The 57,671-nt window shown below is 40.8% G+C and carries 48 protein-coding genes and 1 pseudogene (2 of these 49 cut by a window edge); 28 read left to right on the forward strand and 21 right to left on the reverse strand.

The window, feature by feature from the left end:
- Positions 1-971, reverse strand: the 5' portion of a protein-coding gene (locus tag HWQ39_RS28225; protein ID WP_292852773.1) for a VWA domain-containing protein. Its footprint begins 310 nt before the window's first position; 971 of the gene's 1,281 nt are visible here — the first part of the coding sequence; its start codon is at positions 969-971; its stop codon lies off the left edge, out of view.
- Complete coding sequence (locus tag HWQ39_RS28230; protein WP_292852776.1) at positions 968-2,224, reverse strand: VWA domain-containing protein; 1,257 nt, start codon at positions 2,222-2,224, stop codon at positions 968-970. Before HWQ39_RS28230 ends, HWQ39_RS28225 begins: the two co-directional genes overlap by 4 nt.
- A 238-nt stretch (positions 2,225-2,462) precedes the next feature.
- Between HWQ39_RS28230 and HWQ39_RS28235 the strand changes: the two genes are divergently transcribed.
- From HWQ39_RS28235 to HWQ39_RS28245, 3 genes are all read left to right on the forward strand, one after another.
- Positions 2,463-3,125: an ATP-dependent Clp protease proteolytic subunit gene (locus tag HWQ39_RS28235; protein ID WP_292852779.1), complete on the forward strand. Its 663-nt coding sequence runs from the start codon at positions 2,463-2,465 to the stop codon at positions 3,123-3,125.
- 130 nt (positions 3,126-3,255) lie between these two features.
- Entirely contained in the window at positions 3,256-3,867 is a 612-nt protein-coding gene (locus HWQ39_RS28240) for an ATP-dependent Clp protease proteolytic subunit (protein ID WP_179067384.1), read from the forward strand.
- Positions 3,868-4,060: 193 nt separating this feature from the next.
- On the forward strand, positions 4,061-4,684 hold the full coding sequence (locus tag HWQ39_RS28245; RefSeq protein ID WP_292852782.1) for a J domain-containing protein: 624 nt from the start codon (positions 4,061-4,063) through the stop codon (positions 4,682-4,684).
- Between the two features lie 172 nt (positions 4,685-4,856).
- Here HWQ39_RS28245 and HWQ39_RS28250 read toward each other — a convergent pair whose 3' ends face one another.
- From HWQ39_RS28250 to HWQ39_RS28275, 6 genes are all read right to left on the reverse strand, one after another.
- Positions 4,857-6,059 carry a PLP-dependent aminotransferase family protein gene (locus HWQ39_RS28250; protein ID WP_292852785.1) on the reverse strand — a complete coding sequence of 401 codons (1,203 nt, stop codon included), beginning with the start codon at positions 6,057-6,059 and terminating at the stop codon, positions 4,857-4,859.
- Between the two features lie 128 nt (positions 6,060-6,187).
- Positions 6,188-6,322, reverse strand: a complete 135-nt coding sequence (locus HWQ39_RS28255) for a hypothetical protein (protein WP_292852788.1) — start codon at positions 6,320-6,322, stop codon at positions 6,188-6,190.
- A gap of 87 nt (positions 6,323-6,409) precedes the next feature.
- Positions 6,410-7,144 carry an ABC transporter ATP-binding protein gene (locus tag HWQ39_RS28260; protein ID WP_292852791.1) on the reverse strand — a complete coding sequence of 245 codons (735 nt, stop codon included), beginning with the start codon at positions 7,142-7,144 and terminating at the stop codon, positions 6,410-6,412.
- Positions 7,141-7,980 carry an ABC transporter ATP-binding protein gene (locus HWQ39_RS28265; RefSeq protein ID WP_292852794.1) on the reverse strand — a complete coding sequence of 280 codons (840 nt, stop codon included), beginning with the start codon at positions 7,978-7,980 and terminating at the stop codon, positions 7,141-7,143. Before HWQ39_RS28265 ends, HWQ39_RS28260 begins: the two co-directional genes overlap by 4 nt.
- Positions 7,977-9,815 carry an ABC transporter permease gene (locus tag HWQ39_RS28270; protein ID WP_292852797.1) on the reverse strand — a complete coding sequence of 613 codons (1,839 nt, stop codon included), beginning with the start codon at positions 9,813-9,815 and terminating at the stop codon, positions 7,977-7,979. The genes HWQ39_RS28265 and HWQ39_RS28270 overlap by 4 nt, the downstream gene beginning before the upstream one ends.
- Entirely contained in the window at positions 9,808-11,007 is a 1,200-nt protein-coding gene (locus HWQ39_RS28275; protein ID WP_292852800.1) for an ABC transporter substrate-binding protein, read from the reverse strand. Before HWQ39_RS28275 ends, HWQ39_RS28270 begins: the two co-directional genes overlap by 8 nt.
- Positions 11,008-11,449: 442 nt before the next feature.
- On the opposite strand from HWQ39_RS28275, the gene HWQ39_RS28280 reads away from it, so the two are divergent.
- The 3 genes from HWQ39_RS28280 (at position 11,450) to HWQ39_RS28290 (ending at position 16,062) form a co-directional block, all read left to right on the forward strand.
- On the forward strand, positions 11,450-12,268 hold the full coding sequence (locus HWQ39_RS28280; protein ID WP_292852803.1) for a basic amino acid ABC transporter substrate-binding protein: 819 nt from the start codon (positions 11,450-11,452) through the stop codon (positions 12,266-12,268).
- A 404-nt stretch (positions 12,269-12,672) separates the two neighbouring features.
- Positions 12,673-14,667: a serine/threonine phosphatase gene (locus HWQ39_RS28285; protein ID WP_292852806.1), complete on the forward strand. Its 1,995-nt coding sequence runs from the start codon at positions 12,673-12,675 to the stop codon at positions 14,665-14,667.
- Positions 14,668-14,778: 111 nt separating this feature from the next.
- Positions 14,779-16,062: a protein kinase gene (locus HWQ39_RS28290; protein WP_292852810.1), complete on the forward strand. Its 1,284-nt coding sequence runs from the start codon at positions 14,779-14,781 to the stop codon at positions 16,060-16,062.
- A gap of 58 nt (positions 16,063-16,120) precedes the next feature.
- Here the strand turns inward: HWQ39_RS28290 and HWQ39_RS28295 are convergent, their stop codons facing one another.
- On the reverse strand, positions 16,121-16,339 hold the full coding sequence (locus HWQ39_RS28295) for a DUF4327 family protein (protein ID WP_012407469.1): 219 nt from the start codon (positions 16,337-16,339) through the stop codon (positions 16,121-16,123).
- Positions 16,340-17,226: 887 nt separating this feature from the next.
- Between HWQ39_RS28295 and HWQ39_RS28300 the strand changes: the two genes are divergently transcribed.
- From HWQ39_RS28300 to HWQ39_RS28330, 7 genes are all read left to right on the forward strand, one after another.
- Positions 17,227-17,625, forward strand: coding sequence for a tetratricopeptide repeat protein (locus HWQ39_RS28300; RefSeq protein ID WP_292852813.1), 399 nt, complete (start codon positions 17,227-17,229; stop codon positions 17,623-17,625).
- A gap of 45 nt (positions 17,626-17,670) precedes the next feature.
- Complete coding sequence (locus tag HWQ39_RS28305) at positions 17,671-18,960, forward strand: ATP-grasp domain-containing protein (protein ID WP_292852816.1); 1,290 nt, start codon at positions 17,671-17,673, stop codon at positions 18,958-18,960.
- Positions 18,961-19,013: 53 nt separating this feature from the next.
- Positions 19,014-20,228, forward strand: coding sequence for an aminotransferase class I/II-fold pyridoxal phosphate-dependent enzyme (locus HWQ39_RS28310; RefSeq protein WP_292852818.1), 1,215 nt, complete (start codon positions 19,014-19,016; stop codon positions 20,226-20,228).
- Positions 20,229-20,252: 24 nt separating this feature from the next.
- On the forward strand, positions 20,253-25,109 hold the full coding sequence (locus HWQ39_RS28315; protein ID WP_292852820.1) for a glycosyltransferase: 4,857 nt from the start codon (positions 20,253-20,255) through the stop codon (positions 25,107-25,109).
- Positions 25,102-25,257, forward strand: a complete 156-nt coding sequence (locus tag HWQ39_RS28320) for a hypothetical protein (RefSeq protein WP_292852822.1) — start codon at positions 25,102-25,104, stop codon at positions 25,255-25,257. The genes HWQ39_RS28315 and HWQ39_RS28320 overlap by 8 nt, the downstream gene beginning before the upstream one ends.
- Positions 25,258-25,486: 229 nt before the next feature.
- Positions 25,487-26,839: a UDP-N-acetylmuramoyl-tripeptide--D-alanyl-D-alanine ligase gene (gene murF, locus HWQ39_RS28325; RefSeq protein ID WP_292852825.1), complete on the forward strand. Its 1,353-nt coding sequence runs from the start codon at positions 25,487-25,489 to the stop codon at positions 26,837-26,839.
- The gene (locus HWQ39_RS28330) at positions 26,836-27,375 is read left to right on the forward strand and encodes a GNAT family N-acetyltransferase (RefSeq protein WP_292852828.1); all 540 of its coding nucleotides are present in this window, start codon (positions 26,836-26,838) and stop codon (positions 27,373-27,375) included. The genes murF and HWQ39_RS28330 overlap by 4 nt, the downstream gene beginning before the upstream one ends.
- An 18-nt stretch (positions 27,376-27,393) precedes the next feature.
- Here the strand turns inward: HWQ39_RS28330 and HWQ39_RS28335 are convergent, their stop codons facing one another.
- Both HWQ39_RS28335 and HWQ39_RS28340 read right to left on the reverse strand, forming a co-directional pair.
- The gene (locus tag HWQ39_RS28335) at positions 27,394-27,729 is read right to left on the reverse strand and encodes a hypothetical protein (RefSeq protein ID WP_292852830.1); all 336 of its coding nucleotides are present in this window, start codon (positions 27,727-27,729) and stop codon (positions 27,394-27,396) included.
- Positions 27,730-27,932: 203 nt separating this feature from the next.
- Positions 27,933-28,334 (reverse strand): fasciclin domain-containing protein, encoded by a 402-nt coding sequence (locus tag HWQ39_RS28340; RefSeq protein ID WP_292852833.1) that lies wholly within the window; start codon positions 28,332-28,334, stop codon positions 27,933-27,935.
- Positions 28,335-28,585: 251 nt separating this feature from the next.
- Here HWQ39_RS28340 and HWQ39_RS28345 point away from each other — a divergent pair, with 251 nt between their 5' ends.
- Both HWQ39_RS28345 and HWQ39_RS28350 read left to right on the forward strand, forming a co-directional pair.
- Positions 28,586-30,073 carry a CIA30 family protein gene (locus HWQ39_RS28345; protein ID WP_292852836.1) on the forward strand — a complete coding sequence of 496 codons (1,488 nt, stop codon included), beginning with the start codon at positions 28,586-28,588 and terminating at the stop codon, positions 30,071-30,073.
- Between the two features lie 79 nt (positions 30,074-30,152).
- On the forward strand, positions 30,153-30,500 hold the full coding sequence (locus tag HWQ39_RS28350; RefSeq protein WP_292852839.1) for a hypothetical protein: 348 nt from the start codon (positions 30,153-30,155) through the stop codon (positions 30,498-30,500).
- Positions 30,501-30,614: 114 nt separating this feature from the next.
- On the opposite strand, the gene HWQ39_RS28355 is transcribed toward HWQ39_RS28350, so the two are convergent.
- Positions 30,615-30,830 (reverse strand): hypothetical protein, encoded by a 216-nt coding sequence (locus HWQ39_RS28355; RefSeq protein WP_292852842.1) that lies wholly within the window; start codon positions 30,828-30,830, stop codon positions 30,615-30,617.
- Positions 30,831-31,046: 216 nt separating this feature from the next.
- Between HWQ39_RS28355 and HWQ39_RS28360 the strand changes: the two genes are divergently transcribed.
- The 3 genes from HWQ39_RS28360 (at position 31,047) to HWQ39_RS28370 (ending at position 34,687) form a co-directional block, all read left to right on the forward strand.
- A complete protein-coding gene (locus tag HWQ39_RS28360; protein WP_292852845.1) occupies positions 31,047-32,567 on the forward strand; it encodes a PLP-dependent aminotransferase family protein in 1,521 nt (506 codons plus the stop codon).
- Positions 32,568-33,172: 605 nt separating this feature from the next.
- Positions 33,173-33,613 (forward strand): NUDIX hydrolase, encoded by a 441-nt coding sequence (locus tag HWQ39_RS28365; protein ID WP_292852849.1) that lies wholly within the window; start codon positions 33,173-33,175, stop codon positions 33,611-33,613.
- Between the two features lie 84 nt (positions 33,614-33,697).
- Positions 33,698-34,687, forward strand: coding sequence for a D-alanine--D-alanine ligase (locus HWQ39_RS28370; RefSeq protein ID WP_292852852.1), 990 nt, complete (start codon positions 33,698-33,700; stop codon positions 34,685-34,687).
- A gap of 269 nt (positions 34,688-34,956) precedes the next feature.
- On the opposite strand, the gene HWQ39_RS28375 is transcribed toward HWQ39_RS28370, so the two are convergent.
- From HWQ39_RS28375 to xth, 3 genes are all read right to left on the reverse strand, one after another.
- Positions 34,957-35,370 carry an SET domain-containing protein-lysine N-methyltransferase gene (locus tag HWQ39_RS28375; protein WP_292852854.1) on the reverse strand — a complete coding sequence of 138 codons (414 nt, stop codon included), beginning with the start codon at positions 35,368-35,370 and terminating at the stop codon, positions 34,957-34,959.
- Positions 35,371-35,494: 124 nt separating this feature from the next.
- Positions 35,495-36,880 carry an MATE family efflux transporter gene (locus HWQ39_RS28380; RefSeq protein WP_292852857.1) on the reverse strand — a complete coding sequence of 462 codons (1,386 nt, stop codon included), beginning with the start codon at positions 36,878-36,880 and terminating at the stop codon, positions 35,495-35,497.
- Positions 36,881-37,272: 392 nt separating this feature from the next.
- On the reverse strand, positions 37,273-38,055 hold the full coding sequence (gene xth / locus HWQ39_RS28385) for an exodeoxyribonuclease III (protein WP_292852860.1): 783 nt from the start codon (positions 38,053-38,055) through the stop codon (positions 37,273-37,275).
- Positions 38,056-38,511: 456 nt separating this feature from the next.
- Between xth and HWQ39_RS28390 the strand changes: the two genes are divergently transcribed.
- The 4 genes from HWQ39_RS28390 (at position 38,512) to HWQ39_RS28405 (ending at position 42,013) form a co-directional block, all read left to right on the forward strand.
- Positions 38,512-39,582, forward strand: a complete 1,071-nt coding sequence (locus tag HWQ39_RS28390; protein WP_292852863.1) for a glycosyltransferase family 4 protein — start codon at positions 38,512-38,514, stop codon at positions 39,580-39,582.
- A 56-nt stretch (positions 39,583-39,638) separates the two neighbouring features.
- Positions 39,639-39,824 (forward strand): hypothetical protein, encoded by a 186-nt coding sequence (locus tag HWQ39_RS28395; protein WP_179063627.1) that lies wholly within the window; start codon positions 39,639-39,641, stop codon positions 39,822-39,824.
- Between the two features lie 108 nt (positions 39,825-39,932).
- A complete protein-coding gene (locus HWQ39_RS28400) occupies positions 39,933-40,955 on the forward strand; it encodes an alcohol dehydrogenase catalytic domain-containing protein (protein WP_292852980.1) in 1,023 nt (340 codons plus the stop codon).
- Between the two features lie 446 nt (positions 40,956-41,401).
- The gene (locus HWQ39_RS28405) at positions 41,402-42,013 is read left to right on the forward strand and encodes a hypothetical protein (RefSeq protein ID WP_292852983.1); all 612 of its coding nucleotides are present in this window, start codon (positions 41,402-41,404) and stop codon (positions 42,011-42,013) included.
- Between the two features lie 88 nt (positions 42,014-42,101).
- Here the strand turns inward: HWQ39_RS28405 and HWQ39_RS28410 are convergent, their stop codons facing one another.
- Positions 42,102-42,470, reverse strand: a complete 369-nt coding sequence (locus HWQ39_RS28410) for a Dethiobiotin synthetase (protein WP_292852867.1) — start codon at positions 42,468-42,470, stop codon at positions 42,102-42,104.
- A gap of 190 nt (positions 42,471-42,660) precedes the next feature.
- Here HWQ39_RS28410 and HWQ39_RS28415 point away from each other — a divergent pair, with 190 nt between their 5' ends.
- The 5 genes and pseudogenes from HWQ39_RS28415 (at position 42,661) to HWQ39_RS28435 (ending at position 47,896) form a co-directional block, all read left to right on the forward strand.
- On the forward strand, positions 42,661-42,897 hold the full coding sequence (locus HWQ39_RS28415; protein ID WP_292852869.1) for a hypothetical protein: 237 nt from the start codon (positions 42,661-42,663) through the stop codon (positions 42,895-42,897).
- A gap of 609 nt (positions 42,898-43,506) precedes the next feature.
- The gene (locus HWQ39_RS28420) at positions 43,507-44,229 is read left to right on the forward strand and encodes a carbonic anhydrase (RefSeq protein ID WP_292852871.1); all 723 of its coding nucleotides are present in this window, start codon (positions 43,507-43,509) and stop codon (positions 44,227-44,229) included.
- A 388-nt stretch (positions 44,230-44,617) separates the two neighbouring features.
- A pseudogene (locus HWQ39_RS28425) lies at positions 44,618-45,397 on the forward strand (TVP38/TMEM64 family protein).
- On the forward strand, positions 45,366-46,139 hold the full coding sequence (locus HWQ39_RS28430) for a TVP38/TMEM64 family protein (protein ID WP_292852874.1): 774 nt from the start codon (positions 45,366-45,368) through the stop codon (positions 46,137-46,139). The pseudogene HWQ39_RS28425 and the gene HWQ39_RS28430 overlap by 32 nt, the downstream one beginning before the upstream one ends.
- 206 nt (positions 46,140-46,345) lie before the next feature.
- Positions 46,346-47,896: a mercuric reductase gene (locus HWQ39_RS28435; protein WP_292852877.1), complete on the forward strand. Its 1,551-nt coding sequence runs from the start codon at positions 46,346-46,348 to the stop codon at positions 47,894-47,896.
- A 146-nt stretch (positions 47,897-48,042) separates the two neighbouring features.
- Here HWQ39_RS28435 and HWQ39_RS28440 read toward each other — a convergent pair whose 3' ends face one another.
- The 3 genes from HWQ39_RS28440 to HWQ39_RS28450 all read right to left on the reverse strand — a co-directional run bounded on the left by HWQ39_RS28440 (position 48,043) and on the right by HWQ39_RS28450 (position 54,093).
- Positions 48,043-51,141 (reverse strand): PA14 domain-containing protein, encoded by a 3,099-nt coding sequence (locus tag HWQ39_RS28440; protein ID WP_292852880.1) that lies wholly within the window; start codon positions 51,139-51,141, stop codon positions 48,043-48,045.
- 1,596 nt (positions 51,142-52,737) lie between these two features.
- The gene (locus HWQ39_RS28445; protein WP_292852883.1) at positions 52,738-52,995 is read right to left on the reverse strand and encodes a hypothetical protein; all 258 of its coding nucleotides are present in this window, start codon (positions 52,993-52,995) and stop codon (positions 52,738-52,740) included.
- Between the two features lie 225 nt (positions 52,996-53,220).
- On the reverse strand, positions 53,221-54,093 hold the full coding sequence (locus HWQ39_RS28450) for an SDR family oxidoreductase (RefSeq protein WP_292852885.1): 873 nt from the start codon (positions 54,091-54,093) through the stop codon (positions 53,221-53,223).
- Positions 54,094-54,614: 521 nt separating this feature from the next.
- Between HWQ39_RS28450 and HWQ39_RS28455 the strand changes: the two genes are divergently transcribed.
- Positions 54,615-56,213, forward strand: a complete 1,599-nt coding sequence (locus tag HWQ39_RS28455) for a peptide ligase PGM1-related protein (RefSeq protein WP_292852888.1) — start codon at positions 54,615-54,617, stop codon at positions 56,211-56,213.
- Positions 56,214-56,455: 242 nt separating this feature from the next.
- Here the strand turns inward: HWQ39_RS28455 and HWQ39_RS28460 are convergent, their stop codons facing one another.
- On the reverse strand, positions 56,456-56,830 hold the full coding sequence (locus HWQ39_RS28460) for a response regulator (protein ID WP_292852891.1): 375 nt from the start codon (positions 56,828-56,830) through the stop codon (positions 56,456-56,458).
- A gap of 168 nt (positions 56,831-56,998) precedes the next feature.
- On the reverse strand, positions 56,999-57,671 hold the 3' end of the coding sequence (locus HWQ39_RS28465) for an ATP-binding protein (RefSeq protein ID WP_292852894.1). It continues 866 nt past the right edge of the window; the window shows 673 of its 1,539 coding nt (coding positions 867-1,539); the start codon falls outside the window, past its right edge — the gene reads right to left on this strand; it ends in the stop codon at positions 56,999-57,001.

The raw sequence follows: 57,671 nt of genomic DNA on the forward strand, positions 1-57,671 counted from the left end.
GGCGAAAGTAAACCTTCTTCGTTAACCAATGGGTCATCATAACGGATTTGCAGATGCGCGATCGCTCGTTTACCTTCTGGCAATTGTCCCAAATAAATGTTTGCCAAAACTACCCGTTCTACATCCTGCATCAAATCTCCCAAACGGACAGCAAAGCTACCATCAGCTTCCGGTTCTACTGGTAACTCGATTGTGTCTGGGGCAACTTGGGCAATGGGTTTCAATTCCGCTAATCGGACATTGGGCACTAGAGATAACAGCAAATAGGCATTAGTTAGCCCAATCGATTGAATCCTTCCAAACAGTCGGCTAAATTGCTCTACAGCTTGTTCAGGATGTTCAATATGGGCTAAAGTGCCACCACCGACATCGGCAATTTTTTCTAATAAATCCTGATTCCAGCTATTGCCAAATCCGAGAGTGTTGATCGTTAGGTTCAGCTTGGCAGCCTTTTGCGCCAGTTTGAGACAGCGTTTATTGTCATCTCGCCCAATATCCCACTTCCAAATCCGCAAAGCGCTTTCACCATGACCATCTGTCAGCAAAAACGCCTGGGAAACAGCGCCTCTTGTGCCCTTCATCAATTCTGTAATTCCCAGTTCCAAACCATCAGCGATCGCAGTGCCGCCGCTAGCAGTCAGTTTGCTTTTTATTTGAGATTTGATGCTTTCGGGGTCTTCGATCGCTTGGTTAGGGATAATGACTTCCGCAGAACCGGAAAAAGCCACAACTGAGATGCGATCGCCTACTTTCAAACGATCGATTAATCCTTCCACTGCCTGAATCACCGTTTTAATTGGTTGTCCATGCATGGAACCACTTTTATCCAAAATCAAGCAGAGATTAAGGGGCAGATTTTGGTCAGACTCACCAGCGATGGCAAAAATTGTAATTGCCAATTGACGTTGGCTACTTGTTTGAGCCACATCAACATTATTGTCATTTAACGCCGAGAGCAATTTAACTTTCATTGAGGAGGGGTATCTTGCAAAATTGTTTTGGAGACAATTCTGGTTTTCTTGCGATCGCTTTCAGATAAATCTCCACCAGATTGTAGCTGGGTGGCAGAAGTTTGCAACACCGTCGCCGCCCCAGTATCTCCCATTTGCAAGGCAGTTTTCGCAGCCGTTTGTAACATTGTCGCCGCACCAGAGCGATCGCCCTGTTGTAATTTCGTCTCGGCTAGCTGGGTTTGGCGATACTTCGCTAATGCTAAAATAGAATGCTGCACCTGGGGATTCAGGTCTGCTTGGTAATTTTTGACTACATGGGCATAAACTGGGATATTTGCTGTAACTAAACCTACTTTGTTGGCAGATGGATCGTCGTAGCGGACTTGCACATTAGCGATCGCTTGTTCACCTGTTGGCAATTGTCCCAAATAAATATTAGCTAAGATTACCCGTTCTGCATCTTTCATTAAATCTCCCAACCTTACTGCAAAACGTCCATCAGCTTCTTGTTGCAGTGGTAACTCAATTGTGTCTGGGGAAACTTGAGCAACCGGTTTGAGTTCCGCTAACCGGACATTGGGCATTAGAGAGAATAACAGATAAGCGTTAGTCAATCCCACCGTTTGAATGCGGCTAAACAGGCGATTAAACTCCTCCTCTGCCTGTTCGGGTTTTTGAATATAAGATAAAGTACCTAAGCCAGCATCGGCAATTTTTTCTAAAACATCTTGGTTCCAGTTGTCACCAAATCCCAAAGTATTTAAAGTCAAATTATAGCTAGCAGCCAATTGGGCGAATTTTAAACAGCGATTGTTATCACCGTGTTCATTTTCCCCGTCGGTTAACAAAAAGGCTTGGGAAACAGTATCTTTTTTGCCCTTTGCCAACTCCTCAATCCCCAAGCGCAGTCCTTCATCAATTGCAGTTCCACCATCGGCGGCTAGGCGGTTAATTTGCTGTTTGATTTTCTCTGGATTTTCGACACTTTGACTAGATACTAAGACTTTGGCACGGTGATCGAAAACTACCACACTGAGGCGATCGCCAGGATTGAGTCTATCCACCAGACGATTCGCTGCTTTTTTGACCGTTTCTAGCGATCGCCCATTCATCGAACCACTATGATCGAGAATTAAGCATAAATTCAACGGTACATGGCGGTCTTGAGTCTCTGCGATCGCCGAAATCGAAACTCCTAACTGACGCTGACTGTTCAGTTGATTCGCGTCCAAATTACCATCATTCAAGGCAGGCTGCAAGCTAACCTTCATAACTTAAAGTCCCTATTCAGGATATACATATAAAAAAATAACTTCAAAGCACTACTTTAACTCTACGGAAAACCTATCTAACACAAATACACTAATATAATCAGAATATCTTAGAAGCCAAGCATTGGCAGATGCGAAGCCACCTTCAGCATTAGGGAGAAATCCGCACCTTGAGGGAGGCGTGCATCGCGCTAGGATGTATTACAGTTAACGGCATAGTTTCAGGCGATCAGTTGCTATGGACATTTCCCCAATCAAAGCTGTTCAAGCCCCATATTACGGCGATAGCTCTTACCGGACACCACCGCCAGATTTACCTTCCCTCTTATTGAAGGAGCGAATCGTCTATATTGGGATGCCTCTGGTGCCTGCTGTCACCGAATTAATCGTGGCCGAATTGCTGTTTTTGCAATCCGACGACCCGGAAAAACCGATTAAAATCTATATCAACTCTACCGGCACTTCCGGTTACAGTGGCGAACCTATTGGCTTTGAAACCGAAGCCTTCGCCATTTATGACACCATGAAATATATCAAGCCTCCTATCCACACCATCTGCGTCGGTTCCGCGATGGGTATGGCAGCAATGCTACTGAGTGCTGGTACAAAAGGTTGCCGTGCTAGTTTGCCTCACTCCTCAATTATCCTGCATCAGCCCAAGAGTTACGCCCAAGGTCAAGCAACGGATATTCAAATTCGCGCTAGGGAAGTTTTGGTAAATAAAGGGGCGTTAGTTGATATTCTACATCGCACCACTGGACAGGCTCCAGAAAAAATTACTAAAGATATGGATCGGCTGTTGTATCTAACACCCTATGAAGCGAAGGAATACGGACTAATTGACCGAGTTTTTGAAAAAGAAGAACTCGCAAATCCCCCACTCCCTGCCAGTGTTCTTTAATTTGTCTTTTGTCATTTGTCCTTTGTCCTTTGTTAATAACCAAAAATTATTAATGTTAACGACCAATGACCAATGACCAATGACTAATGACCAATGACTAATGACTAATTAAAAACGGAGTAAGTAAGTTATGCCTATAGGCGTTCCTAAAGTTCCTTACCGGATGCCCGGTGGACAATATACAGATTGGATTAGCATCTACGATCGCCTTTACCGGGAACGGATTATTTTCTTGGGGCGAGATATTGATGATGAAATCGCCAATCAAATTATTGCTGTAATGCTGTATCTGGACTCAGACGATCCAGGTAAAGACATTTATTTATACATCAATTCTCCCGGTGGGATGGTTACATCTGGCATGGCGATTTTTGACACCATGCAACATATCAAATCAGATGTAGTAACTATTTGCGTAGGTTTAGCTGCTTCAATGGGGTCTTTCCTGCTGGCAGCTGGCACCAAAGGCAAACGGCTAGCATTGCCTCACTCACGGATTATGATTCACCAGCCTTCAGGTGGCACCCGTGGACAAGCAACCGATATCGAAATTGAAGCTAGAGAGATTCTACGGATTCGTCACCAGCTTAATGGTATCTATGCCGATAAAACAGGTCAGACCATAGAAAAAATTGAAAAAGATATGGATCGCGACTTTTTCATGTCTGCCGAAGAAGCTAAAGAATACGGTTTAATCGACCGTGTGATTGAAGAACGAACCTCGGTAATAACTGGGGAGTAGGGAGGCAGGGGGCAGAGGGGCAGGGAGCAGGGGAAGAATTCTAAATCCCCGTCCCCAATCCCCAGTCTCTTCTTTAAACAAACTGTCAACATTGAACTTTAAAAAAGCAAATTAGCCCTTATTATTGATAGTTCAGGCATAAAGCTGATAGCTGATAGCCTCTAGCTGCATATTCGATAGCTCATAGCTCAAGATGGATCTTGGAGATTGCTACCGTTTATTGGGTTTAAGATCGGGAGCTTCTTTTGCTGACATCAAAGCGTCTTATCGACGACTGGCGCAGCAATATCATCCCGATATCAACCCAGATGACAACAAAGCCAAAGATAAATTTATTGCCTTAACAGAGGCTTACAAACTCCTGCTGACAGTAGTACTGCCAGACGAAACTGCTGCACATTCAAGTCAGGTGTCAACATCTGGGCATGATGATACCAAAACAACGCAGCGGCAGAAAACACCAGTAACAACGGTGACAAGCCAAGAATCAGGGAAACCAAAGCCGCCTAATCTGTTGGAAATAGAAGAACGGCTGAAGTGGAAGACTTATGAGCAATTGCAGCGATTTTTGCAAGAAAGACGATTTCCCCAAGCGATCGCCCTGGCGGAAGCTTTAGCAGATCGGTTGTCAACAGATGCAGAAGTTCGCCAATGGCTAGCGATCGCTTATCAAATTTGGGGACGGGCGTTAATTTCGGAAAAACAACTGCTTAAAGCCAGAATTTATCTCAAAAAAGCTTTGAAGACAGACCCCCATAATAAAAGTCTTTGGTATGAAGTCCAGCGCGATTTTCAACGTTTAGAACAAATTTTTTAAAGGTTACAAATTTTTCAATCTCCTTTTCATGTCTAAGAAGGGAATGCTTTTTGTTGCGGTTCTGCTGCTTAGACGGAAGGCGGGAGCCTTCTAAAAGGCATTCCCAGTCTCCGAGTGAGAACGAGGTTACGAATTATCATTCAATCCAAAATCCAAAATCTAAAATCCAAAATTAGTTTCGCCATTCGCGCAACACTTTTCCCAAGATAGCAATTCCTTCGACAATCTTCTCCGTTGTTTGAAAGCTAAAAGCTAGTCTGATGGCATCATCTCCCTGGCCATTGGCATAGCAACGAGTTCCTGGCAGAAAGCTGATGCCGTATTCATTGGCAGCTGCTAAGAGTGCTTTGGCGCTGATATGTGGTGGCAATTTACACCAAACGAAAAAGCCGCCACCTGGTCGCAAAGCAACTACATCACTGGGAAACTCTTGAGCGATCGCTTCTAACAACAAATTACATTTATGCTTGTAGCAGGCGATTAGTTCCTGAATGTGATGATCTAGTTTGCCTGTGGCACAGTAGCGGGCAACCACATGGCTAACAAATGGCCCCACAGGCCCCTCACTTTTGAACATTGCCAGCCGTTGAATAATTGCTGGATCGCCGCAAGCCCAACCCAGCCGGATACCAGGCGCAATAATTTTTGAGAAAGTGCTGACGTATAGAACCCACCCATCCTTGTCAAGGCTGGCCAGGGAGGGCACTGTTTCCCCTTGGAATCGCAAATCGCTATAAGCATCATCTTCCACCACCAGCACGCCATACTCAGCCGCTAACGCTACCAGCTTTTGGCGGCGAGATAATGGCATAGTCGCGCCTGTGGGATTATGAAAGGTGGGGATAGTGTAAATAAATCGGGGTCGAATCCCCTGTTTTTTCAAATCGCTCAAAGTTTCTTCTAAAGCGTCCACATCCATTCCTAATTCATCTACAGGAATGCTAATTAGGCGTGCGCCAGCGTGGACAAATCTAGTCACTACTCCCAAAAAGGTTGGGCCTTCCACAATTACCACATCACCGGGTTCGACAAACACATCTGGTAGCAAACCCAAAATCTGACCAGAACCGTAGCCAATGATCACGCGATCGCGATCGGCTGGGATTCCTTGAGCCTGCAAGCGGAGGATAATTTGCTCATAAAGTTGGGCTGAAGGTGGCCCGTAATTGAGAGCGATCGGAGCCTCTTCTGCCAGCACAGCCGCACTTGCGGTAGCCAAGTCGGCATGGGGAAAGAGAATTGGGTCAGCTAGACCATAGGCAAAGCTAACAGTAATAATTTTGGTTAACTCAGTGCCATAAGTTGGTGGTGCGATTTTTCTCGCTCGTTCGGCGAACAAATCAGTAATTTGGTAAGCAGAAGTGGTGGGAGGCATAGAGAGGGAGTTGTCTTCTAGGTTAATGAATACATCAGCATTTTCTCAAAGAAATACTGATAGTCAGTTTTGTTTTATTCTAAATCCGAATAATGTTGCCGTGTTTTCTATGGTGTCTCATCAATATCTCAACGAGCAAAAATTTTAGACCATTTTTGAATCGAGCGTTTGTAAGCTTCTGGCATTTTTAATTTTTTGATTTCTTCAAAAGCAAAAACGCCCACATCTTTGTGTTCCGAACATAGACCACGCAGTAAAGGCACAGCATTACTGTGCCCTTACGACTGCTGTAATCCACACTCCTCTGCGTAAGGTCAAAAAATCTGAAAATTCAGAAAAGTTCAACAACATCATATTTGCGAAACCGCCTCACCACCCAAATAAGCATCACGAATTTGCGGGTTATTCAATAATTCACCAGATGACCCAGACAGCACAATTTGACCATTTTGAAGTACATAACCATAATGAGCAATTTGTAGTGCTAAATTGGCATTTTGTTCAACCATAAATATAGTTACACCCTGCTGATTAATCGTCTCAATTAATTCCAGCACGCGCTCGACATACAAAGGTGAAAGACCCATTGTGGGTTCATCCATGCAAATTAAGCGGGGTCGGCTCATGAGTGCGCGAGCCATTGCTACCATCTGCTGCTCACCGCCGCTAAGTGTTCCCGCACGCTGGCGCAGGCGTCCACCCAGGCGGGGAAAGAGTTCTAGAACCCGCTCAAAGTCTGCATTGATTGCTGTGCGATCGCTACGGGTATAAGCTCCCATTAACAGATTTTCCCGTACCGACATCGCCCCAAATAGCCTTCGCGCCTCTGGTACTGAGGCAATACCGCGTCGAATTAGTTGTGGCGTGGATAAACCTGTAACAGTCTCGTTGGCGAAGGACACAATACCAGCACGGGGACGCACTAAACCCAAAATCACCTTCATAGTGGTTGATTTACCGCTTGCATTGCCACCAAGTAGACAAACAATCTGTCCTTGGTTTACTGCCAAGCTTAAATCAAAATGTACCTGCACTGAACCGTAGTAAGTGACAATTCCATCTAGTTTAAGAAGTGCAGTACTCATGTTTCTGCCTCCACTCCCACCATCGCTGCCCCGATTTTGCGATGTCCCAAGTATGCCTCAATTACTTCTGGATGGTTACGCACAAATTGGGGTAGCCCTTCAGCAATTTTTTTACCATTATCCATAACCACTACGCGATCGGAAAGCTCCATTACTAGTGACAATTTGTGTTCAATCAGCAAAATTGTCAGACCACCAGCTTTGAGTGTGCGGAGCAATAATAGCATCTCGGCAGTTTCGGTGGGATTCATGCCAGCAGTTGGCTCATCCAGTAACAGCAGACGCGGCTGTAAAGCTAGAGCCCGAGCAATTTCGATGCGCCGACGGTTGGCGTAAGATAGACTATGGGCAGGCAGATTTGCTCGTGGTAAGAGGCGATCGCCAAATAAGCTGAGAATTTTCAGCGCCTCCTGACGTAGTTTTTCTTCTTCTTCCCTAACAGCAGCAGGCTGCACCAGTGCCAATAGTAATTCTGCCAAGGGCCCCAGGAATGGCAATTTTGGACGCACAGCCCGTAGTCTAGTATGGGCACCCACTAGTACGTTATCAAGTACACTGATATTTCCGAAGACTCGCCCATGCTGAAAAGTCCGGGCTAATCCACGGTAGGCGAGTGCTTCTGGGCGCAATCCAACAATCGATTGGTTGTAAAACTGGATACTACCTGCGTCTGGTTGGTCTAATCCACTAATTAAGTTAAAAAGTGTGGTTTTGCCTGCACCATTTGGCCCAATTACACTAACTACCTCACCGAGTCCTACCTTGAGGTCGAGGTCATTGACAGCGACTACTCCCCCAAATGAGCGAGAAAGCTTCGCAACTTCCAGGATATTCATATTGTCCCCATCAGTCCTTGTGGACGGAAGCGAATTAAGACCACAAGCAATACGCCATAAATCAAGATACGTTCTTCGACAAAACCCCGAAAGAACTCAGGGAGGATAATTAACAAAATTGCACCGATTACCGCACCTACGGTATTACCCAAACCTCCGAGAATTGCCATTGTCAATCCCAGAATCGAAATCGTATTATTGAAGGTTTCGGGGTTGATATAAGAGTACATGTGTGCTGTGAACGCCCCACTAATTCCCGCAGCAAAGCTACTGACGGCAAAAACTAGAGTTTTATAGCGATTCAGGCTGATGCCGTAGCATTGGGCTGCAACTTCATCTTCGCGGATGGCTCTGAGGGTACGTCCTAAATGTGATCGCACCAGTCGCATTTGCAGCAGTGCTACCAACAACAATAGAATCAGCGCTAGCCAGTAAGTAGCTTGGGGTGTAACAATCAGTTGTCCCGCCAAAGTTAACGGCGGAATGTTATTTAAACCCACAGGGCCAGCCGTCAAACTTTGCCAGTTAAGCAAAATTAAACCAACACTTTCACCAATACCCAAAGTGGCGATCGCTACGTAGTGTCCCCGCAGTCGAAAAGCAGGTAATATCAACAACGTACCTAAGCCAGCAGTAATTAATCCCGCCGCAGGTAACGCTACCTCAAAGGGCAATCCTAACTTCATCACCAATAGCGCTGAGGCATAGCCACCAATAGCTAATAATCCCGCGTGCCCTAAGGACATTAACCCTGATGTCCCTGCAACCAGCGTGAGGCTGAGGGCTAGCAAACCATACAACCAAGCGTTGGTAAGAGTCTGTAATACATAACCGTTGGAAACAAACAAAGGTAACGCCAAAGCTAGCAAGCTCAAACCCCACACAAGTCTCGGTGGTAAGCGTAGGGGCCGACTGATGGCAATAAATGTACCTGTAAGCGGCTCCGGTGGTAGCCCCCGCCTCCCACCAAATAACCCATTGGGAAACAGTACCAATACAATCAACAAGATGATAAAAGCAAACAGATTGCGATAGCTAGCTCCCAACCATGCCACACCGTAGCTTTCCGTTAGTCCTAGTATTAAACTACCAGCGATCGCACCAGGGATATTACCCAGTCCTCCCAGTAGCGCCGCCGCAAAGCCCTTGAGTCCTGCCTGATAGCCCATTGTCGGAAAAACAACGTTGAAATACATACCTACGAGCATTCCGACAATCCCTGCTAGGGCTGAGGCAATGGCAAAAGTCCCCTGGTTAACTAAATTTACATCCACACCCATCTGCTGCGCTGCATCCCGATCCTGAGCCATTGCCCGGACTGCCCAGCCCAAACGGGTGAAGCGCAAAAAGCAGTAGAGAAACAACCCACTAGCAAGGCTGATTCCAGCAATCAGCAAATCTAGAACACCAATGCTGACTCCAGCAATGGGAATGCGTTCTGAGGGTAGTGGACTGGGAAATGCCTGGGGAAACGGGCCAAAAACGATCTGGGCTGTTTGTTCTAGAATTAAGCTGATACCGAGAGTTGCCAACAAGGGCGCAATCCGGGCTGAACCGTAGAGTGCCCTTAGTCCAATGCGCTCAATTCCTATCCCTAAACCCCCACAGAAAATAGCCACTAATCCAAAGGTTACTACTAACGGCAAGTGCAACCGAGTGATACATAGCCAACCGACATAAGCACCAGCCATGTAAACTGAGCCGTGGGCAAAATTCAATACATTTGCCACTCCGAATATTAGCGCTAACCCAATAGCTACTAAGGCATAGAGATTACCAAGTACCAAACCATTGATAGTTTGATCGAGCAAAGCAATACCAATCTGCTCAGACATATACTTGTACCATAGCCTGCGCCAACTTCTTGCCGTCCCAGAGTACGAACTTTCCGTCTTTAATGATTAAACGCCTATCTACTGGTTTAACTGCCCGCCGTGTTTCTGGATTGAAAGTAACTTTGCCATAAATAACGCTAGGTACATCTTTGAGTTTACCCAGTGATTCTTTAATAGCGGTGCGATCCGGGCCACCCAACTCAATCGCAGCTGCCACTAACTTAATTGTGTCGTAAGCGTGGACGGCAAAAGAATCTGGTTCTTCATGATATTTAGCATCAAACTTTTTCAAGTATTCCCGTACTTCTGGGCGTGAATCAAAGGGTGAAAAATTGGATGTCAGATAAATGCCTTCCACTGCCTTACCACCAAGTTCGAGAAACTTAGGTGAGTGGTTTGAGCCAGTGGTGACAATTGGTAAGTTGATACCCAGCGATCGCGCCTGCTGAATAATCAACGCAGCGTCACTATAATATGAAATCAACGCAATTCCATCAGGTTTAGTTTCACGCACACGAGTTAGAGAAGTCCGAAAGTCTTTTTCATCAGCCAAATAAGGTTCTGTAAATAAAATCTCAATGCCGTTTTCTTTAGCTCTTTGAGCAAATAAGTCATAGCTTGTTTTCCCCCAGTCAGTGTTGAGATGGAATACAGCAATCCGCTTTAAACCCAAGGCTTGGATATAATTGGCGTGTAGTGGCGCTCCATCTTTTTGACTAACTGCATTACTCCAGATGTAATCACCGCCCTTGGTGAAATCTGGGTGGGAGTTAGTAAAGCCAAACTGAACTAGTTTGTTACGTTGATAAATTGGCGATGCAGCCATTGATGCTGGGCTGCTAAAATCTCCCAATTCGATGACAATTTTGGGGTCGGCAACAAATTTCTGAGCAATAACCACAGATTGCTTCGGATCGCTCTGGCTATCTTCAAAAATATATGCCAGCTTGCGCCCTTTAATCCCACCAGCCCCATTGATTTCGTCGAGTGCTAAATCAAACCCTTTTTTCCACTGGGCACCATACTGGGCATTATTACCAGTCAATGGGCCACTCACTCCAATGTAAATCGGCTCCGTCGCCGAGGATTGTACTTGTTGAGAACTGGCACTACAAGCGACCACGATAAAAGTTAGCAGTCCAAGTAGTACGTATGTATATAGCGATCGCTGTAAATTTGACAAAAGTGACATTAATCAACCCCTCCGGGAATTAAAATCGAAAATTTATACAGAGCAATCTGAATAGCTCAAAAAATGTATGTTTACATGTGTAGATAAAAGCAAAATTAAACTAGTCGCGGCGATCGCGCAGCTAATACCCAATCTCCAGTTCCTTTTACAAATATGTTGGTTGGTTTCCACCATGATGTAATAGCTTTATCCTGGTGTTAAGAAGCTGGAAATCTCGCTAAAATCATTTAAACTACGGCAAGTTAATCGATTTACCGTTGTATTAACTGAGTAAGAACATCTCACACCTAGCTAGAAAAATCAAGAGGGGCATGGGGCATTGGGCATGGCAAAACAGTTCCGTTACCGATAGCAGGGCGTTTAACCCGTACTGAGTGCGGAATCTCACTTCTTTACTCAGAACTCGGAACTGTTTTACCCAATCACAAATGACAAATGACAAATGACAAAAGCTAAATTGAAATGGCAGCAGCTAATTCTGAGCTTAGGCTGTTTGCTACTGTTCATTGCCTGTAACAATTCTTATCCAACTACAAATCCAGGAGTTCAAGTCCTGAAGGTGGCAACAGACCCCACCTTTATCCCCTTTGAAATCCAGACGGCTAGCGGGAACTTAGAAGGTTTTGATATTGATTTGATGAATGTCTTGGCGCAGCCTGCCGCAGGTATCGCTAAAATACCAGGTTTTACAGTCCAGTTTGAAAGTCTGCCCTTTGATGGCATGATATCAGCCTTGCAAGCTAAAAGAGTCGATGCTGCAATCAGCGGAATTACGATTACCGCTGAACGCCTGAAAACAATTGCTTTTTCACGACCTTATTTTAAAGCCGGACTAGCGATCGCTGTACGCGAAGACAACCAAAATATTAAAGACTTCAACAGTCTCAAAGGCAAAAAAATCGCTGTCCAAATTGGTTCCACTGGGGCAGATTTTGCCAAAACCATCCCCAACGCCAAAATTAGTACTTTTAATTCTGGTCCAGAATTCTTCCAAGACTTGCTCAATGGCAACGTAGATGCTGTGGTTAGCGATGCTTTCGCTACTTTGTATTCGATTAAAAATGGCAAACTCAAAGGCATCAGAGTTGTTGCCGACCTTCTCACTGAAGAATACTACGGGATTGCTACACCTAAAGACTCCCCCCATTTGGATGCAATTAACAAAGCTATAGCGACTTTGTTATCCAATGGTACTTATAAGCAAATTTATCGAAAATGGTTTAACGCGGAACCTCCACAATTGCCAGATTCTTGGCGATAGGGCGTTAGGAATGCTGAGTTAGGCGTTAGGAAATAGGAGTTAAGAGTTTTGGTTATCAGAAAAATGGGTTTAAAACCCCGTGTTTCCAGCACGGCTTTAAAGTAATGAGTAATGAGTGGATGAAAAATGGGTATTTACTCATTACTCATTACTTATTACTCATTACTCCTTCTTCCCCGTGCGTTTACGGCCGTGAGGATGTCAACTCCCTCATCTCCACTCCCCCATCTATAAGGAATTAGCTACCAATATATGAAATATTTATCTAATATGCGTCACAATTAATACTGCCACCAAAATTTATTGATAAACTACAATTTACTGTAGTCAGGGACAGCCAATTGTGGCACCTTGGATCTTAGTGGCTAGAAGCACCTTGGAACGGGAATAAAGGAACTTCCACTATGCTGATTTGCCCTCAGTGTAAATTTGAAAACCCCAATAGCAACAAATTCTGTCAAAACTGTGGCACGTCCCTGACTCACAAGGTTTGTCCTGAATGCAGTACTGATGATGTACCTGTGAATGCGCTACGTTGTCATAACTGTGACACGGAATGTGGAACAGTGTTTTGGGCAATTATTGCTAAGAAAACGACTGACGAAGCTTTGGGAGTAGAAGGGGATGTGGGGGATGTGGAAGATATAGGAGATGAGGGAGAAATATCTTCTTTATCTCCTCTATCGCCCAGTTCTCAGATTGCATTAGGCTCCTATTTAGACTCCCAAGAGCGCTATCAATTGTTAGATCCGCTACCTACCCAGACTGAAACTGACACTATTAATGATGTAGGTGTGAGAGTTCTAGACTGCCAACCGTATCAAATATCACCAATTGAGGCAATACTAGCAGGTCAGCAAGCAGATTTGCTAACGCCATCAGCACAAGCAAGTGGAATTCCTCACCTTGCCCAACTTTATGTTGCCTTACAATCCCAAGGTGAGCCGGGGATACCGCCGATTCACGATGCCTGGCAGCAGGATGATATACAGGTAGTAATCATCGAAGATCGCTCGAATTGGCAGTATTTACTTGACCTGTGGCAACAAGAAACAACGAGTTCGTTAAAAATTTTACACTGGTGTTATGAAATGACCCAACTATGGGCAGCATTGGAACCAGTAAATTGTCGTCAAAGCCTTTTAGAATTGTCGAATTTGCGATTGGATGAAGACCAAACGCTGGCGCTACAAAGGTTGTATGTGGAATCATCCAATTCTCAGCCCGCCACGGAGTCGCCAGAAGATGCCCAAGTCCAAACATCTGCCATTCCAGAGGAACCATTAGCTATCCAAGCTTTGGGACGGGTTTGGCAAGCACTATTTAGGCAGTCTCAAAGGACTCAATTTGGCTCTGTAGTCCAGATGTTGGGGGATTTAGATGTAGGCAAGATTGAGACGATCGCACAATTGCGATCGCGTTTGGAGGAAATCTCTATTGAACTAGAAGCACTAGGAAATGCAACTTTGCCCGCAATCAAGGAGAAAGATACTGCTGTGCCCACTATCCCGCAATCAGATGAGCCAGAAGATATCATTAGCAAAATTGATGATTTGCCAACTGTTGTGCTAGCGATGCAGTTAAGTAGCCTAGAAGATGCAGGACGCACAGATGTAGGGCGTCAACGTCATCATAACGAAGATTACTTTGGCATTGAAACCAAAATTCACAAGCTAGAGTTTCCTAAAAGTCGCGTCTTAGAAGGGCATGGTTTATATATTCTCTGTGATGGTATGGGTGGACACGCTGGTGGCGAGATAGCCAGCGAGTTAGCAGTCAACACCCTACGGCAATACTTTCAAGAACACTGGATTGCCAACCAACTGCCAACAGAAGATAGCATTCGTGAGGCAGTGTATTTAGCTAACGAGGCGATTTACAAGCTCAACCAACAAGATGCCCGTTCTGGAGTTGGGCGTATGGGTACAACTTTGGTAATGCTCTTAATTCAAGATACTCAAGCAGCAGTTGCTCATGTGGGAGATAGCCGTCTCTATCGCGTGACACGCAAGCAGGGATTAGAACAAGTCACAGTAGACCACGAAGTTGGCCAACGGGAAATTACGCGCGGAGTGGAAGCAAGCATAGCTTACGCCCGCCCAGATGCCTACCAACTCACCCAAGCCTTGGGGCCTCGTGATGAAAACTCAATTAATCCCGATGTCGGCTTTTTCGACATCAATGAAGATACTCTTCTGCTATTGGCATCGGACGGTCTGTCAGATAATGATTTACTAGAAACCCACTGGCAGACTCACTTAGAACCCTTACTTAGTTCTGGTGCCAACTTAGAACGAGGTGTTACAGACTTAATTGAGTTGGCGAACCAATACAATGGTCATGACAACATTACTGGTATACTAATTCGGGCAAAAGTACGCCCAAATTTGGAAAGTTGAAAATTAAGGGACTGGGGACTGGGAACTGGGAAATAATTTTTCTACTCTCCAATCCCCAAACCCTAATCCCCAATCCCCAGTCCCTAATCCATTTACCTTGTAGGTTGTATTGTGGTTAGTCTGACCCTGTTAGAACCGCAACAGAAAACGCCCCTCCAGCAGTGGTGCTTTGAGAACTCCTCCATAATTCGGATTGGTCGAGCGGCAGATAATCACGTCGTTTTAACTGATAGTTTAGTTTCGCGGCATCATCTAGAACTTAGACAAGTCGGTTCCCCTAACAATGGCGGTAATTGGCAGCTGATTAGTCAAGGTACAAATGGGACTTTTCTCAACGGTATCCTTGTAATTCAAAGTCCATTACCAGATAATTCCCTTTTGCAACTGGCACAGGGAGGCCCAATACTGCAATTCCAAATTCAGGATGTCACAGTACTCGAAACTGGTGTGCGATCGCAACAAATACAAGGGACAGAAGAAAACGCCGCCGAGACACTTTACTCAGTAAACAATCCGGCAAATTTCTCCTACACTTGCACGCACGAAGGCAACTCACCAAATAATTTATTTTGTATTCACTGCGGTCAACCTCTCTCAGTGCAACAGAAGATTCGCCATTATCAGGTGTTGCAAACTCTCGGACAAGGAGGGATGGGTACTACTTATCTGGCTTGGGATGCGGCTGGTCTGATTGCGGGTACACCAAAACTGCTGGTGTTGAAGCAAATGAATGCTGATATGGCCAGAATTGCCAAAGCTCAAGAGTTATTTGAGCGAGAGGCGTACACTCTCAAATCCCTTAATCATCCTGGAATTCCCAAGTATTACGATTTCTTTGTAGAAGACGGAAAAAAATACTTGGCAATGGAGCTAATCCACGGACAAGATTTAGAGAAACGTGTCTATACCACTGGGCCAGTTACACCAAACCAAGCGATCGCCTGGATGATCCAAACCTGCGATATTTTAGAATATCTTCATAGCCAAGAGCCTCCACTGATTCACCGCGACATTAAACCCGCCAACTTAATGGTGCGAGGTTCGGTAAATCGGATAGTGGTGCTAGATTTTGGCGCAGTTAAGGAAATTGGTACAGCGCCCGGTACTCGAATTGGTGCAGAAGGCTACTGCGCTCCTGAACAAGAACGAGGACAACCTTTAACTCAATCTGATTTGTATGCAGTTGGGCCAACGCTGATTTTTCTGCTCACAGGCGAAAACCCGTTCAAGTATTACCGCCAGCGGGGGCGAAACTTCAGGTTTGATGTGGCAAAAGTTCCCACCATTAGCTCCCAATTAAGAGATGTGATCGATCGCGTTACAGAACCATTGCCACGCGATCGCTATCAAACTGCAAAAGAATTAGCTGCGGCGTTAGCTGCCTGCAAAGTTTAGAGAGTGGGGAGTAGGGAGTGATAAATATTAAAAATTACTATTCCCTATCCCCTATTCCCTATTCCTCATCCCAAGTTTCTACAGCTAGCAATTCGCTAACTGGGTCTTGCATACTAAAGCCAAAGTCAAGCAGTTCTTGTTTCCAGTGCTGCCATTCATTACCGTAGAGCAAAGCGATTTTCCAGATGCTATCGCTTGGCTTGATAATATTCGATTCTATGAGTGATTGCACGTTGCGCTGCAATTTCACCATTGGGTGAATCACTTGCTGAGTCATAACCTCGATTGAATTCTGATTTTGTTGGTAAATGCTTAATTAAAACTGCTTCCCATTCTGCAATTGTTGCCGGCCCGTAGAGTGGTGTAATTTTGGCAAAGCTAGTCTTAACTTTCTAACTATACCATAACAAACTCCACTAAGTTACTAGTAAATTCGGTTTTGTACGGTAATTACCACCACAAAACTCCTATTTCACCAAGCAGTCCTTAAACTTTTTGCAGAAGCTAGGCAAAGGTTTAGCAGGATGACTTAAGGGATAAAGCGGGTAAGGGATGTTTCTGTTTCCCCCTTTCTTTTCCTTCTTTAACCTTTACCTTTTTTCCACAAGAGTGCAACACTACCTTTCGTAAGATATCTATAGTGAACGCTGGCCAAAATAATTAGTCATCTGGGAAGTTGCACTAAGTAGTGTGACTAAAGACGACTGGGAAAATTTTACTTGTTTGAATCACAAAAAATATGTGTGCTTGTCGAACGATCTATCAGACACAGGCTAGTTTGAAAGTTTTTGACTGTCAGGAAAATTTGCAATTGAGTAGAAATCTCTACTGTTTATTCAAACGTTATTTAGAATATCGCAAACATCTGGCATTAGGCAGAATCATCGCAAATCTTTATATAATTTTAATGTTTTGCTCAGAGAATTAAGATCCGTAGGGTTTTGCTTTGAAGTATGAAGGCGATGCCTACGGCGGTAAACTACGCATGGCAAAATTGTCGTTACAGCATGGGCTTACCATAAAGTTCCCTCGTCTTCAAAGCCAGTATTTGAATTTTGTGTAAAAAATTTCTAGCCAAGATGTTAGTTTCTGTTGAACAAGTGGGTATCCTCAGAACGGAGGCTTGCTGATAGCTAAGTATTTACCGCAGCAAGTATGTGAGGTATGACTGGTTCAGATGAAGAATACCTAATTTCTCGCAAAAAGCAGATTCAGCGGCGGCAAAAGATTGTCACGATAGTGTCGATGTTCTCGTTTTTTGGTTCTACAGCGTTTGCAGTCATTCCAGCAATCCAACATGCTAATCAACCTCAGCCAGTAACTGCGTCTATTTCTCCTGAGTCAGTATTACAGCAACAGGTGCGGGGCTACGAGTTGGTTTTACAACGGGAACCAGAAAACCAACTTGCTTTAGAGAAACTGTCTGTGCTGCGGTTGCAATTGAAGGATGCCAAAGGTGCGATGGAACCTTTGGAGAAGCTAGTTAAGTTGCATCCTGATAGGAAAGATTACAAAGTTGTTTTAGAGCAGATTAAGAAACAAGAGGGTAAAGGCGATCGCTAATTCAAAATATTTTTAGATTACTGACTACTGATTTATTTAAAACTAATGAAATTATATAAAGTTTTAGTATTTCCAGGAGGAACAGAAATCGGTTTGGAGATTCAAAAATCTTTGTGTAGTTGCAAAGATATTCAACTGTATTCTGTGGGTCTTGATGTGTCAAATCATGCGCCATACGTTTTTGCTAGGCACTTTAACATCCCAAGTATTCATGATCCTAGATGGATAGATAGTTTAAATAAAATAATTGTGGAAAACAATATAGATTATATATTTCCAGCTTACGATGATATAGTAACTTCTTTAGCTATAAATGCAGAAAAAATCAAATCTAAAATTATTAGTTCACCTTTGGAAACCTGTTTAATCGCTAGATCTAAATATAAAACATATTCAATTTTTTATAAAAATATTCCTGTTCCAAAGATATATCATAGTTTAGACGAAATAGACTACTTCCCTGTATTTATTAAACCCGATAAAGGTCAGGGTTCTCAAGATACACATATTGTTCACAACAAACAACATCTTTCTCAACTTCTGTCTAAAAATCAAGAATATATTATTACTGAATACCTTCCTGGTGATGAGTATACAATTGATTGTTTCTCACATCGAAATACAGGATTAATATTTTGTAGAGGGAGGCAAAGAATTAGAACAAAAAGTGGCATCTCTATGAATAGCCAATCTACTAATAATAATATTAACGAACTATTTCTAAGTTATGCTAAGTTAATTTCAGAAAAATTAACTTTTTATGGAGCTTGGTTTTTTCAATTGAAGAAAGATAAAGATGGAAATTATAAGCTTTTAGAAATTGCTCCTCGAATAGCAGGAGCTATGGCTTTTCATCGAGTACAGGGAATAAATTTTTCACTACTTAGCATATATGAACAGGAAAACATTCCCATTGAAGTTATGACTAATACATTTGATGTGGAGCTAGATAGAGCATTAATAAATCGGTATAAACATTATATAGAATATAAAACAGTATATGTTGATTTAGATGACACTTTAGTTATAAATGGAAAGCTTAATCTAATTCTTATACAGTTTTTATATCAATGCATCAATAATAGCAAAAAAATTATTTTGTTAACAAAGCATATAGGTGATATTAATGAATTTCTCAAAAAATATCGCATTAAAGATATTTTTGATAACATTATTCAAATTGACAAATCAGCATATAAAGCAAATTATATTTTTGAAAAAAATGCCATCTTTATTGACGATAGCTTTACTGAACGTAAATCTGTTAATACTAAGCTAAGTATTCCTACTTTTGATTCTAGTATGGTTGAAATACTTTTAGATTATAAAGGTTAGCTAAAAAGGTCAGATATTATAGTTAGTTAAATGGATAAGTAAAAGCATATATTATGAACAATATCAAAGAAAATTTCAAATATTTAGCTATTTTTAGTGGAACACCCGCATTCACAGAAAAATTGCATGTTGGTCGTCCTAATATTGGAAGCCGCGAGCGCTTACTTAATCGCATCAATGACATCTTAGATAGAAGATGGCTAACGAACAATGGCCCTTATGTACAAGAATTTGAGCAACGTATTGCTGAATTTGTCGGAGTAAAGCATTGCATTGCTAGCTGTAACGCTACAGTAGCATTAGAAATAGCCATCCGCGCTGCGGGTTTAAAAGGCGAAGTTATTGTCCCTTCTTTTACCTTTATCGCAACCGCACACGCTCTACAATGGCAAGAAATTACCCCTGTATTTTGTGATATTGATCCTAAAACCCACAACATCGATCCAAAGCAAATAGAGCAATTAATAACTCCACGTACTACAGGCATCATTGGCGTTCATTTGTGGGGTCGTCCCTGTAGTGTGGAGGCTTTAAGTAAAATTGCCCGTACTCACAACTTAAAATTAATGTTTGATGCGGCTCATGCTTTCGGCTGTTCACATCAAGGACGTATGATTGGTAGCTTTGGAGATGCCGAAGTTTTTAGCTTCCACGCTACTAAATTTTTGAACACATTTGAGGGCGGAGCAATTGTGACTAATAATGATGAATTAGCTGCAAAAATTCGCCTGATGACTAATTTTGGTTTTGTCGGTATGGATAACGTTATCTATATTGGTACAAACGGGAAAATGCATGAAACATCAGCGGCAATGGGTTTGACAGGACTTGAAAGTTTAGAAGAATTTGTGGCTATCAATTATCGTAATTACCAACAATATAAACAAGAATTGCAAGGTATTTCTGGACTGAAACTTATTGCTTATGATAAAACAGAAAAATGTAATTATCAGTATATTGTTTTAGAAATTGATGAAAAAGATTTTGGTATAAGCCGAGATTATTTAGTTGAAATATTACAAGCTGAAAATGTTATTGCTCGAAAGTACTTCTATCCAGGTTGCCATAATATGGAACCTTATCGTTCCTATTTTCCTTACAATAGGCTATTGCTACCTAAAACTGAAAAACTTGTCAATCGAGTACTCTGCTTACCAACAGGTACGGCATTGGAACCAGGAGATATTAGCAAAATTTGTCAAATTATCAAGCTAGTTTTTGCAAATAGCTGCGAAATTTCCAAAGTACAATTTTATTCACACATCTAAAACTTATATCTTAGAGGTAAAAGCATGAAAGTCAGTGTTTTAATGATTACCTATAATCATGAAAATTATATTGCCCAAGCAATCGAAAGTATTTTAATGCAGCAAGTTAATTTTGAATATGAAGTTGTTATAGGAGAAGATTGCTCTACAGATAATACACGTGAAATTATTATTAATTACCAAAAGAGTTATCCCGAAATAATTCGGTTATTATTGCCTGATAAAAATCTTGGTATGCACAAAAACTTTATCAATACATTGCAAGCTTGCCAAGGTCAGTATATCGCAATGTTAGAAGGTGATGATTACTGGACTTCTAGCGAAAAACTAAAAAAACAAGTAGATTTTTTAGATAAAAACTTAGATTTTGCTATATGTTTTCACAATGTATTAGTATTCTGGCAAGATAACAGTTACTCACCTGGCATTTTTCTACACAATCAGCCAAAAACATCTACTATAGAAAATTTGTTAATAAGCAATTTTATTTCTACTCCTTCAGTCATGTATCGTGCTGGTTTAGTACAAGAATTTCCGGATTGGTTTTATGAACAAAGTATGGGAGATTGGACTTTTCATATTTTAAATGCACAGCATGGAAAAATTGGATATATTGATGAAGTCATGTCAGCATATAGGGTTCATGCAAAAGGAGTATGGTCTGGTAAAACCCGAGAATGGCAAATAAAAGAAACTATTAGAATGCTTGACACTATAAAATATGATTTTAATTCTCAATATCAAGCAATTATAAATACATCAATAAATTTTTACTCTCAACAACTAGTTAGTGTCTTAAAAGATGAAGACTTAATTAATTCTTCATCCATTGATTTGAAAGGATATTTACAATTAAGAAACATAAACTTAATTATTTTTCCAGATTGGAATCAGTCAGATGAATTCTTATGTAAAAATTTAGCTAATCTTATTAAAGGATTAAACAGTCATATTAATAAGCATGAAATAACTTTACTGATATGTACTAGTAGTATCAGTGAAGAAAATGCAAGCTTGTATATATCTACTATTGTTATGAATCTTTATATGGAGGAAGAAATAGAAGTAAGCGAGGAAATACAAATTTCTTTTACCGGGAATCTAAGTGATATTAACTGGCGAAATCTCATACCTCTTATTACAGGAAGAATAATTTTAAATGGAGAGGATGAACAAGCAATTTATTCATCTGGGTTAGAAAAAATTCCTCCTATTTTCTGGGAAAATTTTAGTGCTAAACATTTAATTTTATCTAGTTTTGATAAACCTTATAAATTGAATATCGGGTGCGGACATATTAAATTTGATAATTGGATAAATATAGATATAGATAAAGATAAAAAAGCTGTTGATTTAGTTTGTAACGCTGTACAGAAACTTCCTTTTGATGATGATTCCTGTGCATTTATATATAATGAGCATTTTTTAGAGCATTTGAAAGTTGAAGAAGCTATGTTTTTTCTCCGTGAGTGTTACCGAGTTTTACAGCCAGGGGGAATCTTACGTATAGCTATGCCTTCTTTAGAGTATGTCGTGCAGAAATACAATTCTGAAGAGTGGCAAAATCAAGAATGGCTGAATTGGCCAGAATTCAAGTTTATTAAAACTCGTGCTGAAATGCTAAATATTTCTTTTCGTTGGTGGGATCATCAGTGGCTTTACGATAGAGAAGAATTAAATCGTAGACTTCTTGAAACAGGTTATACAAATATCAAGGATGTTGCATGGGGATTGAGTGATATACCTGAACTAAGGAATCGTGAAACTAGAGCAGATTCACTGCTTATATGTGAAGCTCAATTAGCAAATCAAAAAGAATTAAATAGATCACAGCAAACAACTGATTACAAGAAAACTAATTTCTTAGAAAGACAGCCATTAGTTAGTATTTGTATTCCTACTTACAATGGTGAAAGATTTATTGCAGAAGCTATTAATAGCGTGTTACACCAAACCTATCCAAATATAGAAATCATTTTATCTGATGATAATTCTGTTGATACAACAGTTAAGATTGCTAAATCATTTAACCAAAAATTATACTTTGATTTTTCAATTATTGAACATAATCAATATGGACTAGCTCAGAATTGGAATTATTGTATTTCTCAAGCTAAAGGTAAATATATAAAGTTTTTATTTCAAGATGATTTATTAGAGCCAAATGCTATTGAAGAAATGGTTAATTTGGCGGAACAAGATGAAGAGATAGGTTTGGTTTTCTCGCCGCGAACACTCTTTACTAATACTGGTAATACCGTATATGATTCAAACTTTTTAATGCATCACGAAGCTAAAGATGTATACAAAGCTTGGTCAACATTAAAGCCAATTCAATCAGGACAGCAACTTTTACTAGATCCCAATATACTTGGTTCTCCAATTAATAAAATTGGGGAGCCAAGCACAGTACTAATTAGAAAAGACGTTTTTGAAAAAGTAGGATTATTTAATCCTGAGTTTTGTCAACTTGTAGATTTGGAAATGTGGCTCAGAATTATGAGTCAATACAAAGTTGGTTTTGTTGATCAAGTCTTATCTCATTTTAGGATACACACACAACAACAAACTCGTCGAAATGCTGCTTTAAAGGATGCTATTTTATTAGATTATCAAAAACTGTTTCAGACAATTTACAGTAATACACAATATCCTGAAGCTATTAGACAACAAGCTCTTTATCGATATGCAGTTTTGAGTGAAAAAAATGTAGAATTACATAATTTGCGAAAACAAATAGCAGAAGAATGCCTGAATATTTCAGATGAGCAGATAACAGATATGTATCTAGGTCTGCTGGGTACAACACATAAGATGTTAGTAAATAGTAGCATCAAATATGAAAGTCTGACTGATGAAGAACAGATTTTTGCTAATAATATACTTTTAAAGCTATCTCAAGGTTTTGATCAGCCAAAAGCAATTCAGAATTTACTAGCAGCTATGCTGTATTGTCGTGCTGACCAGTTACCATTACAGTATGACCTCTCTCGCCTACCTAGTTGGTTAATTAATGACTATTTAGAATTCCTATTTTCTGCACCCGTTCACTTTGAAGAACTGGGTGATGCAGATAATTACTATTTCTATATGCGGGGGTGGATTGATTACTTACACACATCTATATTACAAAATTCAGATTCTCGTTTGTGGGATGAAATAGTTAATAACTTTGCGTCAATTGCTAATTTTATTCCCCTATATTTTAATGAGCATAATCTTAAAAATATCTATATTAAGCGTGGAGAAATTATAGAATTTTTACTGAAGCGTAAGGGTTATGAGGTAGATTACGAGTTTGCTGATAGACCTATAGGCAGAAAAAAAATTCGCTTGGGTGTCCTGGCTGCACATTTTTTACCTGGTTCTGAAACATTTGCTTACCTTCCTGTTTATGAGTATATAAGTAGAGATTTTGAAGTAATTTTGTACTCTCTTAATCAAACTGGTCATCAACTAGAGCAATATTGCCAAAGCTGTGCAAACTCCTTTAAGCTGCTACCACAAGATTTAACAGAACAGGTAAATATTATTCGTGCTGATGATCTCGATATATTATTCATTGCTACCAATGTGACGGCAGTAACTAATCAAATCTGCTTCTTATCAATGCATCGGTTAGCTAGAATACAAGTCACAAGTGGCGGTTCTGTGGTGACAACAGGAATGCGGCATATAGATTATTATATTTCTGGCACGCTAACCGATCCATCAGCGACGGCAGAAGAGCAATATAGAGAAAAGTTGGTGAAGCTAGAAGGAACTGCTCATTGCTTTAGTTATGGGAATGAACAAGAAAATGTAAATGTCAAAGTTGATCGAGAAAGTTTAGGTATCTCGGAAGAAACAGTTATTTTTGTCTCTGGTGCTAACTTTTTCAAAATCATCCCTGAACTAATTAATACATGGGCAAAAATAATTTCTGGAGTTCCTAACTCCGTTTTAGTGCTTCTGCCATTTGGCCCGAATTGGTCAAACAATTACCCTAAGAAAGCTTTTATAAATCACTTAACTAAAGTGTTTTCAAAGCATGGAATACCAGCCGAAAAATTAATACTTTTAGATCCTCAGCCAGTCCCAAACCGAGAAGAAGTTAAAGAATACTTCCAAATTGCCGATGTATATCTAGATTCTTATCCATTTGCGGGAACAACTTCTTTAATAGAGCCACTACAAGTTAATCTGCCAGTAATTGCTAGGCGGGGAAGTAGCTTTCGCTCTGCGATGGGAGCCGCAATGGTGCAAGTACTGGATGTCCCTGATTTAGTTGCGGATAGTGAAGAGTCTTATATACAATTAGCGATCGCACTTGGTAATAATCCTAAATTACGTCAAGAAAAGAGTGACCAAATTAAGGAAAAAGTGCAGGGGAATCCTAGTTTTCTTGATAGTCGTTCTTACTCAGCTAAAATAGGTAGCTTATTTCAAGAATTATTAAGTAAGTATCTTGCAGATACTCTGAGTCAGAATTTACAACTAGGAGATATTAACCTAATTATCTTCCCTGATTGGTTACAGCCAGAAGAATCTCTTGGTTTAGCTTTAGAACAAGTGATTAAAACATTAGTAAATCATGTGAATAATGAGAACATTACTTTAATTATCAACACGAGTAATACTGCTTCTGAAGATGCAGAAATATTTTTATCTAGTATTGCGATGAATTTGCTGCTAGAGGAAGATTTAGATATTAATCAGGGATTAGAAATTTCTCTGGTAGAAAACCTTTCTGATATTGAGTGGCAAGCTTTGTTACCTCGAATTAATGCCAGACTTATTTTGGAATATGAAGATCGGGAAGCTTTGGCAAAAGTACCAGTTAAAAATCTAGGATGTTATGAATTAGATAACTGGGTTAATAAATTTTCGACTGTTGATTAAACAAGATTTACCAGATTCAGCACTCTTTATCATTGCTGAAAATGAAGTGGAATACGGACTAGAACAGGCTTGGCGAGGTATTCTTGCCGAAAAAATGAGCCAAATCGCGATCGCCTTTTTAAGGATAAAGCTTGTGTCGCAGGTTTAGAAGCCTTCTATAAGAGACTTCCAAATAAAAATACTCAACTATTTATTGTGGGGTAGGCATTTTGGCCGCCTTTCTATATGGGCGGTCAAAATGCCCACCTCACAAGATTGGGTAATTTATTTGTGGGAAGTCTCTAAACAAGTTTATAGTCAGCACTTCAATGGTTAAATTTGTAATTACAAGTAAACAATATTATGTCATAATTCGATTTTATGATTTTGAACTTTAAATGCGTTGTGCCACCCTAACCCAACTGGTTGAAGTTATTTTGGGCCATTCTGTAAACTTATCTGAAACTGCTTTAACACAAGTAAGTAGTGGTATCAAAACAGATAGCCGTACCCTGAAGCCGGGTGAAGTATTTGTTGCTTTCCGAGGCGATAAGTTTGATGGACATGAATTTGTGCCAACTGCGATCGCAAAGGGTGCAATAGCTGCAATTGTAGATTTTGAATACGAAAATCCCGGATTTCCTGTATTACAGGTAAAGGACACCCTCAAGGCATATCAAAAACTTGGCCGATGGTGGCGCGATCGCTTTAACATTCCTGTAATTGGTGTAACGGGTTCTGTGGGTAAAACTACAACCAAAGAATTGATCGCCGCAGTCTTAGCAACCAAGGGACGAGTTCACAAAACTTATGGAAATTACAACAACGAAATTGGTGTCCCGAAAACTCTCCTAGAACTTGGTGCCGAAAATGATTACGCCGTAATTGAGATGGCGATGCGGGGTAGGGGACAAATTGCCGAACTGACGCAAATAGCGCGTCCAACAATTGGAGTGATTACCAATGTGGGGACGGCACATATTGAGTTACTGGGTTCCGAAGAAGCGATCGCTGAGGCAAAATGTGAGTTATTAGCCGAAATGTCTGCTGATAGTGTGGCAATTCTCAATCACGACAATCCCCTATTAATGGCCACGGCGGCGAAAGTTTGGCACGGGAAAGTTTTAACTTATGGCTTTTCTGGTGGAGATATCCAAGGGCAATTAATTGATAACGAGATTGTGGAAGTCGCAGGAATCCAACTACCTCTGCCTCTACCTGGGCGTCACAATGCGACTAATTTCTTGGCAGCTTTAGCAGTGGCAAAGGTGTTGGGGATTGATTGGGAAACCCTTAAAGCAGGTGTGAACGTCAATATGCCCACAGGGCGATCGCAGCGATTTAACTTACCCAATGATGTAGTAATCTTAGATGAAACTTATAATGCTGCACCAGAAGCGATGATTGCAGCGTTGCAATTATTGGCAGAAACACCCGGAAAACGGAAAATTGCCGTATTGGGTGCAATGAAAGAATTGGGAGAGCGATCGCAGCAGTTGCACCAGCGAGTGGGAGAAACAGTCCGAAAGTTGAATTTAGACGGCTTGTTGGTTTTGGTAGATGGACAAGATGCTGAAGCGATCGCTCTTAGTGCTGAGGGGATTCCATCGGAGTGTTTTGCCACTCATGCCGAGTTGGTGGCTAGGTTGAAGACATTTGTGCAAACAGGCGATCGTTTATTATTCAAAGCCGCCCATTCCGTGGGACTTGATCGGGTAGTCAATCAATTACGTGCAGAATTTCCCACATGATACCGCTAGAAACCCAACGTCTCATACTACGAGACTTTGTAGAGTCAGATTGGCCAGGGGTTCATCAATACGCTAGCGATCGTGAAGTTGTGCGTTATTTAACCTTTGGCCCGAATAGCGAAGAAGATACCAAAAACTTTTTGCAAAGAGAGATTTCATTACAAAGTAAAGAACCCCGTCAGCATTTCGCCTTGGGAGTGACTTTAAAACCCCAAAAGCAATTAATTGGTATCTGTCGTATATCCGTTCAGGATATTGGCAACACAATAGGCTCTATTGGATACTCTTTCACTAAGCAATTTTGGGGACAAGGATATGCAACTGAAGCTGTAAAAGCAGTTGTATCATTTGGTTTTCAGGAGTTAAACTTACATCGCATCTTTGCTACTTGTCACCCAGAAAACATTGCCTCTACACGAGTGATGCAAAAAATCGGAATGCAGCAGGAAGGGTATTTGCGAGAACACCATTGGATTAAGGAAGAATGGCGAGACTCTTGGCTATATGCCATCCTTGAGTATGAATGGATTTTCTGAAAATATCACCTATAGACTTTAGTTGGAAAGGCTAGGGTCATTGTCGTTGCTGTAGCGTCTTTGAAAAAGAATTGCTGCCAAATTAGTCACGAGACAGGTGATTGCTAGCCATAGCAAGATATAAGTAGGAGCCATCACCACGTCAATCATGAACCAAGTATATACGTGAAAGATCATTACAGAAGCAAAAAAGCTAGCAATTGCAGCAGATTGCCATACTTGATGTGATGGACGACGTAACGCTACCAGACCCATCGTTAAAATTGTGATAAGTAAGTTTGCTGGTACGAGAAATGCACAAATACCTATGCAGTTGCCACGAGAGAACTCAGCTAAGGTGTTAAAATCGAGCATTAATTTCTTGGGATAGATGTTAGCTTTTTAAGAATTTATTAATTTATTTTAAAACAACGCAATTTAAATTAACATAATAGTGAGTAATCACATTACAAATATAACATAAATTAAACTATTGAGTTGCCTTTTGATACTATCAATAGTTAGTTAATTATAAAATTTCTGGATAACTAGGGTGGAAAACACCCACCCTAGCTGAATTAACCCGGTAAAATTACCGTATCGATAACGTGTACCACACCATTATCTGCTTCGATATCTGCTGCTAAAACTGTGGCGTTTTTAATTTCAAAACCATCAGAAGAATCAATTTTAATGGGTGAACCTTCTACAGAATTAACCGTACCGAGTTGTGCCAAATCAGCCTTTAGCAGCTTTCCTGGAACGACATGATACTTTAAAATCCGCGTTAGCTGGGGAATATTCTGTAACAGAGTTTGGATAGTTCCCGGTGGTAACTTGGCGAAAGCTTCGTCATTAGGTGCAAAGACTGTGAACGGCCCAGGACTTTTTAATGTTTCTACTAAACCAGCCGCTTGGACAGCTGCTACCAGTGTTTTGAAAGACTCAGCCGTAACTGCAATATCGACAATATCAGCCATATATCTTAACCTCAATATCTGCAAAAGATTTTAAAGGATAATAAACCTATTTTAATTTTTATTGAAAAAGGGACTGGGAAAACACTACCCAAGTTTTGTTCAGGTAGCGATACCTCCAGCGTCTCTGCGATCGCACATTCACCGCAGTCGTGATTTATTTGGTTTGTGATGATACTTACTTGTGTGCGATCGCACCCTCACAACCCACTCTCCAAAATTGTTACCCTAAATAAAGTTATGAGGACGCAAATATGACTGACAAAAATCGTTCTCAATGGGACTTAGGCAGGTTTATCGAAACCCTGACTTACTTTGAGGTAATTCCTTTCCTTAACTGGGTACAGCAGTTAAGGAAAGGTCGTCCTAAAGATAATCAAGATAGACCCAATGGAGGAAGAAACGTGGGTGTAATATTAGTAGCAGGTGCAACTGGTGGTGTCGGTAAACGAGTAGTGCTGCGATCGCTCCAACAAGGTTATAAAGTTCGCGCCCTAGTTCGAGATATCGATAAAGCACGGTCAATTCTTGGTAATGATATAGATTTAGTAGTTGCGGATATCACGCAACCAGAAACTTTAACTCCTTTAGTTTTAGCTGATATTCAAGCTGTAATTTGTTGTACAGCAGTACGCGTACAACTTGTTGGGGGAGACACAGCAGATAGAGCCAAATATTATCAAGGTGTTAAATTTTACCAGCCGCAAATTGTCGGCGACACTCCCGAAAATGTAGAATATCAAGGTGTCAAAAACTTAGTCCAAGCTGCGGCAAAATATTTACCCCAAGCAAATGAAAAACCGATATTTGATTTCACCAAACCATCAGCAGAATTAAAAGATTACTGGGGAGCGTTGGATGATGTCGTTATGGGTGGTGTGAGTGCCAGTAATATCCAATTGCTAGATAATACAGCTTTATTTGCTGGTAATGTCTCCACCGCTAACTCTGGCGGATTTGCTTCTGTCAGAACGAAGAATTTTGATCTGCCCTTTAACTTATCTGGTTACACTGGTGTAAAACTCCGTGTTAAAGGTGACGGTCAGCGTTATAAAATCTTTCTGCGGACAGATACAAAATGGGATGGTATTGGTTATAGCTATTCTTTCGACACCGTAGCGAATACCTGGATAGATATTTACATTCCCTTTACAGATTTGATTCCCGTCTTTCGGGCAAAAGTTGTCAAAGATGCGCCGCCAATTGAACAAAGTAGAATTTGCTCATTCCAACTGATGTTGAGCAAATTTGAATATGATGGCGCTTTGAATCCCAAATTTTCTCCAGGTGGTTTTGCTTTGCAGTTGGAATCAATTAAGGCTTATGGTAGGGCAAGTTTACCACAATTTATTCTCGTCAGTTCAGCAGGTGTAACTCGTCCTGGCCGCCCTGGGATTAATTTAGATGAAGAACCGCCAGCAGTGAAATTAAATGACCAATTGGGAGGAATTTTAACTTGGAAGTTGAAAGGAGAAGATAGTTTAAGAGAAAGCGGAATTCCTTATACGATTATTAGACCTTGTGCTTTAACTGAAGATGCAGGAAGTAAGGAATTAATATTCGAGCAAGGTGACAATATTAGAGGCAAAATCAGTCGTGAGGATGTGGCAGAACTTTGTGTGCAAGCGCTAAAAATAGAAAAAGCCTCTAACATTACATTTGAGGTTAAACAAGGAGAAAATACTGTCAATTCTATCGATTGGCAAAGTTTATTTTCTAACTTACAACCGGATAAGAGATGATATTTCCGCAGCTTTTTAGTCTGCAAGTATACCAACAAAGCCAGCTTAGATAGACTGTTCTAACAAGTCAGCTAGTGAGATGAAAAAAGTCAAGGTGCTAGTAATCGCTGGGATTTTAATAACAATTATCTGGGGCAGTTTTTTTTCCAAAACTGCCTCATCGCAGCAAGTTGAGTCCCGCATCAATAACCTGGAAGCAGACTTGAATCGTGTTGAGTCGCGGTTAAATCAGATAGAGTCTCAGCTAGGTAAAACCCGCCAGTCATCATCCTCTAGAACGACACTTACCCCACGACAGTCAACTGGTTCTAGAGGGAATTTATCACAGCAAGAGCCAATTTTTGATCGGCTAGCAACTTTGGTGATTGAATTGAAGCAACAAGTCAATAAATTAGAGGAGCGAGTTGCTAATATAGAATCACGCTAAATATTTATTTCACTTGCATAGAATATAGATTTTTCGTAGGGGTGTACAGATGTGCGCCCCTACAGTCTGTTGTAGAGAAATTAAAAGGCAATGCTGTTTGATTAACGGAATATTTTATCTGTAGTAACATTTGTCAATCCAAATTCGCATTTCTTCTTCAGAACCAAAACAGACAGAATGTCCTGTGATTGGATCGTAAGCGTGCCAACAAGAAATATTGCCACGATAGTCTGATTCGTGCCACACTTGGAGGTCAGAACCGCTAGTCATCCAGATAACAAAATGTTGCCAATATTTTCGTAGATTTAACAAAAAGTCTAGTTTGTTCATAGTGAAAGCACCTGATAAATAATGAACTATTACTTTTACTTTCACGTAAGAATTTGGAACTGAGAAGGTACAGTTTTAGCAGATTTAATCTAGTACAGTTAAGCGACATCTCAACTGGTATAGTAAAAAAACTCTTAACTGTACTAGGTAAACTTGGTAAAAATAGTTTATATTGCCATTATTGATGATGTTTTAGTCATTAACGAGTGCGCCAAAATGAAAATTTTGCTAGACCGACAGTCACACAAGCCGATTTATTTGCAGATCCGCGATCGCATCAGTCGGCTGATTAAATCTGGCGCACTCAAAAATGGCGATCGCCTCCCTTCTATCCGCTCTCTGCCAGAGAGTTTACAAGTTAACAAACTTACGATTATTGAAGCGTATAACGTTTTAGAAGCAGATGGGATTGTTTCTGCGCGTCAGGGTTCAGGATATTTTGTCAGCAGCGTTTCTCTGAAAAATGCCAACCTAGAATCTAAATTTTCTCCAGCCCAGAATGTCATAATTACAAAACCAGGGAAGTGTTCTTTTTATGATATGTATACTCCACTGGTACAAGCACAAACTGAGCCAGGAATAATTAATTTTGGTTACGGTTATCCTCGTCCACCAAAAGATATCAACCTTATTGCTAGACGAGCATTGAGACAAGATGATACTGATATTTTCTTTCCCCATGAAATGCCTCAAGGACAACTAACTCTGTGCAAACAAATTGCCCAGATGCTAGTACATCAAGGATTAGAGGTATTTCCAGAAGATTTAATTATTACTAATGGCTCTCAGCAAGGGTTGTCACTAGCTATAAATTATTATGTACAGCCTGGTGATTGGGTGATTGTCGAAGCTCCTACTTATTATGGTGCAATTTCTATCTTAGAAAATTTAGGGGCTAAGATTATTGGCATTCCCATGACTGCGGAGGGAATGAATTTAGATTTATTAGAACAATATCTACACAGCCACCGCCCAAAGTTAATTTATACAATTAGTACTTTTCACAACCCAACTGGATTGACGACAACACAAGCTCATCGTCAACAATTACTAACATTAGCCGAAAAATATGAGTGTCCTATTTTAGAAGATAATGCTTATGAAGGAATAAATTTTGATGCTGTGTCAGCACCGATTAAAGCTTTAGATAAAAATAATTTGGTGACTTATTTAAGTACCTTTTCTAAAACTTTAATGCCTGGTTTAAGAGTGGGTTATATGGTGGTTACAGGTAAGCATTATCAAGCAATTATTGAGCGAAAGTTGCTTCATGACTTGCACACATCCAGTATTTCGCAAACTATAGTTAGCGAATATCTCGCTTCAGGACATTACCGCCGTCACCTCAGCCGACTTCGTACAGATAATTTGCAAAGTCGTAATACTATGTTGCAAGCTTTGGAGCGTTATTTTCCTGAAGAGATCCGCTGGACAGTTCCCACGGGAGGATTATTTCTCTGGGTACAATTACCAGATGATTTTCCGATTGGGACAATTCGTAAGGAAGCTTTTGCACAAAATGTCTATCTGGCGTGCGGTTCGGCATTTTTTCCCGATAAGCAGGGTTATCCAGCGATGCGTCTGACTTTCTGCCTGTCGCCAGAGGAGATTGAGCAAGGTATTTCTATTGTGGGTAAGTTGCTGAAAAAGTACATTTCCAGAGGATGCCTAGATACAGAGCGGCTTGTCGTCAAACATCGCATATCTAATTATCAACCGCTTGTCCACAGTTTGTAATCCTCTATAGCAATCCTAAATCAGTTGTGAAATTACTCGTTGAAGTAGGGAAATCTTAACTGCGAACAGCAAAGAAGGATTACAGATGTAAGCTGTATCAGGGCGGGCAAGATGCCCACCCCACAATGTATGCAAAGTTTGTCAGACAAAATCTCAAAAAGCTGACTATGTATGAGAAATAATGCTTATTCTCAAAAGATTATTTCTTAATATTGCCTCTTTCCCCAGTTAAGAGTTCCCTGTTCCCTCTTAGAAGCTGTGAATTTAGCATAATAAGTATAGTAGATGCATATATTTTGACATTAAGTCAAAGTATTTAATGTTGTGAAAATTGCTACATTTGTCAATCAGCCATTAGAAATACACATTTTACAGCAGTTAATTCTATATTTGTAGTCTTGTCAATCTATTTTCATACTCTGCGGGTTTATGGGTGTGCGCGCCTAGTTGAACAATTAAAAACTTCAATAATTAACTCTTATAGGTAAAAAAACATTTTTAACCTTTTTATAACCTAAGATTAACCAAAATTTACCCGGTATCAGCTCTCGACTTTCTGAAGTAAACACTGTACAAAAAAGCTAGGCCTACAGGATACAAATTACATGAGTCGAAAAGTCAGCAAAGTGTTTAAACAGTCTGGGGTGATTCCTTACAGAGTGAACAATGGTAAAATTGAAATCTTGCTAATTACCACCCGTGACTTTCAACACTGGGTAATTCCGAAAGGAGATATTCCTAGTGGCATGAGTCCGCCTGCTTCAGCAGCCAAAGAGGCATGGGAAGAAGCAGGAGTCATTGGGAATGTAGACGCGAAGGAACTGGGCACTTATAAGTACCGCAAACAAGGCAAAAGTTACCGCGTCAAGATGTATTTATTACCAGTCGAGATGCTGAGTGAAGATTATCCAGAAGCAACTAAAAGAAAACGGCAGTGGGTAGAAGTGAATAAAGCTATCAGGCGGATTAAATTTAATTCACTCAAACGAATCCTTAAAGGGTTTCAAGTCTCACTTTTGTGCATTTCGATGTTAGTTAGATATTAAAATACACACTATTTTGAGCCTCTCAGACCAAAGTGAGGTTTTTATAGAATTAGCTATACTTAAAATCACACAAAGGGCTGGGCTATGCGGGTATTCATTGGTCTGTGTTATGACCTGAAGGTAGATTATCTGAAGGCTGGTTTTAGTGCCTCTGAGGTGATGGAATTCGACGATGAAGAAACTATTATCGGGTTGGAAAATGCCCTATTTAAGTTAGGTCATCAGGTTGAACGTGTGGGCAATGGTAGAGAACTGGCTGGGCGATTGGCTAAAGGCGATCGCTGGGATCTGGTTTTCAATATTGCTGAAGGTTTAAAGGGTCGCTCTCGCGAAGCCCAAGTCCCGGCAGTCTGCGAGTTATTTGCTCAACCTTACACCTTTTCCGATCCACTTACCTGCGCTTTAACCCTAGATAAGGCGCTTGCTAAAAGAGTAGCGCGCGATCGCGGTTTGCCAACAGCCCCCTTTGAAGTGGTGAGTACTACCGCAGAAGCAGCAGCCGTATCGTTATCAATGCCACTTTTCCTCAAGCCTGTGGCGGAAGGCAGTTCTAAAGGGGTAACTGGGCGTTCTCTAGTCAAAGAACGCGAGGAGCTAGTAAATACTTATGAATTGTTACGTGAACTTTTTCAGCAACCACTACTCGTAGAAACCTTTCTTCCCGGTAGAGAAGTAACAGTGGGTATTGTTGGCAACGGCAGCAACTCACGAGTAGTAGGTGTGATGGAAGTAATTTTTACAGGACAAGCTGAAGCTTTTGCTTATACCACCCTTAACAAGGATGAGTATCTGGAACGGGTATCTTATCGTTTGCTCATAGATCCCGAACCACTGGCAGCACAGGCGAGGCAGCTAGCGCTGGATGTCTACCATACTCTTGGTTGCCGAGATGCTGCCCGTGTGGATCTGCGCTGTGATGCTAGCGGTGTGTTGCAGTTTATGGAGGTTAACCCACTGCCAGGGCTACACCATATCCGCTCAGACCTAGTAATTATGGGACGTTTAGGTAGTGTGACATACACAGAAATCATTGCTGAAATAGTCGATTCTGCATGGCAAAGGTACAAAGGTTGAACTAGGGACTGGGGATTGGGGACTGGGAAGATAAGTAAGTAATTCAGACCCCAAGCAAAATAATACAGTTCACATAAGACAAAAAGATTTGTAGAGACGGCGATAAATCGCCGTCTCTACAAATCTAAAATTTTTGCCAGTAGCCCTTAACCCAAGCCTATTGATTTATCGCCCAGTCCTCAGTTCCAGTCCCGAAGTGTCTATTCCTCCCAACCAGCTTGGCCAAAGTTGGCGAACCCTGAGCGCGACCTGTTGAAATCGGATACCACTCAAAGCCACGGTGAAAATTGCTTTGCTCGCTCGGACATTGGCTCCAAACGCACGTCTATCGTTATTTCTTCATTGGGTTGAATATCTATCAAAGCAAATACTTTGCGTTTTTCAAGGTCAACCACAGCATTAGGATTTCGAGAATGATTTACTGCCGCGAACTTAGTTGAACCCTCAGCCGTTAAACAAATTTCCTCACTAATTCCAATAAATTTACCTTCCCTCAGAAATTCATCGGATTGATCGGCATATCTAACCTCTTGGTAAAAATTTGAAAAGCTAAAGTCTATTATCTGCTCTCCTTCTAATATCAACTCTTTGGCAAAAAGCCCATAACCGTCAATTATACTCTTGCGAACTTCACATTTAGGTGCATTGTCAATGAAGTTTTCTATCTCTTCAGGAGTCAGCATAATTACAAGTTTTTATATCTTCAATTATTTAGTTTTTATAATTTAAAGCTTATTTAACCATGACTTAATCAATTGGTAAATAGGGAGTAATGTTCGGTTAGGAAAGGTACAAATGTTGAAGTTTTTAACTCTGTTCAACAGACTTAATCTCAGAAGTCAAAAGATAAAAACGCCCAATCAAAAACACCGCACCCATTAGTAGCCCTAGCATTAAACCCAACCATAAACCTATGGGCCCCCAATCGAAAGTAAATGCCATTAGATAGCCCCCACCTACACCTACTCCCCAGTAAGCAAACATAGTGATTAAGGTTGGTATTCGGGTATCTTTCAAGCCGATCAAAGCACCAGCAGCGATAGTCTGAATAGAATAAAATATCTGGACTATTGCTGCTATGTCTAGAAAAGAAATTCCCGTTTTAACTATTTCGATATTATCTAAATTACTGGTGTCCAAATACATTGCCACAATATAGTTGGGAAATAGCAAAAAAATTAGTGCCACAATGCTCACGCAGGGAGTAGCAAGGGCAATGCAAACAAATCCTGCTCTGCTTGCACCCTTAAGGTCATTTTGTCCCCTCAACTGTCCTACTCTCATCGTGACGGCATAAGAAATACCTATAGATATTGTTTCGACAAAACTTTCTGTTTCGACAGTAATTTCATGGGCTGCTAACGTCCCTGTCCCAAACCACCCCATCATTAAAGCAGTGGCAGTGAATACTCCAATTTCTGCTCCATACTGTAATCCCAAAAACCACCCAGTTTGGAAGATATCTAAAAACATATCTCGATCGAACTGATGCAGAGCGGAATCAAGTTGGTAATCTTGAAAGTAGTTATCCAAGCAAATCCAACTGGCGGCGGCGATAAAATTCAGCCAAAAAATGAGTACGCTTGCCCAACCAATAGCGGCTAAACCAAGGGCTGGGAAACCAAATTTACCGAACATTAAGATGTAATTGACAGCCCCATTTAATAATAGTCCAGCTACCGTAATTACTATTAAGAATTGGGGGCGATTGAGGGCAGAGCTAACTTCTTTTAAAATACAAAAACCGAGTACAGCAGGAAAACCCCAAACAATAGACCGCAAATAGGTTTGAGCCAATAATACATTGCTTTCTTCTTGACCAGTCACCAACAGAATATAGTCAAAGTGCCAAATGATAAACATCACAGGTAAGCACATCGTCACCGCTAACCAAATTCCTTGACCGGTAGCACGGCTAACTTGGTCTATTTTTCCTGCACCAAAAGCATTTGCAACACTCACACCCGCCGCTGAAAGAATAGAACGACAAATGGAAGCTAAAGTCGAAAAGGTAACAGCACCTAAAGCACCCGCAGCTAAAGCTTGGCTATTAAGCAAGCCCATCATCACCCCATCTAATAAAGGAATGCCCGCTTCTAATATTTGAGTAATTACTAAAGGAACTGCCAATTGCAGGCAGGCTTGGATTTCTAATATCAGGTCTGATTTAAATTCTTTTGAAGTTAACTCCATTGGGCACGAAAATTAAGGGGTGTGCAAAAAAAGTAATACTTAAGTATATATTAATATATATTAACACTTAGAAAACTCCAAGAAATAAATTATCCAATATTGTAGGGTGGGCATCCTGCCATAGGTGTCAACTTAACGTGAAACCGCTCGTCCGCCGGGAATTGAAATTCCTGCCTCATAGCTAAAGTCATCTGAAGATGACTAAATATCGCCCAAAATCTCCAGTCTACTTCAGTAGACTTTAGCTTAAAAGCCAAAGAAATTTATTTCAATGCGGGTAAGGAAGCTAACAGATAAGCCATTTTTAGCTTAAGTTGACACCAATGAGCAATGCTGTGCCCTATTGTGTATTGCATCCAAACGAGAACCGCCATAGTCCCCCCAATACCCATTCAAAATTCCACAATTACCGGCACATGGTCGCTAGGTTGAGTTAACTTTCTTGGCGCGACATCAATAATGCAACTTTTAGCGCGTTCATATAGCACGGGTGTCAGATATTGATGGTCAATCCGCCAACCTAAGTTGCGACGGAAAGCAGCAGAGCGATAATCCCACCAACTATAATTCCCGCCTTCTGTGTTGAATTTACGAAAAGCATCGGCAAATCCCAGCGCCAAAATGTCCCGTAATGCTTGACGCTCTGTTTCTGTTGCCATGATGTGATTTTCTGTACTTACTTGCTCGTGAATATCTTTGTCTTCTAGGGCAATGTTGAAGTCGCCGCACACACAAATTGCAGATTCTGACAACACCAGCAATCTTAAATACTCGTGTAGCGCTGTCAACCAGCGTAGTTTGTATTCATATTTCTCGGTTCCCACCGCTGCACCATTGGGAACATATAAGTTCACAACCCGAACACCATCAATTACACCTGTAATCACGCGCTTTTGCTCGTCCCATTCATGATGTAAATCTGGCAAAATCGCCCGAAATCCGCTACTGACATCTACAAATGGCTGGCGGCTAATCAGGGCTACGCCGTTATAAGATTTTTGTCCTGATATATAAAGGTTATAGCCTAACTCCTCAAAAGGCGATCGCGGAAATTCAGCTTCTACAACTTTAGTTTCTTGCAAGCAGAGAACATCAACAGGATTCAGGGTTAACCAATCGATAACCTGTTCAAGGCGAGTGCGAATTGAGTTGACGTTCCAAGTAGCGATTTTCATTAGTTAATTATCAGAATTTTTGTAAATTACTAATTACAAATTATGTAATTATTGTACAATTACTTAATATTTATAATTTTTGTTCTTTTTAGCAATTACCTTTAAACCAAGCTTTAATGATTTGATCCCATTGAATATTTTAGTATTTTCTGCTACAAAATATTCAATTTTGTAAGTTCCGCTACAAAATATTCTACCTTATTATGATCCCCAAGACAGATGCAACAAGTAATAGATTAGCTATAGGTTAGAAGTGTAGGTCAGAATTGACTTTTGCCGATAGTCCATTAGATTTGTCGGTAGGAAATTTGCGATCCGGTTAACCTTTATTGCGCTTTTGGTAGACTTTTAGGTTAATTTAAATGTCAAAAGAGTAAGTAGAAATGATCTCGCCTCATAAAATAATGATGTAGCTCATTATTGAGGTCAATTTCATAGACTGAACCAAAAAAACTTATGAAAATCGCTCAAGTTGCCCCCTTATGGGAAAGGGTTCCACCTCCTAATTATGGAGGAATAGAACTGGTAGTGAGTCGCTTAACTGATGAACTTGTTCGTCGTGGTCATGAGGTAACGTTATTTGCCTCTGGCGATTCTCAAACTTTGGCTTATTTAGAAGCAGTTTATCCACGTGCATTACGCTTAGACTCAAATGTAAAAGAGTATGCAGTCTACGAAATGCTAGAACTAAGCCAAGTTTACCAACGTGCTGCCCAATTCGATATTATCCATTCTCATGTAGGGATTTCGGCATTACCTTTAGCGAGTTTGATAACAACAACTTCTACAGTCCATACCCTGCACAATAATTTTACAACTGACAACCGTCACGCATTTAGCTACCACCAAAAGCAACCTTATATCAGCATTAGTAACTCGCAGCGTCAAATCGATCTCAATTATGTTGCCACAGTTTATAACGGAATTGAGCTAGCAGATTACCCATTCGTAGCCCAACCGTCAGAACCTCCATATTTGGCATTTTTAGGGCGTTTTTCGCCAGACAAAGGGCCACAACATGCGATCGCCATTGCTGAACAAAGTGGTTGGCGCTTGAAGTTGGCAGGAAAAATTGATGCAATACACTCAGAGTTTTTTGAGCAAGAGATTGCTCCCCATATAGATGGTCAGCAAATTGAATATCTCGGCGAAATTAACCACGCCGAAAAAACTGAACTTCTGGGCAATGCTGCTGTCACTCTTTTCCCCATTAACTGGCAAGAACCTTTTGGTTTAGTAATGATTGAATCAATGGCAACTGGTACACCAGTTATTGCGGTGAATTTAGGTTCTGTACCTGAAGTTATTGCCCACGGTAAAACAGGTTTTATCTGCAATAACTACGCAGAAATGGCCGCAATGATTCCACTAGCTTTGGAACTCAATCGTCAAACCTGTCGAAAATATGTGGAAAATAACTTTAGCGTTAGCCAAATGGTTAACGGATATGAAGCTGTTTACAGACAAATTATTAAAGACCGCATAGAATCGAATGGCCGCATTCATGCAGCTAACATCCATTTTTAATCAACTGCTTTTTTACTGAGCTTAAAACAACAATTTTTTTTAAGGAGGATATTGGTATGAGTACGAGAGCCAACACCTGCCCATGCTGCGGTGGTTCCCTCCTGCGTCATGCCCGTCATGGTGAACTATATTGGTTTTGCCTGTCGTGCCGACAAGAAGTACCGCTATTAAATGCTATTCGCTTACCTAATGTGGATACCCGGAACACCGGAGTGGTTCCCCAGCCAGCGGTGAATACTTAGCTTTTCAAAATATAAAACTTGCTGAAAATCAATACTGATTTAGTTTAGACCTATCAATTAACTTCAACTGGTAAAATCGGATGGAGCTAATTGATAGGTTTTAAAGTTTTGTTAGCAGCATTACTTCATGGTCAAGAAGATTTACGCCTAGAGCAAGTTCCCGATCCCACTCCGGCGGCTGGCGAAGTTGTAATCCAAGTAGGGGCAGCAACAACTTGTGGTACAGATTTGAAAGTCTGGCGGCGTGGTGGTCATGCTAAAATGCTCATACCGCCGACGCTGTTTGGTCATGAAGGTGCTGGGCGAATTGTTGCCTTGGGTGCAGGGGTGACAAATTGGCAAGTAGGCGATCGCATTGTCGCCAACAATTCCGCCCCATGCACAAAATGCTTTTTTTGTCAACGCCAAGAATATTCCTTATGTCCAAATTTGACATGGAATAATGGTACTTTTGCCCAATACCTGAAAATTCCCGCACCGATAGTAGAGCATAATTTGTTGCACATTCCCGATGAGTTGCCGTATGAATTGGCAGCGATGACAGAACCTTTAGCTTGTGTGTTGCATGGTGTAGCGCGTTCTAATATTAAGTCTAAAGATAAAGTAGTCGTCTTAGGAGATGGGGCGATCGGGCTGATGTTTGTGGCGGCGTTGAGTGAGAAAGCTGAGGTTTTGCTGTGGGGAGGTAATAACCACAGATTAGAAATTGGTCAGAAATTGGGTGCAGCCCAGACCTTTAATTATCATCAAATCTCGGATATTCCCAATGTGGTCAAAGAACTAACCCAAGGATGGGGCGCAGATGTGGTAATTGAAGCCACTGGTGTACCAAGTGTTTGGGAAAGTGCGATCGCCTGTGCGCGTCCTGGTGCAACAGTCAACTTATTCGGTGGATGTCCACGAGATACTAGCATTACTGTCAATACAGAACAGCTACACTATAGCGAACTTACCATCAAAGGCGTGTTTCATAATACACCAGAGTATGTGCGATCGGCTTTATCACTTATAGCTAGTCGTAAAATTCCCTTTGAGTTACTTATTAGCGAACAGCGGCCATTAAAAGATTTAGAACAGGTGTTTTCTGATATGAAAGCGCGTAAAGTAATTAAGGTAGCGATGATTCCTTAATTTTTTGCGGCGTACAGCAGATGATCTGGGTCTAGCCAAACAATGTAGAAAATCTCGTTAATAAAGAATCCATGAACCCTACCATGTTCATTTGAAGAGATAGAAAACTGATATGGTATATCAACCAATTGATGCGAGTTTCTTCGAGCCATACTTGCTGAGAAAGAGTCTCTTATGCTAAAAGGCGTAATGCAGTTTGAATTACTTCATCAACATTCTTAAATTGACCTGTTGCTAACAAAACTTGAATTATTGGTTCTTGCTCTGGGCTAAATGTAATACTCATAACGATTCCATTCCTTGGCTTTTTCTATAATAAAGCGTTGATAAGTAATATCCCTGATATCTGAAGTTGGGTTGACCTATTGAAATAATCTTGCTGAAAAACGGGAAGACTATGATTACTCCTGAATGGGGAAATTTATATGAAAGTCCCGAACAGCAAAATGCTCAAAAAATCTCTGCTTAACTATTTAATTTTGCCTTTTTCTCTAGTGCCTTGGCTGTGCATAGGAATGCTTTTTGATTCCCAAGCTAATGCTTTACCAGGGCAAAGTACAGAGGAAGTGGGCACTTGGATTAAAGCACATCCTACACTCCGTCCCAGGAGTGGGGAAAAATTATTTGTGCAAAAAACTGATACAGCCGCCCAAAGATTCACTTTTCAAGCGTCGGTATTGCCTCCCGGTAGGGTGGAATTTTCTAAAGACCGAGCCACAATTCGCAGTGAGCGCATTGCTATGTATGATGCCATTAATGGCATGACATTTGAGCGCCTTCAAGAATCCTTGCGGGTGATTTATGGCTTAGAGATTTATCAAGACTATGATCGCGCCCAAGTCGTGTATCAATACCCCAGTGAAAAGGTAGTTAATTCGGCACGTCTAGCCAAAACTCCGATTCGGGAAGCTTTAAAGGGAGAATTACGAGTAGGCGATCGCTATGTATATTGGGTAGAAATTGCTCAACCCAAGGCTGGCAAAGCTTTTACTGGCCAAATGACAGTTTTGCTCAAAACTGACCTAGACAAATTAGAAAAGGAACTGCAAATTCGTTAATGGGGCATTGGGAATTGGGCATTGGTTATTCCCCTTGTCCCCTTCATCTCCCTTATGCCTTCTCGTTGAAAGATTACTGAATCGCGTTCTACAACTTCCCCAACTCCATCTGAGCTAAAGTTTGCCATGTGCCCGAAAAGATACTTTCAGATGCTAAGGAAATTCGTAGTAAATCTTCCTTCAGCAGTGGCGGCCAATCAACTCCGGCTTTACGCCCTGCGCCAAATAGCTGTTGCGCCTTAATGCTTAACTGATAAAGGGCCAAAGCCAATTCTCGGTCTAGGCTCTTTGCATCTTTGAGGGCTTCAAACACCACTTTCAACGCCAACAAAATCGAGGTGATCTGACCGGGTACCGGCGGTTTGCCCTGTCTCATACGCGTTAACAGCGCATCTGGGTTTTCCTCGGTTGTGATTGTCTGATCTATGAGGAGTTTCCTAGCTGTTTCGTAATTCATGTAGCCAGTTTACCTTACATTTTGCTTCAGCACGAATACTTAATTAAAAAGTCATAAAATTGTTTTCTGGTTATTTATAGCAATCTCTTGTAATTTGTGAAAAGATAGGCGTGGGGAAAATGATGGAGGATTTGCGATGTTCTAGGATAAAATCTTTGAAAAATACACCTTACTAGGAATCAAAAGCAAAATGATCTCACCGAATTTACTAGAAATCGAGCGCTCTATCCTTGCCTTGTCTGTAGAAGAACAACTTTGGCTGTTAGAAAGTATTGTTCGACAAATCCGAGAAAATGAGTATGTAAAAGATAAATTAGTTGATGTCAACAATCCAGAAGAACAATTGGAAGTCAGGATTAGTGAGCCAAAGATTCAAATAGGAAGTGCTTCTATCAATGATGAGTTTGCCATTTCTGAAATACTCTAATGTGTAGTCATAAAAATTATGAGATTGTCCGATTTAAAAAAGTAAAATATACAAGTTATCAGTGGGCGATCGCTTAAAATTTCTCACTGCGATCGCCCATCCACTGCAAAACAATCTAACACCCCACTCATATCCCAAAGGCTCAGTGCATATTGATAAACACCAACATCATTATTAGGAACTGCTAAATCAAAAAGTATCCAATTAACTCTTGTGGGGTGGGCCGAAAAACCATTGGCGTCAAGTTAAGAAAAATAGAGTCTTGTCAAGAGGGGCATACTAATTGACTTCGGAGCCTCAACGACGAGCATTCCCAGTCTGAGACTGGGAACGAGGCAAACGTGACAATATCTAAAAGCTGGTTCTAGGCTAGCTTTCACGTTAAGTTGACACCAATGAGCATTGCTGTGCCCTTACGACAGATGTGGTTCAAATACATGAAAACTGCTGTAATAGTTTGCCCAGCCATCTTTCTGTATAGATATAGGTTTTAAATGTTGCTCTAATTTTAAGATTAAATAACTCTTAAATCGTGTAATAAGGTACTCTTATATCTTGCTTAAGTCTGATATCTTCTTGGGAACAGCTTTGTTGTTGTCAGGTAGATTGATGAGTCGAATTAATGGATTTTTAGGGCGACGTGATTTCTTAAAATTCGCCAGTGTGGTAGGTATTGCAGCTACTAGTTTTGGTGATAGCTTTTGGAATTTAGAGCAAACTGCTGTTGCTGATATTCACCCAGTTAACCCTAATCAAATCAGTCCAGATGAAGCCGTCAGACGCTTGCTGGATGGTAATCAAAGATTTATTCAGCAAAAACGTCAATATCCCGATCAATCACTAGAACGTCTACGATCAGTTGCTAAAGCTCAGTATCCCTTTGCTGCCATATTGGGCTGTGCAGATTCTAGGGTACCTGCGGAAATCGTCTTTGATCAAGGACTTGGAGATTTGTTTGTCGTGCGAGTTGCTGGTAATGTCGTCAGTGACACGGTGATAGGTAGTCTGGAATATTCTACAGCAGTATTGGGTTCGCAGTTGATTGTGGTTTTGGGTCATCGAAGATGCGGTGCAGTAGCAGAAGCAATCAAAAACGAACCACTTCCTGGCAGAATTGGTTTAATTATTGAGAGCATCAAACCATCTGTAGAAAGGGTAAAGTTTAGCACAGGTGATAATATGCAGGATGTGGTTATAGCTAATATTCAGTATCAGACTGAAAAATTGCAGGAAAGTTCAACTATTTTAGCTAAATTTCTCCGTGAAGGTAAACTAAAAATTCTTGGTGCTTGTTACGATATTGACACTGGTAAAGTCAACATCATTACTTGAATATCTTGCACCTTTTAGAAGTTTAATAATTTTATAAAGAATTTTTGTATAAAATATTTTTATTGATAATCTTTAAAATCAGTTAAACTCATTGTTTAATTTATAAAAATAGTTAATATCAAGTCCTTTATAACTTTTTTTAACCAGAGTTTATTGATGACAATTTAGATTAATGGTAAAAAAAATCAAGTAGAAAAGTAGACATTTTTCAATTGGCTTTTAATCAATATTTGCTGATGTTTAACAATCCCTAAATGGGATAATTAGCTGCCTGGAATGACAGCCAAGTAATTTTTAAATATTCTCTCATCTATTTCTCATTTAAGTAGTATATCTTAATAGCATTGGGTTTGAGGTATTGATATTCTAAATACCAAGCTTGAAGATTATGAACAAAAAACTTGTAAAAATGAGAACGCATATATTAAAATCCAAACTCAAACTACTACTCCTAAGTTGCCTCATTGTTACTCTGATAATCGCTGCTAAAAACTTAAACTTTCAGGGGCTTTTACAGACATTAGTTATTTGGGTTCACAGTCTTGGTGCTTTCGGGCCTATTGCCTACATAGTCATTTACAACTTAGCAACATTACTGTTTATACCAGGTTCGCTCCTAACTCTCAAAGCTGGTTGTCTGTTTGGAGTATTTTGGGGTTCAGTATATGTGCTAATTGCTGCAACAATTGGAGCAACTTTGGCTTTTATTATTGGACGCTATCTGTCGCGGGATTGGGTTTCTCGACAAATGGATAAACATCCTAAATTTAAAGCGATTGATTTAGCAGTTGCTAAAGAAGGATGGAAAATTGTTTTGCTAACTCGTCTCTCACCCGTCTTTCCCTTCAATTTATTAAATTATGCTTTTGGAGTAACACAGGTTTCTCTTAAAGACTATATATTAGGTTCCTTCGGCATTATTCCCGGTACTGTGATGTACGTTTATATTGGTTCTCTAGCTGGTAATCTTGCCATGATTGACACCTCGCATCAAGCAATTGCTCCAGAAACTCAAGTCTGGTAATGGATAATGCGAGTGGTTGGGTTGATTGCTACCGTTGCGGTAACTGTGTATATCACAAAAGTTGCTCAGAAAGAATTAGTTCAAAATGTGGCAATAGAAGAAATAACAATTAATGAAAAAACTAACAATCATTCAGATATCTAAAAGTATTAATGTCAAAAAATTGCAGAATTTTTTTAGCTTCAGTGCATTAATATTACTGATATTGGCGACCACTTTTTCATTAAACACAGACCCAGCTTTGGCACAAGAATCTGCAAATCTAAATTCTTTCAATCCCCAAGCAATTTTAAAAGATGCTTTGCACTGGATTGATAGCCTGGGTGCGGTGGGAGCCATAGCTTTTATTGGACTTTATGTTATTGCTACCGTTGCTTTTTTCCCTGGTTCTATTCTCACCTTGGGTTCTGGTGTAATTTTTGGTGCAGTTTGGGGTTCTCTCTACGTATTTATTGGTGCAACCCTTGGCGCTACGGCTGCTTTTGTTGTGGGACGTTATTTAGCAAGAAGTTGGGTTGCTCAGAAAATCGCAGATAACAAAAAATTTGCCGCCATTGACCAAGCGGTTAGCAAAGAAGGATTAAAAATTGTCCTATTAACGCGACTCTCCCCCATATTTCCTTTCAATTTGCTGAACTATGCTTTTGGGATTACGGGAGTTTCACTTCCAGATTATTTTATCGGTTCCTTGGGTATGATTCCTGGAACCATCATGTATGTTTATATTGGTTCCCTTGCAGGTAATCTTGCCATGATTGGTACTGAAGCTCAACCTAGTAATCCTGCTTTACAATGGGCAATTCGCATTTTTGGTTTGATTGCAACAGTCACCGTGACAGTTTATGTAACCCAGATTGCACGCAAAGCTTTAGAAGAGAAATTGTAGAGGTGGACAGTTCCCCTGCATCCTGCCTCCTCTTGTAAAATATTGATTGCTGAAACGTTTATACACGAAACCTTCAATTGTATCTGTCAATTCCCAAACGGACAAAACAATTCAAAGGCTGTATTCCTTATTAAACAAGCATAAAAAATAAAAGACTGAGCCACCGAAATTGATCGGGATTCTTAATTTTAAAAGAGGTTTTGCCAATGACCAATTCAGATTTAGAAAGAGTCACAATTCGCCCAGTGGATGAGTATAATCAAAAGTTGCTGTCTTACGTCCATCCACCAAATTGGGTTAATCCTCAACCCGCCGATGTTTACGATTTGGTAGTAATTGGTGCTGGTACGGCGGGGTTAGTGGTGGCGGCGGGTGCAGCAGGTCTAGATTTGGGTTTAAAAGTAGCGTTGATTGAAAAGCATCTCATGGGTGGGGATTGCTTAAATGTTGGTTGCGTACCATCTAAAACTATTATTCGCTCTGCTCGCGTCGTTGGCGAAATCTTTAAGGCCAAAGATTTGGGAGTTAATATTCCCCAACATAATATTGATGTTGATTTTTCCAAAGTTATGGCCAGGATGCGGCGGGTAAGAGCTGATATCAGCCATAATGACTCGGCGGAGCGGTTTCAAAACTTGGGTGTCGATGTCTTTTTGGGTAGCGGTCGATTTGCGAGTAAAAATACCGTGGAAGTTGGCGACAAAACCCTCAAGTTTAAAAAAGCTGTAATTGCTACTGGTGCAAGAGCTGCACAACTGTCGATTCCGGGAATTGAACAGGCGGGTTATCTGACCAATGAGACGGTTTTTTCCCTGATTCAACGACCGGAACATTTGGCAGTGATTGGTGGCGGCCCCATTGGTTGCGAATTGGCGCAAGCTTTCCGGCGTTTGGGTTGTGAGGTGGTGCTTTTCCATAGTGGTTCTCATCTTCTCAATAAGGAAGACGTTGAGGCTGCTAAAATTCTCCAAAAGGTTTTGATTAGCGAAGGAATTCGGGTAGTACTGAATTCCAAGTTGGAAGAAGTGGTAACTGTCACTGAGGGAAAACGGCTTTACTTTTCTAGCAATGGTCATCGAGATTCGGTGACTGTCGATGAAATTTTAGTTGGTGCGGGGCGATCGCCAAATGTAGAAAATCTAAATTTAGAATCAGTAGGGGTGGAATACGACAAGCGCCAAGGTGTAAAAATAAATGATTATCTCCAGACAACCAATCCTAAAATTTATGCAGCTGGCGATATCTGCATGAACTGGAAGTTTACCCATGCTGCTGACGCTGCGGCGCGGATTGTAATTAAAAATACTCTGTTTTCTCCCTTTGGTTTGGGACGCTCGAAACTCAGCAGTCTGGTGATGCCTTGGGTAACTTATACTGACCCAGAAATTGCTCACGTAGGGTTGTACGAACACGAGGCGCAAAAATTGGGTATTGAGGTGACAACAATTCAGATACCTTTTAGTAGTGTAGACCGAGCGATCGCAGATGATCAAGAGTCAGGATTTCTCAAAATCCACCATAAAAAGGATTCTGATGAAATTATGGGTGCAACTATTGTCGCCAGTCACGCAGGTGAGATGATTTCAGAGGTGACTACGGCAATTGTAAATAAAATCGGTTTGAGTAAATTAAGCAGTGTAATTCATCCTTATCCTACTCAAGCCGAAGCGATTAAAAAAGCAGCTGACGCTTATCGTCGAACACTCCTGACATCAAATACCAAAAAATTGTTGGGATTTTTGACAAAGTTATCTTAAGCAAAATCAGTGAACAGTCGCATAACTGTTCACTGATATAGCAGTTTTCAACTAGATGAGGTATGAAGCACAGGATTCAAAATCAGGTATAAAAAGTTTACTTCCTTCTTTCTACCTCCTGCCTCCTGCCCTCCTTCAGGTCATCACTAAACAGGTCGGAAGCGATTAATCCCGCCTCCGGTCAAGTTTGCGTAGTACAAATTACCATCGGGCCCAGTGGTGATTTGTGTAGGCAGTCCTAGATTAGGTCTGTCTGTTTGGGAAGCAAATCGCTTAACTGAGACAACTTTACCCTGACTATCTAAGATCAAAGCATCGATAGTTCCTTGACTGAAATCACCAATGAATAAAGCACCTTGATAGATTGAAGGGAAAGTACTACCTGTGTAAAAATCACCCACAAGGATCGAATTAGAACCAAAATGCTTGTAAGTGTACAGTGGTGCTGTCACAGCTGTGCCACTATTGTAGAAGGCTTGCGCGGCAGCTAAACTTTGGTAGGCTGTTTGTTTCAGACTGACGATATTGCCATTTGCATCTAGTCCACCTTCATAGAATGGCCAGCCAAAGTTAGCTCCTGGTCTGCCGACATTTACCTCTTCGTAAGTACCTAAGCCAACATCACCAATGTATGGGGTATTGGTTCTTTTATCAATTGTGAAACGGAAGGGGTTACGTAGACCTAAGTCATAAACTTTGGAAATATTGCTATTGGGATCGCCATTGTAGAAAGGATTACTTGATAAGCCTTGACCAGTAATCGCGTCAATCCGCAGAATCTTACCAGACAAATTATTCTTATCCTGGACGCGAATTGCTCGGGGGTCTATCCCATTGTAGGAAGTACCATCTCCTAAGCTAACAAACAGAGAGCCATCAGTACCAAAGCGAATAGAACCAACTGAGTGAGATTCACTGTCATTGGCTATAAAATTCTGGACATTTTGGACTTTATCAAGATTATTGAGATAATCCTGCAAGCTGGTAAAGGGCCTACCAGTAACTCTGTTGATAATTCCTGATGGTGCATAGCCAAGTGAGACATCTGTGCTATTTCCATCTGGATGGCTGATATTCGCCCAAGTGCCATTTGTGCCTAGTAGCACAACTTCGCTGCCAGCAATCGCAGTAGTGTAACCAGTGTTGGGATCAGCTGTAAAACGACTCAGCCGTGCAGTACGATTCCCATTCTGGTCAGGATCGTCCAATGTGCTGTTGGGATTGTTATTAGCATTGCTTCGATTGGTTTCTGGTGGATCGTAGGTATACAACAGATAAACATAGTTGTTGCCGTTGCGACCCAAACCTGGATTGACGGCAATGCCTAAGAGACCGCGATCGCGCGTATTATTTACCTGTCCAGAAATATTGACAAATGGTGTTGCTAATAAAGTGCCGTTTTTCACAACTCGCACTGTCCCATCTTTCTGAGCAACGAACAGGGTATTGCCATCAGGGGACCAGTCAAAAGCTGTAGGTTGAGTCAAACCAGAAGCTACTGTATCTAGAGCAAAGTTACCAGAGTCATTATCAATAATAGTGATACTTGACTGTGCATTAGTTAGCTGCACTCCAACTGCATTACTGTATCTCAAAGAAAATGTTTCATTTGATTCCCCAACGTTGTCATCAATAATGGGGATAACAATGGTCTTGGTAGTTTGTCCGATTGCAAAACTTAAGGTTCCAGATACAGCCCGATAGTCAGTTCCAACTCTAGCAGTCCCATCTACGGTTGTGTAGTCTACACTAGCGACCCCCGTAGCATTACCTCGTGTAGCTGTCACCGTCGCAGAACCACCACCCTCATTAACTACTGGCTGAGAGAAGTCAATGCTAGAGCGATCGTTGTCTTGAATGGTAATTCCGATAGTTCTTTGGACTCCTAGTGTTGCCCCCACTGCCTGATCGATGACAAAATTAAAGGTTTCATCGGGTTCTGGTAAGGAATCGTCATTGATCGGAATTGATACCTGTACACTACTTTGTCCCGGCGCAAAAATAAGCGTCCCAGCGCTTTCCACGCCTTCACTTCCGTAGTCAACTCCTGCTGTGGCAGTACCAGCTATAGTTGCATACTTGATTGAAGATGTGCCGCTTAAATCGCCACTTCTGAGTATAGTTACGCTAACACTACCACTGCCTTCATTCACAGTCGCGGAAGGCGATCCTAATGTGATCGCGGTCTGAATAGCTGCTGAATACAGTTGAGACTGAGGAATAATTTGCTTGACTTGAGAGGCGCTTGACCAAGACAATTGGGAAACAGCTTCGTATTGATTGTCGTAGTATTCGAGTCTAATATCGTACTTCTGACCTGCAACTAGTGCAATTGACCCACTATATTCTGTGGCCGATTGATCGACAAACTTATTGATGATTTGTACACCATTCACCGACAACCGCACACCATCATCAGCGGTGGTGTAGAAATTGTAAGTTTCGCTGTACTGGGCTTGCACCTGACCTGTCCAACGCACTGAGAAGGTATCTGCGCCCACGGAAGGATCTGGAGAAGCTTCACCCCAGTTAAAGTTTACCGTTGCATCTGTGCGGGTTTGCTTCAGGTTGGTAAAGTCGATGTTGTCGTAGTACTGTCCTTGAAGTCCGTTGCCGTTACCAATTACAGGAGATGGAGGTGTGTTGGTATTAGTATACAGTTGAGACTGAGGAATAATTTGCTTGGTCTGAGAGGCGCTTGACCAAGCCAGTTGGGAAACAGCTTCGTATTGATTGTCGTAGTATTCGAGTCTAATATCGTACTTCTGACCTGCAACTAGTGCAATTGACCCACTATATTCTGTGGCCGATTGATCGACAAACTTATTGATGATTTGTACACCATTCACCGACAACCGCACACCATCATCAGCGGTGGTGTAGAAATTGTAAGTTTCGCTGTACTGGGCTTGCACCTGACCTGTCCAACGCACTGAGAAGGTATCTGCGCCCACGGAAGGATCTGGAGAAGCTTCACCCCAGTTAAAGTTTACCGTTGCATCTGTGCGGGTTTGCTTCAGGTTGGTGAAGTCGATGTTGTCGTAGTACTGTCCTTGGAGTCCATTGCCGTTACCAACTACAGGAGATGCAAGCGCAAGTGTGCTGACATTTCCCTGAGATAGCACGCTGGAGCTAGCCTGAGAGACAAGACTGCTGCTAGCCAATGGATCTAGAAGAGATGTTGTTGTATTAGTAGGTGTTGGACTTACAGTTGTTGATAGCAGCTGATTGTTTAATGGACTCATTGAAATATATGCCTCAAAATAGTTCTAAAACTAATGCCATAATCAATAATTTGGGATTAGTTTTATGTTTAATGTTTTCAACCAAAAATGCGTAATGAGCATAGCCTAAGTATGTTTATAAGCAAATCATTGTCTGCCTATTAACATTTGTGTTGATACTATTTCACTCAATTGCCGATACAAATTATTTCTCATATATATTCTCCTGTGTTAATTTGGTTTACTAATTTGCTGCTTATTTGTATCAACATTAAAACAAAATAGTATGACAGCATGACGCGAAAACATACTTCCCTATATCTTCTCTGAAAGCAGAGATATATAAGAAAATGTAGAAAAACGCGTATAACAATAAAGACTCAAGATTAGCTGAAGGGCTTATTAGTCCTTACTAATCCTTGTTTTATTTTGATAAACCTTCGAGTTTTGGTGAATTTAACCAAATATTATAAATCACCATTCTCTAGAACTTTTAATCTCAATGATGTGCAGGTGCATAAAATTTGAGATAAAGCAAAACTCGATCGAGATAAATACTTAAGTAGTCTAAAGTAACAGTATTACATATTTACGCTTAAGTATTGTTTTTGGATTAATCAACTACACATTTGACACTAGAACTCGGTGTTATGTCTATCTTCTTTGTGGAATTTTGTTTAAATATTCACATTGATATGTCCTTTTTTAAAGGAACATCAAAGTTTTGATGATTTTTAAGTGAAAATTACCAACTACAGGATGATCCCATATTTTTTATCCAGATGGTTATTAATTATATGAAAATTGCATAAAGAAAATTTGTCATATTTAAAGATTTAAAAAAGGTATTATTTATATATGCTTTATCTTGATTATCAATTCATCTCTTGGTTACAACAAACAGCAAAGATAGAGTTGACTTTTTGAGTAACTCTATTGTATAACAGACTATCCAGCAAATAGCTATGCAATAGCTTCTCTTTTCTACGAAAGAGCTACGGCAACGCTAGACGAAAGGAATTACCAGCGTCCGAAACCTTGTATTATTGCAGTATGTTACAAAAGTTTTCAAATTATTTCAAATATTAACAATTCAAAAATAAAAATTACAAGTGCGATGTTGCTACATTCCAAGTTTCCCCTAGACTAGAGGCAGCAATCTGGTTCAAACTGGCTGAAGAAAGGGGACTTTGACTGAGACAAATAATTTAAACTCTCAGAATTTATGTTTGATTTTTTAAAAAAACGTAAGGGTGCTATAGGATTACTATTTTATTTTTGAACAAAATTAGGTACTGTAGTGGCATGTCAAGGCTAAAATGTTGCCCAAAAATTATAGGTTGGGGAGACACTGCGTTGCGTGGGTTCCCCGCGTTGTAGCAAGTGGCGTTGGAGGCTTTGCCAAAGCCAACATACTGATATCTGTTGAGTTGCGCTCCGCTCCACCCAACCAACGCCTATTGCTGATGTTGGGTTTTACTACGTTCCACTTAATTGAATTTTGAATTGATTCATGGTGGGCTGTACTTACTGCGATCGCTACTGTCTGGGATTATTTTGTGCAAGGATGATTAGAAGTAGCGATCGCCTTCTTCACTAATGACCAATGACTAACTTTTACAATTCTGATTCCGTGTCTGGAGCAACGATTTCGCCAGTACCTATTTCTAGTATCAAGTCTTGTTCAGTAATCAATCCACTGAGTTCCTTCACTTGCAAATTCATCTCTTCACAAGCTTGTCTGAGTTCTTGTGCAAATTTGTTGAGGTCTTGACCATAGCCACATTGATAAGCAGCAGTTTCAATTCCTTGCTTGGCATTTGCTCTAGCACAATCGACTAATTCTGTGCCATGCAGTGGTGTAAGAGATGCCATATACCTAGTTATTATTTCTTAAATGTACGCTGCTAGATAGATTATCAAGATTTCAACATTGACTCATCCCTCTAATGGAAGAAAAGGAGGGTAGAATTAAGAGCGAATAAGTAAAAACTTATGACTCCAAATTCTACCAAGTTTAATTTTTTGATTTCAAATTTTGGATTAAAAGAAAAATCAAAAATCAAAAATCAAAAATTGAATAATTTTTAGCTATTCTACCTACCCATTGATAACTTCTCCACCATTAACATGTAGCACTTGTCCAGAGACATAAGAAGCATCATCAGAGGCTAAAAATACGTAGCTAGGAGCAACTTCTTCTGGTTGTCCGGCTCGTTGCATTGGTACTTGCTTTCCAAAATTCTCAACTTTCTCTTCAGGAAAAGTTGAGGGAATTAAAGGTGTCCAAATTGGCCCTGGTGCGACAGCATTAACGCGAATTCCTTTTGACACTAAATTTTGTGATAAGGAACGAGTAAAGGCAACAATCGCACCTTTTGTAGAGGAGTAATCTAAGAGATGTGAGCTACCTTTGTAAGCTGTTACCGATGTGGTATTGATAATAGAACTGCCCGCTTGTAAATGCTTGAGTGCAGCTTTAGTCATGAAAAACATTGAGAATATATTAGTGCGGAAAGTTCGCTCTAGTTGTTCTTCAGTGATTTCTTCGATACTTTCTTTTGGATGTTGTTCGGCGGCGTTGTTGACGAGAATATCAAGTTTGCCAAACTCACCAACTGTTTGCTGTATGGCTTGCTGACAAAAAGTTTCATTGCCAATATCACCTGCAATAGTGACTGCGCGACGCCCTTGCTGTTCTACCAAATGTTTTGTTTCTTTGGCATCGTCGTGTTCGTTGAGATAAAAGATCGCCACATCTGCACCTTCTTTAGCAAATGCGATCGCAACAGCACGACCAATACCACTATCTCCACCTGTAATCAATGCCACTTTATCTTTTAACTTACCACTACCCCGATACTGAGGATCATCGGCTTTAGGTTTTGGTGTCATTTCTGATTCAACACCCGGTGCTTCTTGTTGCTGTGGCGGTTGCAATTTTTTCTCTTTTTGCTCTTTTGATTTAGCCATAGTTTTTGTCTTGGTAATTGAATATTGAATTTGGCACTCTTAATGGGTCATTCTCTCCCATTCGCCATTTTAAAACTAAACCTTGGATCGAAAATTCAACCCAAGGTTTAATTTTTGCTTTGACTCTCACTAGCCATTTACAACTTTAGGCATTTATATCCTAGATGTTTGCCAAACTTACTTGTTTCTAGCAACTGTATGTAGCTGACATGACAATGAAAAATAAGTACGTAACTCTGATTTGACGAAAAACTTATTTTTTTCATCTGCTCTCAAGTTAACCATTATATTACTGTAATTTATCGCTCCCTAGAGGTAAAGTAAATTGCAATTAGCTCAACCTTAAGACTGAAAATAAATTAAATAAGTGGCGAATCTGCGGGTTGATCGAGTTTGATTTATCCTTACAGAATTCCTGAAAATTATTGCAAAACTAACTGAATCTTGACACGGCAACTCTACATCTTCCAAAAGCTTGCGTGGTACGCTACATTGGGATCATTAGAGGGCAGGGATGATTTATGGCAACACTAAATATTTCCGAGTTAGAACAGGTTGAAAAGTTTCGCCACTTACAATTAACCCTGCGCGATCGCTGGAAAACTAGCGAGCTATTTGATAATAGTGAAGCAGATATTTTAATTATTCCCTCTCTGAGTCTCGACCAGCACGAACTCCGAAAGATCGAAGGCTGCGAGCATTATGAAGAAAGATTACTATTTTCCTTAATTCGATTGCGGAATCCCCGAACTCGGTTGATTTATGTAACATCAGTACCGTTGCATCCGAGTATCATTGATTATTATCTGCAACTGTTGCCAGGAATTCCCTTTTCTCATGCTCGCAATCGCTTGCTGTTACTTTCTACTTACGATTCTTCCCTTAAGCCTCTAAGTCAAAAGATTTTAGAACGCCCCCGTTTGCTAGAGCGAATTCATCAATCTTTAAGACTAGACAAATCATTCATGATCTGCTATAATTCTTCGCATTGGGAAGGCGAATTGTCTTTAAAATTAGGTGTACCACTGTATGCTGCTGCACCAGATTTACAGATTTGGGGGACAAAAAGTGGTAGTCGGCAAATCTTCGCCGAAAGTGAAGTACCACATCCAGATGGCAGCGAAAAAGTTTGGAACCACACGAGTTTGACAAAAGCTACCGTTGATTTGTGGGAACGACAACCGACATTACAACGGGTAGTAGTAAAACTCAACGAAGGTATTTCTGGAGAGGGGAATGCCTTGCTGGATCTTAGGCCGATTGAGAATTTAGCACCAGGAAAAGCTACTCATGCTGAAAGGATAGCAGCAATTAGCGATCGCTTCTCAACAATGCGCTTTCAAGCAAAACAAGAGACTTGGGATAATTTTTCGCGCAGAATCCCGGAATTAGGGGCAATTTCTGAAGCATTTGTAGAAGGAAAAATAAAGCGATCGCCCAGTGTCCAAGGACGGATTACACCCACAGGTGAAGTAGAAATCCTTTCAACCCACGACCAAATTCTCGGAGGGCCAGACGGTCAGATTTATCTTGGTTGTCGCTTTCCTGCTGATGAAAGATATCGATTGCAATTACAGCAATTGGGACTACAAGTTGGCAGAAAGTTAGCAGAGAAAGGCACATTAGAGCGATTTGGCGTAGATTTTATCGCTGTTGACAAGGGTAATGGAGATTGGGATATTCAGGCGATCGAAATTAATTTACGTAAAGGCGGTACAACTCATCCATTCATGACCCTGAAATTATTAACAAACGGCCGCTATGATCTTTCCACAGGTTTATTTTATAGTCAGCAAGGTCGTCCCAAATACTACATCGCCACTGACAACCTGCAAAAAGAACGCTATCAGGGATTATTACCCAATGATTTGATGGATATCATTGCTCACCAAAGACTACAGTTTGACAGTGGTACAGAAACGGGCACAGTGTTTCATCTTATGGGTTGCCTTTCGCAGTTTGGCAAGTTGGGATTAACCAGCATCGGTGATTCTCCGCAACAAGCACAAGACATCTATAACAAAGTTGTTAAAGTTCTGGATGATGAAACCCGCAGTGACAATCATGATTTTTCCGCTTTTTCAGATTATTCCTTTCCCGTGGTTTGGGATGAATCGTAGTTAAGGATTGGGGATTGGGGATTGGGGACTGGGGATTGGGGATTGGGGCAACGCGAAAAAGTGAGATCATCGTGAAAAGAGCTTTCTTAGGCAGGGGGAGTGAGTAGAAAATTTTTGTAATTTTTACTACTGCGATAGCCTGAAATACACTTATTTATTTGTCTCCCCCTGCCTCCCATGCTCCCCCTGCTCACAAAATCGCGTTGCTCCCAGTCCCCAGTCCCCAATCCCCCTATTTTGAATCAGCCCCAGCCCAATGCTTCACTGATTTGCGCTGCTAGCTTCAAGGGACGGAAAGGTTTAGCAAAGACAGCAGCTACATCTAAACCATGAAAGCTTTCTTGATCGGACTCTTGGACTTTGGCAGTTAGTAAAATTACTGGAATTGACTTAGTGACGGGGTTAGCCTTCAGTTGTTGCAAGGTGGCCCGCCCATCCATATCAGGCATCATCATATCTAGTAAAATGACATCAAGTTTAGAGTTGGCAGCTATATTCAACGCTTCCCGACCAGAACAAGCAGTCAACACATTCCAACCAGCACCCATTTCTAATCCCAATTTTGCGATCGCCTGCACATCTTCTTCATCATCAACAATCAAGATATTTCTGCTCATATTTTCACTCTTGCATGATATGTGATGCTGATTAGCTTGATTAGTCTTCAGCTATTCTAGAATGCAATCGGGCAGAAGTAGAGGAGAATTAAGCAATTCAAAATTTAAAATTCAGAAACCTTGCTGTGGAAATCCTGTGATAATTGAGATTGTGTAAATTCAAAGCTGCTATTGAGAAACTGGTAAAGGTAACAGCACATAAAAGGTACTACCTTTGCCTAAAATACTTTGAACCCAGATTTTACCATCATGTTGCTGTACAATATCTCGGCAAATAGCAAGTCCTAAACCTGTTCCTCCTTTGTTGCGGGAGTCCGATGCATCTACCTGCTGAAAGCGCTCGAAGATTATTTGCAATTTATCTTCAGGAATTCCTCGCCCTTCATCTTGGATAGTAATTAACAGAAAGTTGGGTGATGAAGGCTGATTTTCTTCAGACTCAACGCCTTTGGATTCTGAGAGAGTGGCACTTATCCACACAGTATCACCTGGTTTAGAAAACTTAATCGCGTTGCTCAGTAAATTGGTGAGAGTTTGCAAGAGGCGATCGGGGTCTGCCCAAAGTTCGACGGCTACAGGATTTACAATCAGTCTGACTTGTAATTTATCTGCCATTGCTTGCATTGCTTCCGTTGCCATAATTAGCAAGTCTGCGGCATTGTACTTTGTCTTCCGCGTGAAGATTTTGCCTGATTTCATCCGCTCTAAATCGAGAATATCGTTCACTAAACGAATTAGGCGTTCAGTATTAGTGGTAGCAATACTCAGGACTTTTTGTCCCTGTTCCGTCAAAGTTCCTAGTTGTCCTGAACCCAATAAATCTAATGCTCCCATTGTGGAA

The organism is Nostoc sp. NMS8 (genome assembly GCF_017115045.1).
Classification (GTDB): Bacteria; Cyanobacteriota; Cyanobacteriia; order Cyanobacteriales; family Nostocaceae; genus Nostoc.

Bases quoted from the DNA above. Each gene is read 5' to 3' on its own strand.
- HWQ39_RS28230 (WP_292852776.1), bottom strand. From the start codon at position 2,224: ATGAAGGTTAGCTTGCAGCCTGCCTTGAATGATGGTAATTTGGACGCG.
- HWQ39_RS28235 (WP_292852779.1), top strand. From the start codon at position 2,463: ATGGACATTTCCCCAATCAAAGCTGTTCAAGCCCCATATTACGGCGAT.
- HWQ39_RS28240 (WP_179067384.1), top strand. From the start codon at position 3,256: ATGCCTATAGGCGTTCCTAAAGTTCCTTACCGGATGCCCGGTGGACAA.
- HWQ39_RS28245 (WP_292852782.1), top strand. From the start codon at position 4,061: ATGGATCTTGGAGATTGCTACCGTTTATTGGGTTTAAGATCGGGAGCT.
- HWQ39_RS28250 (WP_292852785.1), bottom strand. From the start codon at position 6,059: ATGCCTCCCACCACTTCTGCTTACCAAATTACTGATTTGTTCGCCGAA.
- HWQ39_RS28260 (WP_292852791.1), bottom strand. From the start codon at position 7,144: ATGAGTACTGCACTTCTTAAACTAGATGGAATTGTCACTTACTACGGT.
- HWQ39_RS28265 (WP_292852794.1), bottom strand. From the start codon at position 7,980: ATGAATATCCTGGAAGTTGCGAAGCTTTCTCGCTCATTTGGGGGAGTA.
- HWQ39_RS28270 (WP_292852797.1), bottom strand. From the start codon at position 9,815: ATGTCTGAGCAGATTGGTATTGCTTTGCTCGATCAAACTATCAATGGT.
- HWQ39_RS28275 (WP_292852800.1), bottom strand. From the start codon at position 11,007: ATGTCACTTTTGTCAAATTTACAGCGATCGCTATATACATACGTACTA.
- HWQ39_RS28280 (WP_292852803.1), top strand. From the start codon at position 11,450: ATGACAAAAGCTAAATTGAAATGGCAGCAGCTAATTCTGAGCTTAGGC.
- HWQ39_RS28285 (WP_292852806.1), top strand. From the start codon at position 12,673: ATGCTGATTTGCCCTCAGTGTAAATTTGAAAACCCCAATAGCAACAAA.
- HWQ39_RS28295 (WP_012407469.1), bottom strand. From the start codon at position 16,339: ATGACTCAGCAAGTGATTCACCCAATGGTGAAATTGCAGCGCAACGTG.
- HWQ39_RS28300 (WP_292852813.1), top strand. From the start codon at position 17,227: ATGACTGGTTCAGATGAAGAATACCTAATTTCTCGCAAAAAGCAGATT.
- HWQ39_RS28305 (WP_292852816.1), top strand. From the start codon at position 17,671: ATGAAATTATATAAAGTTTTAGTATTTCCAGGAGGAACAGAAATCGGT.
- HWQ39_RS28310 (WP_292852818.1), top strand. From the start codon at position 19,014: ATGAACAATATCAAAGAAAATTTCAAATATTTAGCTATTTTTAGTGGA.
- HWQ39_RS28315 (WP_292852820.1), top strand. From the start codon at position 20,253: ATGAAAGTCAGTGTTTTAATGATTACCTATAATCATGAAAATTATATT.
- murF (WP_292852825.1), top strand. From the start codon at position 25,487: ATGCGTTGTGCCACCCTAACCCAACTGGTTGAAGTTATTTTGGGCCAT.
- HWQ39_RS28330 (WP_292852828.1), top strand. From the start codon at position 26,836: ATGATACCGCTAGAAACCCAACGTCTCATACTACGAGACTTTGTAGAG.
- HWQ39_RS28335 (WP_292852830.1), bottom strand. From the start codon at position 27,729: ATGCTCGATTTTAACACCTTAGCTGAGTTCTCTCGTGGCAACTGCATA.
- HWQ39_RS28340 (WP_292852833.1), bottom strand. From the start codon at position 28,334: ATGGCTGATATTGTCGATATTGCAGTTACGGCTGAGTCTTTCAAAACA.
- HWQ39_RS28345 (WP_292852836.1), top strand. From the start codon at position 28,586: ATGACTGACAAAAATCGTTCTCAATGGGACTTAGGCAGGTTTATCGAA.
- HWQ39_RS28350 (WP_292852839.1), top strand. From the start codon at position 30,153: ATGAAAAAAGTCAAGGTGCTAGTAATCGCTGGGATTTTAATAACAATT.
- HWQ39_RS28355 (WP_292852842.1), bottom strand. From the start codon at position 30,830: ATGAACAAACTAGACTTTTTGTTAAATCTACGAAAATATTGGCAACAT.
- HWQ39_RS28360 (WP_292852845.1), top strand. From the start codon at position 31,047: ATGAAAATTTTGCTAGACCGACAGTCACACAAGCCGATTTATTTGCAG.
- HWQ39_RS28365 (WP_292852849.1), top strand. From the start codon at position 33,173: ATGAGTCGAAAAGTCAGCAAAGTGTTTAAACAGTCTGGGGTGATTCCT.
- HWQ39_RS28370 (WP_292852852.1), top strand. From the start codon at position 33,698: ATGCGGGTATTCATTGGTCTGTGTTATGACCTGAAGGTAGATTATCTG.
- HWQ39_RS28375 (WP_292852854.1), bottom strand. From the start codon at position 35,370: ATGCTGACTCCTGAAGAGATAGAAAACTTCATTGACAATGCACCTAAA.
- HWQ39_RS28380 (WP_292852857.1), bottom strand. From the start codon at position 36,880: ATGGAGTTAACTTCAAAAGAATTTAAATCAGACCTGATATTAGAAATC.
- xth (WP_292852860.1), bottom strand. From the start codon at position 38,055: ATGAAAATCGCTACTTGGAACGTCAACTCAATTCGCACTCGCCTTGAA.
- HWQ39_RS28390 (WP_292852863.1), top strand. From the start codon at position 38,512: ATGAAAATCGCTCAAGTTGCCCCCTTATGGGAAAGGGTTCCACCTCCT.
- HWQ39_RS28395 (WP_179063627.1), top strand. From the start codon at position 39,639: ATGAGTACGAGAGCCAACACCTGCCCATGCTGCGGTGGTTCCCTCCTG.
- HWQ39_RS28405 (WP_292852983.1), top strand. From the start codon at position 41,402: ATGCTCAAAAAATCTCTGCTTAACTATTTAATTTTGCCTTTTTCTCTA.
- HWQ39_RS28410 (WP_292852867.1), bottom strand. From the start codon at position 42,470: ATGAATTACGAAACAGCTAGGAAACTCCTCATAGATCAGACAATCACA.
- HWQ39_RS28415 (WP_292852869.1), top strand. From the start codon at position 42,661: ATGATCTCACCGAATTTACTAGAAATCGAGCGCTCTATCCTTGCCTTG.
- HWQ39_RS28420 (WP_292852871.1), top strand. From the start codon at position 43,507: ATGAGTCGAATTAATGGATTTTTAGGGCGACGTGATTTCTTAAAATTC.
- HWQ39_RS28430 (WP_292852874.1), top strand. From the start codon at position 45,366: ATGAAAAAACTAACAATCATTCAGATATCTAAAAGTATTAATGTCAAA.
- HWQ39_RS28435 (WP_292852877.1), top strand. From the start codon at position 46,346: ATGACCAATTCAGATTTAGAAAGAGTCACAATTCGCCCAGTGGATGAG.
- HWQ39_RS28440 (WP_292852880.1), bottom strand. From the start codon at position 51,141: ATGAGTCCATTAAACAATCAGCTGCTATCAACAACTGTAAGTCCAACA.
- HWQ39_RS28445 (WP_292852883.1), bottom strand. From the start codon at position 52,995: ATGGCATCTCTTACACCACTGCATGGCACAGAATTAGTCGATTGTGCT.
- HWQ39_RS28450 (WP_292852885.1), bottom strand. From the start codon at position 54,093: ATGGCTAAATCAAAAGAGCAAAAAGAGAAAAAATTGCAACCGCCACAG.
- HWQ39_RS28455 (WP_292852888.1), top strand. From the start codon at position 54,615: ATGGCAACACTAAATATTTCCGAGTTAGAACAGGTTGAAAAGTTTCGC.
- HWQ39_RS28460 (WP_292852891.1), bottom strand. From the start codon at position 56,830: ATGAGCAGAAATATCTTGATTGTTGATGATGAAGAAGATGTGCAGGCG.